Origin of the sequence: Cycloclasticus sp., assembly GCF_019090545.1 — a bacterium.
GTDB lineage: Bacteria > Pseudomonadota > Gammaproteobacteria > Methylococcales > Cycloclasticaceae > Cycloclasticus > Cycloclasticus pugetii.
Map to the genome: position 1 here is coordinate 57,672 of NZ_JAHRVT010000035.1, position 49,277 is coordinate 106,948.

At 41.4% G+C, this 49,277-nt stretch carries 57 protein-coding genes (1 of these 57 only partly in view); 48 read left to right on the forward strand and 9 right to left on the reverse strand.

Annotated elements, in window-relative coordinates:
- Positions 1-171, forward strand: the 3' end of a protein-coding gene (locus KUG63_RS08995) for an ammonium transporter (RefSeq protein WP_015006816.1). It extends 1,107 nt beyond the left edge of the window; only the last 171 of its 1,278 coding nucleotides appear in the window; the start codon falls outside the window, past its left edge; its stop codon occupies positions 169-171.
- Between the two features lie 64 nt (positions 172-235).
- Here KUG63_RS08995 and KUG63_RS09000 read toward each other — a convergent pair whose 3' ends face one another.
- Positions 236-1,126 carry a phosphoribosylaminoimidazolesuccinocarboxamide synthase gene (locus KUG63_RS09000; protein ID WP_015006815.1) on the reverse strand — a complete coding sequence of 297 codons (891 nt, stop codon included), beginning with the start codon at positions 1,124-1,126 and terminating at the stop codon, positions 236-238.
- A 78-nt stretch (positions 1,127-1,204) separates the two neighbouring features.
- Here KUG63_RS09000 and djlA point away from each other — a divergent pair, with 78 nt between their 5' ends.
- From djlA to KUG63_RS09025, 5 genes are all read left to right on the forward strand, one after another.
- Positions 1,205-1,981 carry a co-chaperone DjlA gene (gene djlA / locus KUG63_RS09005; RefSeq protein ID WP_015006814.1) on the forward strand — a complete coding sequence of 259 codons (777 nt, stop codon included), beginning with the start codon at positions 1,205-1,207 and terminating at the stop codon, positions 1,979-1,981.
- A 64-nt stretch (positions 1,982-2,045) separates the two neighbouring features.
- Complete coding sequence (locus KUG63_RS09010) at positions 2,046-4,601, forward strand: EAL domain-containing protein (protein WP_287554899.1); 2,556 nt, start codon at positions 2,046-2,048, stop codon at positions 4,599-4,601.
- A gap of 87 nt (positions 4,602-4,688) precedes the next feature.
- A complete protein-coding gene (locus tag KUG63_RS09015) occupies positions 4,689-5,171 on the forward strand; it encodes a YajQ family cyclic di-GMP-binding protein (RefSeq protein WP_015006812.1) in 483 nt (160 codons plus the stop codon).
- Positions 5,172-5,333: 162 nt separating this feature from the next.
- Entirely contained in the window at positions 5,334-6,176 is an 843-nt protein-coding gene (locus tag KUG63_RS09020; protein WP_236610534.1) for a motility protein A, read from the forward strand.
- Positions 6,166-6,801 carry a flagellar motor protein MotB gene (locus tag KUG63_RS09025; RefSeq protein ID WP_016390457.1) on the forward strand — a complete coding sequence of 212 codons (636 nt, stop codon included), beginning with the start codon at positions 6,166-6,168 and terminating at the stop codon, positions 6,799-6,801. Before KUG63_RS09020 ends, KUG63_RS09025 begins: the two co-directional genes overlap by 11 nt.
- Before the next feature lie 24 nt (positions 6,802-6,825).
- On the opposite strand, the gene KUG63_RS09030 is transcribed toward KUG63_RS09025, so the two are convergent.
- The 3 genes from KUG63_RS09030 to KUG63_RS09040 are packed head-to-tail and all read right to left on the reverse strand — an operon-like array spanning position 6,826 to position 8,870.
- On the reverse strand, positions 6,826-7,536 hold the full coding sequence (locus KUG63_RS09030; protein ID WP_277642513.1) for a DUF445 family protein: 711 nt from the start codon (positions 7,534-7,536) through the stop codon (positions 6,826-6,828).
- Positions 7,537-7,585: 49 nt separating this feature from the next.
- Positions 7,586-8,050, reverse strand: coding sequence for a CopD family protein (locus KUG63_RS09035; protein WP_277642512.1), 465 nt, complete (start codon positions 8,048-8,050; stop codon positions 7,586-7,588).
- 13 nt (positions 8,051-8,063) lie between these two features.
- Positions 8,064-8,870, reverse strand: a complete 807-nt coding sequence (locus KUG63_RS09040; protein ID WP_015006807.1) for an alpha/beta fold hydrolase — start codon at positions 8,868-8,870, stop codon at positions 8,064-8,066.
- Positions 8,871-9,021: 151 nt separating this feature from the next.
- On the opposite strand from KUG63_RS09040, the gene KUG63_RS09045 reads away from it, so the two are divergent.
- The 7 genes from KUG63_RS09045 (at position 9,022) to trpC (ending at position 14,743) form a co-directional block, all read left to right on the forward strand.
- Positions 9,022-9,249: a DUF2835 domain-containing protein gene (locus KUG63_RS09045; RefSeq protein ID WP_015006806.1), complete on the forward strand. Its 228-nt coding sequence runs from the start codon at positions 9,022-9,024 to the stop codon at positions 9,247-9,249.
- A 90-nt stretch (positions 9,250-9,339) separates the two neighbouring features.
- Positions 9,340-10,014 (forward strand): ribulose-phosphate 3-epimerase, encoded by a 675-nt coding sequence (gene rpe, locus KUG63_RS09050; RefSeq protein WP_015006805.1) that lies wholly within the window; start codon positions 9,340-9,342, stop codon positions 10,012-10,014.
- Positions 10,011-10,703 carry a phosphoglycolate phosphatase gene (locus KUG63_RS09055; RefSeq protein ID WP_015006804.1) on the forward strand — a complete coding sequence of 231 codons (693 nt, stop codon included), beginning with the start codon at positions 10,011-10,013 and terminating at the stop codon, positions 10,701-10,703. Before rpe ends, KUG63_RS09055 begins: the two co-directional genes overlap by 4 nt.
- Positions 10,704-10,816: 113 nt before the next feature.
- On the forward strand, positions 10,817-12,319 hold the full coding sequence (gene trpE / locus KUG63_RS09060) for an anthranilate synthase component I (RefSeq protein ID WP_015006803.1): 1,503 nt from the start codon (positions 10,817-10,819) through the stop codon (positions 12,317-12,319).
- Positions 12,319-12,912, forward strand: coding sequence for an anthranilate synthase component II (locus KUG63_RS09065; RefSeq protein ID WP_015006802.1), 594 nt, complete (start codon positions 12,319-12,321; stop codon positions 12,910-12,912). Before trpE ends, KUG63_RS09065 begins: the two co-directional genes overlap by 1 nt.
- Before the next feature lie 3 nt (positions 12,913-12,915).
- On the forward strand, positions 12,916-13,953 hold the full coding sequence (trpD, locus tag KUG63_RS09070) for an anthranilate phosphoribosyltransferase (RefSeq protein WP_015006801.1): 1,038 nt from the start codon (positions 12,916-12,918) through the stop codon (positions 13,951-13,953).
- Positions 13,946-14,743, forward strand: a complete 798-nt coding sequence (gene trpC, locus KUG63_RS09075; protein ID WP_287554904.1) for an indole-3-glycerol phosphate synthase TrpC — start codon at positions 13,946-13,948, stop codon at positions 14,741-14,743. The genes trpD and trpC overlap by 8 nt, the downstream gene beginning before the upstream one ends.
- Here the strand turns inward: trpC and crp are convergent.
- Entirely contained in the window at positions 14,740-15,414 is a 675-nt protein-coding gene (crp, locus tag KUG63_RS09080) for a cAMP-activated global transcriptional regulator CRP (protein ID WP_015006799.1), read from the reverse strand. The two genes, trpC and crp, sit on opposite strands and share 4 nt — an antisense overlap.
- A 133-nt stretch (positions 15,415-15,547) precedes the next feature.
- Between crp and KUG63_RS09085 the strand changes: the two genes are divergently transcribed.
- Positions 15,548-15,967 (forward strand): OsmC family protein, encoded by a 420-nt coding sequence (locus KUG63_RS09085; RefSeq protein ID WP_015006798.1) that lies wholly within the window; start codon positions 15,548-15,550, stop codon positions 15,965-15,967.
- Positions 15,967-16,359 (forward strand): VOC family protein, encoded by a 393-nt coding sequence (locus tag KUG63_RS09090; RefSeq protein ID WP_015006797.1) that lies wholly within the window; start codon positions 15,967-15,969, stop codon positions 16,357-16,359. The genes KUG63_RS09085 and KUG63_RS09090 overlap by 1 nt, the downstream gene beginning before the upstream one ends.
- On the opposite strand, the gene bioA is transcribed toward KUG63_RS09090, so the two are convergent.
- From bioA to KUG63_RS09105, 3 genes are read right to left on the reverse strand one after another with little or no spacing between them, the layout of a single operon-like run.
- Positions 16,328-17,650 (reverse strand): adenosylmethionine--8-amino-7-oxononanoate transaminase, encoded by a 1,323-nt coding sequence (gene bioA, locus KUG63_RS09095; RefSeq protein WP_015006796.1) that lies wholly within the window; start codon positions 17,648-17,650, stop codon positions 16,328-16,330. The two genes, KUG63_RS09090 and bioA, sit on opposite strands and share 32 nt — an antisense overlap.
- Before the next feature lie 6 nt (positions 17,651-17,656).
- Positions 17,657-18,298 (reverse strand): 2-polyprenyl-3-methyl-6-methoxy-1,4-benzoquinone monooxygenase, encoded by a 642-nt coding sequence (gene coq7 / locus KUG63_RS09100; RefSeq protein WP_287554907.1) that lies wholly within the window; start codon positions 18,296-18,298, stop codon positions 17,657-17,659.
- A 2-nt stretch (positions 18,299-18,300) separates the two neighbouring features.
- Positions 18,301-19,476: a (Fe-S)-binding protein gene (locus tag KUG63_RS09105; protein WP_287554908.1), complete on the reverse strand. Its 1,176-nt coding sequence runs from the start codon at positions 19,474-19,476 to the stop codon at positions 18,301-18,303.
- Positions 19,477-19,549: 73 nt separating this feature from the next.
- Here KUG63_RS09105 and cysD point away from each other — a divergent pair, with 73 nt between their 5' ends.
- The 33 genes from cysD to KUG63_RS09270 all read left to right on the forward strand — a co-directional run bounded on the left by cysD (position 19,550) and on the right by KUG63_RS09270 (position 47,328).
- Positions 19,550-20,464 (forward strand): sulfate adenylyltransferase subunit CysD, encoded by a 915-nt coding sequence (gene cysD / locus KUG63_RS09110; RefSeq protein WP_015006793.1) that lies wholly within the window; start codon positions 19,550-19,552, stop codon positions 20,462-20,464.
- Positions 20,464-21,906 (forward strand): sulfate adenylyltransferase subunit CysN, encoded by a 1,443-nt coding sequence (gene cysN, locus KUG63_RS09115; protein ID WP_015006792.1) that lies wholly within the window; start codon positions 20,464-20,466, stop codon positions 21,904-21,906. The genes cysD and cysN overlap by 1 nt, the downstream gene beginning before the upstream one ends.
- A gap of 119 nt (positions 21,907-22,025) precedes the next feature.
- Entirely contained in the window at positions 22,026-22,208 is a 183-nt protein-coding gene (locus tag KUG63_RS09120; protein ID WP_287554910.1) for a DUF2061 domain-containing protein, read from the forward strand.
- Positions 22,184-22,750 (forward strand): adenylyl-sulfate kinase, encoded by a 567-nt coding sequence (gene cysC / locus KUG63_RS09125; RefSeq protein ID WP_287554912.1) that lies wholly within the window; start codon positions 22,184-22,186, stop codon positions 22,748-22,750. The genes KUG63_RS09120 and cysC (KUG63_RS09125) overlap by 25 nt, the downstream gene beginning before the upstream one ends.
- Positions 22,751-22,760: 10 nt before the next feature.
- Positions 22,761-23,354: an adenylyl-sulfate kinase gene (gene cysC, locus KUG63_RS09130; RefSeq protein WP_015006790.1), complete on the forward strand. Its 594-nt coding sequence runs from the start codon at positions 22,761-22,763 to the stop codon at positions 23,352-23,354.
- 2 nt (positions 23,355-23,356) lie between these two features.
- Positions 23,357-24,142: a 3'(2'),5'-bisphosphate nucleotidase CysQ gene (gene cysQ / locus KUG63_RS09135; RefSeq protein ID WP_287554914.1), complete on the forward strand. Its 786-nt coding sequence runs from the start codon at positions 23,357-23,359 to the stop codon at positions 24,140-24,142.
- Between the two features lie 13 nt (positions 24,143-24,155).
- Positions 24,156-24,464 carry a (2Fe-2S) ferredoxin domain-containing protein gene (locus KUG63_RS09140; RefSeq protein ID WP_287554915.1) on the forward strand — a complete coding sequence of 103 codons (309 nt, stop codon included), beginning with the start codon at positions 24,156-24,158 and terminating at the stop codon, positions 24,462-24,464.
- 109 nt (positions 24,465-24,573) lie between these two features.
- Positions 24,574-24,915, forward strand: a complete 342-nt coding sequence (locus KUG63_RS09145; protein WP_287554917.1) for a Wzz/FepE/Etk N-terminal domain-containing protein — start codon at positions 24,574-24,576, stop codon at positions 24,913-24,915.
- A gap of 45 nt (positions 24,916-24,960) precedes the next feature.
- Positions 24,961-25,665: a hypothetical protein gene (locus KUG63_RS09150; RefSeq protein WP_287554918.1), complete on the forward strand. Its 705-nt coding sequence runs from the start codon at positions 24,961-24,963 to the stop codon at positions 25,663-25,665.
- Positions 25,666-26,060: 395 nt separating this feature from the next.
- Positions 26,061-26,183: a hypothetical protein gene (locus KUG63_RS09155; protein ID WP_287554919.1), complete on the forward strand. Its 123-nt coding sequence runs from the start codon at positions 26,061-26,063 to the stop codon at positions 26,181-26,183.
- A 183-nt stretch (positions 26,184-26,366) separates the two neighbouring features.
- Positions 26,367-26,522, forward strand: a complete 156-nt coding sequence (locus tag KUG63_RS09160; protein WP_287554955.1) for a type II toxin-antitoxin system CcdA family antitoxin — start codon at positions 26,367-26,369, stop codon at positions 26,520-26,522.
- Entirely contained in the window at positions 26,522-26,716 is a 195-nt protein-coding gene (locus KUG63_RS09165) for a CcdB family protein (protein ID WP_287554921.1), read from the forward strand. Before KUG63_RS09160 ends, KUG63_RS09165 begins: the two co-directional genes overlap by 1 nt.
- Before the next feature lie 390 nt (positions 26,717-27,106).
- A complete protein-coding gene (locus KUG63_RS09170) occupies positions 27,107-27,310 on the forward strand; it encodes a hypothetical protein (protein ID WP_287554922.1) in 204 nt (67 codons plus the stop codon).
- 106 nt (positions 27,311-27,416) lie between these two features.
- Positions 27,417-27,884 (forward strand): 3'(2'),5'-bisphosphate nucleotidase CysQ, encoded by a 468-nt coding sequence (locus KUG63_RS09175; RefSeq protein ID WP_287554923.1) that lies wholly within the window; start codon positions 27,417-27,419, stop codon positions 27,882-27,884.
- 7 nt (positions 27,885-27,891) lie between these two features.
- Positions 27,892-29,172: a flippase gene (locus KUG63_RS09180; protein ID WP_287554925.1), complete on the forward strand. Its 1,281-nt coding sequence runs from the start codon at positions 27,892-27,894 to the stop codon at positions 29,170-29,172.
- Positions 29,173-29,224: 52 nt separating this feature from the next.
- On the forward strand, positions 29,225-29,551 hold the full coding sequence (locus KUG63_RS09185; RefSeq protein ID WP_287554927.1) for a polysaccharide biosynthesis C-terminal domain-containing protein: 327 nt from the start codon (positions 29,225-29,227) through the stop codon (positions 29,549-29,551).
- Between the two features lie 5 nt (positions 29,552-29,556).
- Entirely contained in the window at positions 29,557-29,985 is a 429-nt protein-coding gene (locus KUG63_RS09190; protein WP_287554929.1) for an acyltransferase, read from the forward strand.
- The gene (locus tag KUG63_RS09195; RefSeq protein ID WP_287554930.1) at positions 29,985-30,986 is read left to right on the forward strand and encodes a sulfotransferase domain-containing protein; all 1,002 of its coding nucleotides are present in this window, start codon (positions 29,985-29,987) and stop codon (positions 30,984-30,986) included. The genes KUG63_RS09190 and KUG63_RS09195 overlap by 1 nt, the downstream gene beginning before the upstream one ends.
- Positions 30,987-31,089: 103 nt before the next feature.
- Positions 31,090-31,980, forward strand: a complete 891-nt coding sequence (locus KUG63_RS09200; RefSeq protein WP_287554931.1) for a hypothetical protein — start codon at positions 31,090-31,092, stop codon at positions 31,978-31,980.
- The gene (locus KUG63_RS09205) at positions 31,970-33,139 is read left to right on the forward strand and encodes a glycosyltransferase (RefSeq protein ID WP_287554933.1); all 1,170 of its coding nucleotides are present in this window, start codon (positions 31,970-31,972) and stop codon (positions 33,137-33,139) included. The genes KUG63_RS09200 and KUG63_RS09205 overlap by 11 nt, the downstream gene beginning before the upstream one ends.
- Positions 33,136-34,395 carry a glycosyltransferase family 4 protein gene (locus KUG63_RS09210; protein WP_287554935.1) on the forward strand — a complete coding sequence of 420 codons (1,260 nt, stop codon included), beginning with the start codon at positions 33,136-33,138 and terminating at the stop codon, positions 34,393-34,395. Before KUG63_RS09205 ends, KUG63_RS09210 begins: the two co-directional genes overlap by 4 nt.
- Positions 34,396-35,265 carry a dTDP-4-dehydrorhamnose reductase family protein gene (locus tag KUG63_RS09215; protein ID WP_287554936.1) on the forward strand — a complete coding sequence of 290 codons (870 nt, stop codon included), beginning with the start codon at positions 34,396-34,398 and terminating at the stop codon, positions 35,263-35,265.
- Positions 35,266-35,289: 24 nt separating this feature from the next.
- On the forward strand, positions 35,290-36,279 hold the full coding sequence (locus KUG63_RS09220) for a polysaccharide biosynthesis protein (protein ID WP_287554938.1): 990 nt from the start codon (positions 35,290-35,292) through the stop codon (positions 36,277-36,279).
- The gene (gene wecB, locus KUG63_RS09225; protein ID WP_287554939.1) at positions 36,272-37,399 is read left to right on the forward strand and encodes a non-hydrolyzing UDP-N-acetylglucosamine 2-epimerase; all 1,128 of its coding nucleotides are present in this window, start codon (positions 36,272-36,274) and stop codon (positions 37,397-37,399) included. The genes KUG63_RS09220 and wecB overlap by 8 nt, the downstream gene beginning before the upstream one ends.
- A 13-nt stretch (positions 37,400-37,412) precedes the next feature.
- The gene (locus KUG63_RS09230) at positions 37,413-38,366 is read left to right on the forward strand and encodes a UDP-glucose 4-epimerase family protein (RefSeq protein ID WP_287554941.1); all 954 of its coding nucleotides are present in this window, start codon (positions 37,413-37,415) and stop codon (positions 38,364-38,366) included.
- Entirely contained in the window at positions 38,350-38,910 is a 561-nt protein-coding gene (locus KUG63_RS09235; protein ID WP_287554943.1) for a sugar transferase, read from the forward strand. Before KUG63_RS09230 ends, KUG63_RS09235 begins: the two co-directional genes overlap by 17 nt.
- Before the next feature lie 127 nt (positions 38,911-39,037).
- Positions 39,038-39,931 (forward strand): UTP--glucose-1-phosphate uridylyltransferase GalU, encoded by an 894-nt coding sequence (galU, locus tag KUG63_RS09240; protein ID WP_287554945.1) that lies wholly within the window; start codon positions 39,038-39,040, stop codon positions 39,929-39,931.
- A complete protein-coding gene (pgi, locus tag KUG63_RS09245; protein WP_413464120.1) occupies positions 39,924-41,549 on the forward strand; it encodes a glucose-6-phosphate isomerase in 1,626 nt (541 codons plus the stop codon). Before galU ends, pgi begins: the two co-directional genes overlap by 8 nt.
- Entirely contained in the window at positions 41,539-42,801 is a 1,263-nt protein-coding gene (locus KUG63_RS09250) for a nucleotide sugar dehydrogenase (protein ID WP_287554949.1), read from the forward strand. The genes pgi and KUG63_RS09250 overlap by 11 nt, the downstream gene beginning before the upstream one ends.
- Positions 42,802-42,803: 2 nt before the next feature.
- Positions 42,804-44,705, forward strand: a complete 1,902-nt coding sequence (locus KUG63_RS09255) for a nucleoside-diphosphate sugar epimerase/dehydratase (RefSeq protein ID WP_287554951.1) — start codon at positions 42,804-42,806, stop codon at positions 44,703-44,705.
- Between the two features lie 116 nt (positions 44,706-44,821).
- Positions 44,822-45,250, forward strand: a complete 429-nt coding sequence (rplM, locus tag KUG63_RS09260) for a 50S ribosomal protein L13 (protein ID WP_015006772.1) — start codon at positions 44,822-44,824, stop codon at positions 45,248-45,250.
- Positions 45,251-45,265: 15 nt separating this feature from the next.
- Entirely contained in the window at positions 45,266-45,658 is a 393-nt protein-coding gene (gene rpsI, locus KUG63_RS09265; protein ID WP_015006771.1) for a 30S ribosomal protein S9, read from the forward strand.
- 158 nt (positions 45,659-45,816) lie between these two features.
- Complete coding sequence (locus tag KUG63_RS09270) at positions 45,817-47,328, forward strand: GGDEF domain-containing protein (RefSeq protein WP_020932025.1); 1,512 nt, start codon at positions 45,817-45,819, stop codon at positions 47,326-47,328.
- A gap of 20 nt (positions 47,329-47,348) precedes the next feature.
- On the opposite strand, the gene KUG63_RS09275 is transcribed toward KUG63_RS09270, so the two are convergent.
- On the reverse strand, positions 47,349-49,052 hold the full coding sequence (locus tag KUG63_RS09275; RefSeq protein WP_020932026.1) for a SulP family inorganic anion transporter: 1,704 nt from the start codon (positions 49,050-49,052) through the stop codon (positions 47,349-47,351).
- Positions 49,053-49,277 lie beyond the last annotated feature (225 nt).

The window sequence follows — 49,277 nt, forward strand, 5'->3', positions numbered from 1 at the left end:
CAATTGATCGGCGCGGCAACTATTTTTGTTTGGGTGTTTGTTGCAAGCCTTGTTGTTTGGGGTGTGTTGAAAGCTGTAATGGGTATTCGTGTTTCAGCTGAAGAAGAATATGAAGGTGTTGACCTTAGTGAATGTGGTATGGAAGCATATCCAGAGTTTACTAATAAATAAACGACATATTTAAGTGGTACAAAAAAGGGCGCTTAAGCGCCCTTTTTTGTATTTGAAAGAAACCTTACTCAGTTAATAGTGTTTGTGCTTCGCGGTATTTAGCCGCTGTTTTATTTGCGATTTCCGCTGGTAAGGTAGGTCCTGGGTTTGTTTTATCCCAATCTAAGGTTTCTAGGTAGTCACGAACGATCTGCTTGTCAAAGCTTGCAGGACTTGTGCCCACTTTATATTCTTTTGCATCCCAAAAACGTGATGAGTCAGGTGTTAACACTTCATCAATAAGGTGTAGCACGCCATTGTCATCTAAACCAAATTCAAATTTAGTATCAGCGATAATAATATTACGTTCTAAGGCGTATTGAGCAGCCGTTTTATATAAGGTTAAGCTGATATCACGCACTTGCTTCGCTAAATCTTCACCTAATAGTTGAATAGTCTCTGCGTAAGAAATGTTTTCATCGTGATCGCCAACTGCTGCTTTAGTTGAAGGTGTGTAAAGCGGCTCAGAGAGTTGTGAGGCTTGTTGTAAATTTTCAGGTAATTGAATACCGCATACCTGTCCTGACTTTTGATAGTCTTTCCAACCAGAACCTATTAGGTAGCCACGAACGATAGCTTCAATAGGTAGTGGTTTTAGTTTTTTTACGATGATCCCACGTTTTTCAAGGCGCTGGCAGTCTTTCTCATCATCTAATACTTGATTAAGTGTTAATTTAGATAATTGATTAGGGATTAGGTGGGCTAATTTTTCAAACCAAAAATTGGAGACTTCGTTTAGCACAATCCCCTTGCCAGGAATAGGATCGGGTAGAATAACGTCAAACGCAGATAAACGATCGGTGGTAACAATTAACATGTGCTTATCATCAATATCATAAATGTCGCGAACTTTTCCTTTATGGATAAGTGGCAGGCTGTTTAGGTTGGCATCGAGTAAGGAAGCTGGAATAGTCATTTGATTTAGTATGCTTAGTAAAAAAGCTGCTAATGATCTAATTTTATTAAGAATTTTGCAAGTAAAAGGTGTGAAACGATGAGATGGACGGGTAAATTATTAGGCGCTGTTTTTGGTTATATGACGTTTGGTGCTTTAGGTGCGCTACTGGGTGTCTATATTGGTCATAAATTTGATACAGGTATGGCACAGAATCCATTTGATCCAGAGCGCCAGCAACGAACAAAAAAGATATTTTTTAAATCTACATTCGCGATCATGGGGCACCTTGCTAAAGCGGATGGGCAGGTGTCTAAAGAAGAAATTCAAATGGCTCAGCAGGTAATGGCTCAAATGGAGCTATCCGCGGCGATGAAAAAAGAGGCTGTTAATGAATTTAATCGCGGAAAAGCCCCTGAGTTTAATTTAGATGCCGAGCTGGATGAATTTAAACAGGCCTGCCAGCGGCAAAAGAACTTAATTCGCATGTTTATTGAAGTGCAGCTTCAAGCAGCTTATGCAGACGGAGAGCTAGATGATGCGGAAGATCAAATATTAGCGCATATTTGTGGACGTTTAGGTATTCCTCAGTTTGCATATGAGCAGCTAAAGCGTATGTTGGGAGCGAGTCAACGACGGGGCGCGCATCAACAAAGCCGATCAACACCAGAAGAGGCCTACGCTATTCTGGGAGTGAGTGAGTCTGCAAGCGATGCGGAAGTAAAAAAAGCGTATCGACGCTTAATTAGCCAACATCATCCCGATAAATTGGTATCAAAAGGCTTACCTGATGAGATGATGAAGATAGCAAAAGAAAAGACGCAGCAAATCACAGAAGCTTACGATACCATCAGAGACCTTCGAAAGGCAGCTTGAGCTTTTTAATGTTTGAGCTATATTCAATTGACAATACACTAAATATATAAGGCTTCGCCATGGAATGGCTAAGGGTTTAACGTTTATGGATGAACAAAATCTCAATCTGCAATCAATACCAACGAGAGAGGCGCAATACTTTAGCGATGATGTTCGTCATTATCAGCAATTATTTGATTTAAATCTTAACCCAATGATGGTGTACTGTGATGACGGCTTGATTGAATTAAATAAGGCCACGCTGCAGATGTTTAATGCAGCTTCTCGAGATGTGTTACTGGGTCTTCATTTGTTTTCGCTGGCGCCAGACTGTCAACCGAATGGGGTTGCTTCAAAAGAACTTTTTAGCCATTTACTGCAAGAGGCTAGTTCAAAAGGTAGTGCAAATATTCAATGCATCTGTAAAAGATTTGATAGCGATGACGAGTTCCCTGTGGAAATGGTGATGAGCTTGTTAGGTTTGTCCGACCAAACCTTATATCAGGTGACGCTGGTTGACTTATCACACCAGCAGCGCTGGCAAAATGCGCTTCAGGTTGAAAAAAAACACGTCGAATTAACGTTGAAGCACGTCGATAACGCAGTCATAACGGCATCACAAAATGGTCTGGTGACGTATATAAATGAGGCGGCCTGTCAATTGACCGGTTGGAATTACTCAGAAGCGATAGGCGTGCCGGTCAAACGTGTGGTTTGTTTAGTAAAAAAAGCCTCGAATACGTTGCTGAGTTATTACTCTAGCGATGAAGGTAGATCGTTTAATAGTGTTGAACAGCTCCCTCGTAATGTCATGCTTGTGACGAAAGGCGGTCAACGAGTCCCTGTGCAAGGGAAGATGTCTACTCTAGAGGGGGCAGGTGAGTTTACTACGGGGTGTGTCATTACACTCGTCGATACAACCGAGCATTCAGCTTACAGTGAAGAAATGATATGGCATGCAACGCACGATATGTTGACGCGTTTGCCTAATAGGGCCTTGTTAACAGACCGTTTTGAGCAGGCGCTTCATTTGGCATCGAGACATGGCACTAATTTGGCTGTTTGTATGATGGATCTAGATGAGTTTAAGCCGGTCAATGATACTTATGGCCATGAAGTAGGGGATAAACTATTAATTGAAGTGGCAAGCCGTCTGAAAAAACAACTTCGCCAGGAGGATACTGTTGCCCGGTTAGGTGGTGATGAATTTGTTATTTTGATCGGTGAGGTAAGTCAAAAACCAGCGTTAGTGCAAGCCTTGTATCGTTTAAAAGCTGCGGTGTCTGCGCCTTATCGGATTGATAATAAAACCATAGAAATCTCTTGCAGTATTGGCGTGGCAAACTATTCGGGTGAAAAAGTAAATGCTGATACGTTATTGCGACAAGCTGATCAGGCGATGTATGACGCTAAACAATCAGGCCGAAATAGAATTCATTGGTTTGATGTGGAGCAGAACCAAAAAGCGCATGATTCTGAAAAAGTTATTAAGCGAATTGAGCGCGCACTAGCGGCTGGTGAGTTTGAGCTGCATTATCAGCCCCAAGTAAATATGAGAACCGCTGAGGTTGTTGGTATGGAGGGCTTGCTACGATGGCGACACCCTGAAAAAGGCCTGATACTACCAATGGAATTTTTGCCAATCATCGAGCAGCATGAGTTAATCATCAGCTTGGGCGAATGGGTGATAGCATCAGCATTAGAGCAACTATCGGTTTGGCAAAAGCAGGGTAAGCAGTGGACGGTGAGCGTCAATATTGCAGCAAAACATTTTCATTTGCCTAGTTTTTATAGACGATTGAGAGATAGCTTAAAGCAATACGCCAATGTGGAGCCAAATAAGTTTGAAATAGAAATATTAGAGTCGGCAGCGCTGGGGGATATTCAACACGTACAGGCAGCTATTAACAACTGTAAAGGCTTAGGTGTGCGTTTTGCGTTGGATGATTTCGGTACAGGGTACTCATCGTTAGGTTACTTGAAGCGATTACCTGCCGATAGGCTAAAAATAGACCAATCATTTGTAAGTGATATTTTGAATGATAAAGAAGATCTGGCGCTTGTGCAGGCGATTATAAGCTTAGCGACGACATTTGAACGAGAGGTGCTAGCAGAGGGTGTCGAAACCGCTGAGCAGGGAGGGCTCTTGATGCGTTTAGGCTGTGATGTTGCGCAAGGGGATGGGATCGCAAAGGCAATGCCGGCAGAAGCGGTAATGGCTTGGTCAGAAAAATTCACACCTGATGCGAGATGGAGCGTTTGGTCAGAAACGGAATGGGATCTCAAGGTGTTTCCGTTATTGGTAGCGCAGTACGACATTCGTGAATGGGTTAATAATGTACTGAACCCAATTGAAGACGAAACATTAGCTGCTGAAAAAGCGCTACTAAGTGATGAAAATAGGTGCCGTTTTGGGGCTTGGTATCATTCAGATGGGTTAAAGCAGTATGGTCACTTAGCCAACTTTGGAGCTATAGACAAGCTGCATCGGCGTTTACACAGCGTAGGCGACCAAGTTATACAATTGTATAAAGCGCATCATAAGCAAGAAGCAAAAGAAAAGTGTGCAGAACTTCGTGAGATCAAAGATGAATTGCTGTCGATATTGGATGAACTGCAATTAAAGGTGTTTTCAAGCTAACGCCTTTGTGGGGCGATAAAAAACTGTTGTTCTACGACTCTACTCGTTAAAATTAAATGTATTTTAATCCAATGAACAGGAGGTGCTATGCCATCATTTGATGTGGTTTCAGAAGTCGATACACACGAATTAACCAATGCGGTTGATCAGGCAAACAAAGAAGTGAGTACGCGTTTTGATTTTAAAGGGACTGATGCCTCTTTTGAATTAGCTCAACATGAGGTTGTTCTAAGTGGTGAATCAACATTTCAATTGGGTCAGATGCTGGATATTTTTCGCATAAAATTATCTCGTCGGGGTGTTGATGTTGACTGTATGGACGTACAGAAGGCCGAAGAATCAGGCTTAAGGGTGCGCCAAAAAGTGATTATCAAAGAAGGCTTGGATAGCGAATCGGCTAAGAAAATAACCAAGTTAATTAAAGAAAAAAAATTAAAAGTCCAAGCGCAAATTCAAAAGGAACAAGTTCGTGTAACGGGTAAGAAGCGCGATGAGTTACAAGCGGTAATGGCTTTATTAAAAGCGGAAGACTTAGGTATTCCATTACAGTTTAAGAATTTCCGCGATTAGTATTGCCTGGCCGGCAAACGGCTGCCGCGACTATATTCTTTGCTCTAGATAAAATAAGTTATTTAAGTAAATAAAATTCCTAACTAGTTGTTTTTTAATGTAATAAATAAATAGGCATATCAATTGCTTTGTTTTTATTAAGATTAATAAATAAAGGGTTAGATGATGCGATTTTTGTCGGTTTTTAATGTAACGCTGTTGATGTTGTTAGGTTCGGTAGTTGTGTTGATTTCCCCTAGCCATTTGTTTGCGTTGATCAATGTCCCTGGGTTGCTGGTAGTGTTAGGTGGTACTTTATGTGCTGTGATGCTTAGCAAACCGAAACATAAAGTAGTGCAGTTGTTACGCGAATTGCCTGATATTATTCAAGGGAAAGAAAAAGCGTTTCAAGGGCGTGCGGAGTTTAAACAATTGCTCCGTTGTGCGCAGTTGTATCGCTCCTCTCAACTGCGAGTGCTAGAGCAAGAAATTAAATTGGCGCAACAGCCGTTATTAAGGAAAGGCGTCCAGCTTATTCTTGATAGAACCTCGTTAGAAGATATTGATACTATCCTGCGAAAAGAGCGAGCTCGTTTGCTAGTAGTCAATCAGGAAAAATCACAGATTTTACGTTTAATGTCGAGTTATGCCCCTGCGTTTGGGATGCTAGGAACCTTACTGGGTATGATACATATGCTTTATGGTTTGGGCGATGTAGGCTTGGATGAAGTCGGTGTCACAATGGGGTTTGCTCTGCTGACAACATTATACGGTTTGGTTGTTGCTAATTTGGTATGTAAGCCACTGGCGATTAAATTGGAAAAAGTTACGGCAGAGCATGCCGCGCACCTTAATGTATTGTTAGAAGGCTTGGTGATGGTGTATCAAAAGAAACACCCTTTTGTGATTCGTGACATGTTAGAAGCACACGGAATACCAGCAGACACAAAACCTGAAACAAAAAGAGCCATCACTAAAAGTAGACTGTCTAAATTATTACCTTTAATGGCCTCTCATGTCGATTGAACGAAGGTCACAGTCTAGTGAAACGCTGCTTCCAGTAGAGGACAATGAGTCGTGGGCGGTAAGTTATATTGATCTATTGCTATTAATGGTGACACTGTTTGTTTTGCTGCTCGGGTATCAACAACAAGGCATTCAGTCGGCAGAGGAAAAGTCTCAGGCAGCTAAAGCCATGCAAATATCCCCCTCTGTTGATAACGGTGCCTTTTTAGATCAGGTTTACCTTAGTCATTTAAAAGACCGGGTGAGCGTGGTAGAAGAGCAAAATATTATTAAGCTGGCGATGAGCGATAGTATTTTATTTTTCCCTGCAGATGCTACGTTAAGCCGCTCTGGTGAGCGGGTGCTAGATGAAATAGCGCTGATGTTAAAGCAGCGCCCTTGGCATATTCTGGTGGAAGGTCATACAGATAATCAGCCGATTTCTACGCCAAGGTTCTTATCAAATTGGGAGTTATCATCTGCAAGAGCGACGAGTGTCACGCGGTATTTAATCGGTCGTGGTATTGCTCCACAACGATTAAGCGCTATTGGTTATGCAGATACTCGGCCGATAGCTAGCAATATAAAGGACGAGGGGCGCAGTAAAAATAGGCGCGTAGCGTTAGTATTACGGGTTGCTGAGTAGCCCATTATTTATGTGACCGGTTGGTTATAAAAGGCTAAACACAAAACCGATCATCGCGCCAAAAACGCCGCCCCATACCACTAACCAACCCAAATGTTCTTTAATCATTTGCTGGATAATGGTTTTGACCATATCGGGTGTCAATTCATCTAGCCTTTTTTCGACAATAGCTTCAATGTCATCGATTAAATCACCGCTGATTTGCTGGGCATTAATGCCTTCATGTATGGCGTCGATAAATGCTGGGCTTTGGGTCATCTGTGCAAGTGTTAAGCGAATCTTTTTACACACAGGTTCTTTCAAAGGGTCGAGCGCAGCAACGCCACCAACCATGGCTAGCATGCTGCCAAAGGATGACTCGGCAATCGCATCAACCAGTCCTTGAAAGAGTTGGTCATAATCAAGCCGATCAAGAAGTGGTTCAACATTAAACAGCTGTTGGGCGGCATCTTCTTCACGCTGTAGAAAACGTTGTATATTTTCCTGCGTAAAAAATTGCCGCATGATCAGGTCTTGAATGCCGCGTTTGAACTCTTCGAAATGAGCAGGAATAATGCCAGAGCCATATAGAAAAGGTACTTTTTCGAAAAGCATATGAACCGCAATCCAATTGGTAACTGCGCCAGAAAGCGCGAAGACACCAATGGCTCTAATATTCTCAGTGTATAGCGGGGTAAAAAAACTAGCGATAATAATGCCAACTGCCAATAAATTGGTGACTAAACTTTTGTTCATAAGACAGGCTGTTTTTTTAATTGATAGGGTTTTGCTCAAAAGGTCCGCGTTAACCAACCATGTATCGGCCAGCGGTAGCAATAACGATAATGCTCAGCCCAATGATAAGGTTGATGGCAATTAATAGACGAATTTGGCCTAGGCTTTTAGCCGCGCCTTCCCAGTTCTGTTCAGTAACGGCACGTTTTAATTTACGTGTAGGTGCAAAGAAGATATGCATAAAAATAAGCACCATAATGATACCCATGCTCATCATGAGGTGAACATAGGGTGCAACATATTTCATGCCGCCAAATTTATTGAAAATAAGCCAAAAACCTGTGCCAAGTAGTAGTACAACGCAAACCCAGACCCAAGGGAAGAATTTGGCAAACACAGTGGACCACAAGCTGAGTTGTTGAGGAGAATCAAGTTGGGTGGCAATACTGGGGCGTAAAACAAGGTAAGCGAAAAACATTCCGCCTACCCAAATAACAGAAGATAAAGCGTGCAGACTAATTGCTAGAGAGATCATGAGTATTCCTTTTTTATTGTGATTGAAGAGGGTGTTTAAAAACGTGTATAAGCCAATTATGTATCGATAAAACCAATGTGTCATTTAAACCAGTAAAGAGATGGTCGGCACCTGAGATTTCAACTTGACGGTTAAGAGGGTTGCTCTTAACCAGCGCTAATTTTCGCATAGGAGCGGTTTTTTTTACATTATCAAGGTCTTGGCTGCCAAAGATGTCGAGAACAGGGATGGATAAGTCCCTTAAATGTTCAGTTGCTTGAGCTTCTGGTAAGTCAGAGGCCAAGGTGGGTAAGCCAATTAGTACAAGAGCATCACAGGCTTTTTTGTCTTGTTGGGCTAGAAAATTTGTTGCCATAATGCCACCCAAGCTATGTGCTATTAATACGCAAGGGTGGTTGTCAAAGTTTTCACGCATGTAGTTTAAGGTCGACTCGATTCTAGGGCCGCTTTCTTTAATTAAAGCTAAATGATCGTTAATAGAGGCATCATCAGAAGCCATTGGGAGTTGAATGGATGCGGTGACCCAGCCCATTTGTGCCAGTTGACTACGCAATGGTCGAATGATTTGTGGTGCATTTGGGTTTGAGCCCATGCCATGCAAAATAATAATACTACCGCGCAACTGATCAGGCTCTTCATTATTAAGTAGCCCCAAAAACTCGACACTGTCGGTTTTTAAAGTCAGTATGTCGCCAATGATAATACTGTCTTTGACGTTTTCTGCGATGCGCTTTTCTCTGTCTAAGTCTGCGCAAAATGCAAAACCGCTAGCAAGTAGACCAAAACTGAATGCTAAAAAAGGTAATAGTTTTTTAGGCATGGTTGAGAAGTATTATGTGAATGAATTGAAGTGCTCATGGTGCATTAGTGTACGTAAAAAATCTAGACTAAAGCAGGTATTAGCACTGCTAATTCATACAATGGTTTTTTGTCAGATATGAAAACAGTTTTTACATGGGTAAAATACGGGCATGCAAGATCAACGGTTAATCTTTAAATTGGCTATTTCAGCAGAAAAATATTTATCTGTTTATAAAGGCCATGCGAACAAAATCTCAACCATCGCTAGCGACGGAAGACGAATAGAGTTTTCGGCAGATAATGTGCGACAGTTTTTAACGCATGATGGAATTTATGGTGTGTTTGAAATGCTTATTACTGCAGAACAAAAGTTTTTATCTATTAGGCGGTTAAGATAAGCCGCGATGTAAGGTCTATAGGGCTAATGGAGATGAAATAAAATGCAAATTCGGGTACCCTTCTTCCTTTATTAAAAAGTTGCTTAAGAAATGAAAACACCCTTAATTGCACCGTCTATTTTATCGGCTGATTTTGCTCGTTTGGGCGAAGAGGTCGACAATGTGCTATTTGCAGGCGCAGATGTCGTGCATTTCGATGTGATGGACAACCATTATGTGCCGAATTTAACCATTGGGCCATTAGTGTGTGAGGCGCTGCGCAATCATGGCGTAACTGCACCGATTGATGTCCATTTAATGGTCAAACCAGTAGACCGAATTATTCCTGATTTTGCAAAAGCAGGAGCTAGCTATATTACCTTCCACCCTGAGGCATCTGAACATATAGACCGCAGTTTAGGCCTGATTAAAGAATTAGGTTGCAAGGCAGGGTTAGTTTTTAATCCAGCAACGCCATTAAGTTATCTAGATCACGTGATGGATAAGCTCGATGTGATTTTATTGATGTCGGTAAACCCAGGCTTTGGCGGGCAAAGCTTTATTCCTTCTACGTTGGAGAAATTACGTCAAGTTCGTCAACGTATTGATGTGAGTGGGGCTGATATTCGGCTTGAAGTAGATGGTGGTGTAAAGATTGATAATATCGGTGAAATTGCCGCTGCCGGTGCAGATATGTTTGTCGCTGGTTCGGCCATCTTTAACACCGATGATTATGCAAAAACTATTGCAGCTATGCGTGAGAAAATAGCAAAGGCAGTTGCTTGAAAACATTGCGTGACAATTGCCAAACAAAGTTAGTGGCCTTTGATTTAGATGGCACATTATTGGATAGCGTGCCTGACTTAGCAAAAGCAGTGCAACTAACATTGGCGGAGTTAAATTTACCAACGCAACAACAAGACAACGTGCGTGGCTGGATTGGTAATGGCGCACGCGTACTAGTAAAACGTGCCTTGTCGGGGGATATTAATGGCGATATACCGAAAGACTTGTTTGATAAAGCCTATCCAATATTCCTAAAGCACTACGCAGATAACCTAAATACCGACAGTGAGCTTTATAATGGGGTGGAAGACACATTAGCTGCTTTCAAACGGGCAGGAATAGCTATGGCCTGTATTACTAATAAGCCAGAACAATTTACGCTGCCTTTATTAAAGGAAATAGGGCTGAGCCAATTTTTTGATAAAGTTGTCTGCGGTGATAGCTTTGAGCACCGAAAACCACACCCGATGCCACTATTAGAGACGGCGAAGTTTTTTAACGTATTACCTGAGCAGTCTATTATGGTGGGTGATTCGGTCAATGATATTATGGCGGCCCAAGCAGCTGGTTTTTATTCCATTTGTGTCAGTTACGGTTATCACGGTGAGGATGATGTGCATCAATTAGGTGCTGATGTTGTCATACAACACTTTTCAGAAATAGCACAGTTGCTGGAAAAAGCCGCATAAGAGAAGGTGCCAAATATGGGTGATGTAAAACTAATGAAAAAACGATGGCGGTTCGGCTGAATGATTTAGCAGAAGCATTAAAACCATTGATGAAGTAATTAAGAGACCGTGTGATGACACCCGAAAAATTTAAACAATATGCCGATCAGGGCTATAGCAAAATTCCCCTGATGAAAACGATTTTGGCCGACCTAGAAACCCCATTAAGCGCCTATATGAAACTGGCTAATGGGCCTTATAGTTATCTTTTTGAATCTGTACAAGGTGGCGAGAATTGGGGGCGTTACTCGATTATTGGCCTACCGTGTAACGAAGTGATTAAAATAACGGGTAACAACATTCGCTTGGAATCGAATGGTCGACTAACAAACAGCCTCAGTAGTGATGCCCCTTTAGATTGGGTGAGACAGTACGCATCGACATTTAATATACCGGATATTGATGGCCTGCCACGATTTAGTGGCGGCTTGGTTGGCTACTTTGGTTATGAGACTATTCATTATATCGAGCCAAAAGTCGCAGAAAACAGCCAGCAAAATAAAAAAGAAGACCCAATAGGCTCCCCAGATATCTTATTAATGATTTCTGAAGAAGTGTTGATTTTTGATAACGTTAACAATCAAATAATGATTGTGACTCACGTTGATCCAACGCTGGAGACTGCCTACCAAGATGGTTTGAGTCGTCTTGAAGAGCTTAGCCTTCAATTAAATACTACTGAAATACGTTCTACGTTTGGGCAAAGCCAATCACCAGCGATTGATGAGTCGGGGTTCGTTTCGGGGTTCACCCAAGAAGGCTTTCAAGAAGCGGTTAAAACGGTAAAAGACTATATCGTTGAAGGCGATGTGATGCAGGTGGTCTTATCGCAAAGGATGAGCATCCCTTATGAAGAGCCGCCAATAGACTTGTATCGTGCACTACGGTGCTTGAACCCATCTCCATACATGTACCATTTAAACTTAGACGATACATATGTTGTTGGCTCATCGCCAGAAATTTTAACGCGCTTGGAAGATGAGCAGGTAACGGTTCGACCCATTGCCGGTACCCGCCCGAGAGGTGCGACACGTGAAGAAGATGAGGCCTTGGAGAAAGAGTTGCTGGCAGACCCTAAAGAATGCGCCGAACATTTAATGTTGATTGACTTGGGCCGTAATGATGCGGGGCGTGTCTGCAAAACAGGTACCGTAGAATTAACCGATAAAATGGTGATTGAGCGTTATTCTCATGTTATGCACATTGTATCGAATGTGACAGGGCAACTAGAGGCTGGCCTTAATGCTATTGATGTCTTGGAAGCGACCTTTCCTGCGGGTACCGTTAGTGGTGCGCCAAAGGTGAGGGCAATGCAAATTATTGACGAGTTGGAGCCGGTTAAGCGCGGCATTTATTCGGGTGCTGTTGGTTATCTGTCGTGGTCGGGGAATTTAGATACAGCCATTGCTATTCGAACAGCAGTGATAAAGGATGGGCAGTTGAATATTCAGGCGGGCGCAGGCATCGTGCATGATTCTGTGCCAGAGAACGAGTGGGCTGAAACAATGAATAAAGGACGGGCTATTTTTAAAGCAGTGGCGATGGCAAAACATGGTTTAGAAGAAGGTGAAGGTTAATGGCCACATGTAAATTAGTGATGATTGATAACTATGATTCCTTTACCTATAACTTGGTGCAATATTTTGCTGAGCTAGGCGCCGATGTGCATGTTGTGCGCAACGACCAAGCGACTATTGATGAAGTAATTGCGATGCAGGCCGACCGGTTAGTGATTTCACCTGGGCCTTGTACCCCAACCCAAGCGGGTATTTCTGTTGAACTTATTAAGCAAATGGCTGGTTCTGTGCCGATTTTAGGCGTTTGTTTAGGGCACCAGAGTATTGGTGAAGTTTTTGGTGGAAAGGTTGTTCACGCAAAGAAAATTATGCATGGTAAAACATCGGATATGCACCACAATAATAGCGGCGTTTTTACTGGTTTAAGTAATCCATTTAAAGCCACGCGTTACCATTCATTGGTGGTGGAAAAAGACTCCTTACCAGACTGTTTGGAAATAACAGCATGGACGGAAACGGAGACAGGTAAAATGGATGAAATTATGGGCTTTAAGCACCGAGAGTTAGAGGTTGAAGGTGTACAGTTTCACCCAGAGTCCATTTTGACTGAACACGGGCATGATTTATTAAACAACTTTTTATACAAGGTCTGAACAATGGATATTAAACAAGGGCTTGAAACAGCTATTAACCATCAAGATCTTGCTACCGATGAGATGATCGATGTTATGCGCCAGATTATGTCAGGTGCAGCAACAGAGGCGCAAATTGGCGGTTTTCTAGTCGCATTGAGAATGAAAGGGGAGTCGCTCGACGAAATTGAAGGTGCCGCTATTGTGATGCGTGAGTTGGCAGCAACTGTGCCAGTGAGTGGTGATTTTCTAGTTGACACCTGTGGAACAGGTGGTGACGGTTCAAATTTATTCAATGTTTCAACGGCAAGTGCTTTTGTTGTGTCAGCAGCCGGCGCGAAAGTGGCCAAGCATGGTAATCGCTCGGTATCCAGTTCAACAGGTAGTGCGGATGTGCTAGAAGCAGCCGGCATCAACCTAAGTTTAACGCCAGAGCAGGTGGCTCAGTGTATTCAACAGGTGGGTATCGGCTTTATGTTTGCCCCCGCGCACCATAGTGCGATGAAGCATACTATTGGGCCGCGTACAGAATTATCTCAACGAACCATTTTTAATATGTTGGGGCCAATGACAAACCCAGCTGGCGTAAAGTCGCAGGTGATAGGGGTGTTTAACGAAGCTTTATGCCAACCTATCGCGAATGTTTTGCAGCGATTAGGCAGTGAGCGTGTGCTTGTGGTGCATGCGCAAGATGGGCTGGACGAAATTAGTTTAGCCACTCCAACACACGTCGCAGAATTAAAAAATGGACATGTTGTTGAATACAAAATAACGCCTGAAGAAATGGGGGTTGCGAGTCAAAGCTTAATTGGCTTAACGGTCAACAGTGCTAGTGAGTCACTGGCTTTAATAAACGATGCCCTGGGCTTACAAAAAACAACAGAAGGTAAAAAGGCGGCGGACATGCTTGCGCTTAATGCGGGTGCCGCACTATATGTTTGTGGTAAGTCAGACAGCATTAAGTCTGGTGTTGCATTGGCGCTTGAGACCATAAACAACGGTAAAGCTTTGCAAAAAATGGCTGAACTAAAAGAGAAAACACAAGGCTTTAAAGATGAGTGATACCCCCGACGTTCTAAAAAAAATAGTAGCGCGTAAGCACCAAGAGGTTGCCGAGAGGCTTGAGCGTTTTTCTATTGATGATTTAAAGCAGCAAATTGCACAGGCTTCGCCGGTTCGTGGTTTTGTTAAATCGATTAAGAAAAAACTGAGTAACGGTGAAACCGCGGTGATTGCTGAAGTAAAAAAAGCGTCACCGAGTAAAGGCTTGTTGCGCGAGAATTTTAACCCAGCTGAGATAGCAGCCAGCTATGAAGCAGGTGGTGCTGCTTGCTTGTCGGTACTGACCGATAAGGATTTTTTTCAAGGCTCAGAAGCGTATTTAAAACAAGCAAGAACAGCGTGCAAGCTGCCGGTTATTCGTAAAGACTTTATTGTAGACCCTTATCAAGTGTATGAGGCTCGTGCGATCGGCGCAGACTGTATTTTATTAATTGTTGCTGCGCTTAATGATGAGACATTACAGGGCTTGTATCAATTAGCTGGCGAGTTAGGTTTAGATGTGCTGGTAGAAGTTCACGATGCGGGTGAGTTAGAGAGTGCGTTACGGTTGGATTTAGCCTTGATTGGCATAAATAACAGGGATTTAAGAACCTTTGACACGTCATTAAAAACCACGGTGGACTTATTGGAGCATATTCCTGATGGCATTATTGTTGTCAGTGAAAGCGGCCTGCACAAACCTGAAGACATTAGCATGCTAAAAGAGCATCAGGTGCATACCTTCTTGATAGGTGAGGCCTTTATGCGTTGCGATGATCCTGGCGAGGCCTTAAAAAGGCTAATTGCTTAGCGAGCCTTTTTTACCAAGATTGTTTTGCCGCTGACTTCAATCAATCCATCTTCGCCCATTGTTTTTAGAACTCGACCAGCCATTTCACGTGAGCAGCCGACCATTCGGCCTAGGTCTTGTCGCGTAATTTTAATTTGCATGCCATCGGGGTGGGTCATCGCTTCAGGGGCCTCGGTTAAGTCGATTAATGTTCGAGCAACACGGCCGCTGACGTCTAAGAATGCTAAACGCCCAGCTTTGCGACTGGTTTGCAATAGACGCTTGGCCAATTGGCGGCCTAGTACGGTAATAATTTCTTTGCTATCTGCTTGGAGCTCATTCTTAAGTAAAGAGTTTAAGCGGTTATAACTAATGCCCGCAAGCTGACAGGAAGAAGAGGTTTGAACGTAAACGTTTTGTTTGTCACGTGTCAGGGTCGGTTCAAAAAAACTCGCTTCGCCAAGGAAGTCTCCGCGACTTAAATTGGCGAGAATAAATTCGTGACCATCGACTTCATCGATGCATACGTAGGCGGACCCTTCAATAAAATAATATAAAGTGTTTATCTCATCGCCGGGCTGAATAATATCTGTTTTATTCGGGTATTCGTGTCGGTGGCAAAAGCGGATAAACCTAGCAAAGGTTTCATCCGACATACCAGAAAAATTAAGAAGGTTTTTTTTTGTGCTCATTCCCCAAAGTGTAACAGAGATTATTTGAAATAACCTACGTCGTAAGCCTTTTGGTGGTCGCTTTAGCAAACGTCATGTTGCTGGCTGGTTTTATGATATTCTTTGCGCCTAAAATTAAAACAAGGGTTTGAAAATGGATGTAAGAATAAAGTGGGTTGAAGGCGCGATGTTTCTTGGCGAATCAGGCAGTGGGCATACCGTTGTAATGGATGGTGCGCCAGCAAATGGAGGTAGAAATTTAGGGCCTCGGCCAATGGAAATGTTGTTAACTGGTATGGGCGGTTGTACAGCGTTTGATGTAAAAATGATTTTGGATAAAGCCCGTCAACAGGTGACCGATTGTGTGGCAGAAATTCATGCTGAGCGTGCTGATGAGGTCCCTGCGGTGTTTACTAAAATTCACGTTCATTTTATCGTGTCTGGTAAGGGCTTAACCGACAAAGCTGTTGCACGTGCTGTTAATTTATCAGCTGAAAAGTACTGCTCGGCCTCTATTATGTTGAGTAAGGCTGTTGAGATAACCCATGATTATGAAATTGTGGATGTTGCCTAATGAAGCGGCCTAATCCAACAACTGGCTTACGGCATGTTGCGTTAAATGTACAAGACTTAGTAGCCGCTGAGCATTTTTATGTTGAGTTAATGGGAATGTCTGTTGAATGGCGACCAGATGAACAGAACGTTTATTTAACCTCAGGGAATGATAACTTGGCCCTGCATGTTGTTACAGGAGAAGAGGCAGGGGTTCCAGCGTTAGACCATATTGGCTTTTTTCTGGACCGAGAAGACGATGTAGATGATTGGTTTGAGTTTTTAAAACATCATGGCGTTAAAATGAAAACTCAACCACGCAAACACCGTGATGGCGCAAAAAGTTTCTATTGTTATGATCCTAGCGGCGTAACGGTGCAAATTATTTGCCACCCGCCTTTGGTTGGTCATTAATTGTATCGATGTCGCAGGCCACTTGATGCATAGCTGATGTTAGTTTTGACAAATCAGCTGTCGTCATAATATAGGGGGGCATCACGTAGATGAGGGTTGAAAAAGGACGAACCCATACACCGAGTTCTACAAACCGGGGTTGTATCCAATGGATATCAACGGGCTGATGCAGCTCAATGACACCAATCGCGCCTTTAACACGAACCTCTTTTACAGCGCTCAGTTGTGAACAAGGCGCTAGTTCAGATTGTAATTGTTTTTCAATCCTCTGTACCGAGGTTTGCCAGGGCGAAGCCAATAAAACCTCTAAACTGGCATTAGCTACTGCACAGGCTAAAGGGTTAGCCATAAACGTTGGACCGTGCATTAAGGTTGGGTGTTGGCCTCCGCCAATACCATCGGCTACTTTGCTGGAGCACAGCGTGGCAGCGAGGCTTACATAACCACCGGTTAGCGCTTTTCCGACGCATAAAATATCAGGTGCAATTTGCGCTTGTTCGTAGGCGAAAAAGGTTCCAGTACGGCCAAATCCAGTGGCTATTTCATCCAGAATCAGTAGTACATCGTGCTCATCACACAGCTCGCGTACTTTTTTAAGATAGGCGGCGCTATAGAATCGCATGCCGCCTGCGCCCTGCACCAGCGGTTCTATAATCACGGCTGCAATAGTACCTATATTGTCTTTTAATAAATGCTCAAAATCATCAATGGCGGCTTGATCGTATGTAGTTTGGTCTCGGCAATCAGGGCTTTTTGCAAAAAGGTGTTGAGCGAGAACGTTACTAAATAGATGATGCATGCCATTATCGGGATCGCAAACGGCCATCGCACCAAAAGTATCACCGTGATAACCATTTTTAATGGTTAATAAGCGTTGTTTTTGCGGTTGGCCTAGTGATGACCAATACTGAAGGGCCATTTTGATTGCAACTTCAACGGCGACTGAACCAGAATCGGCAAAGAATACATGTTGTAAATCATCGTGGCTGATGTCGATGAGTTTTTTTGCTAAATCAACAGCAGGTTTGTGCGTTAAGCCGCCAAACATCACATGTGACATAGATTTGAGTTGGTTTTCAATAGCGGCATTTAAAGTGGGGTGATTGTAGCCATGAATGGCCGCCCACCAAGATGACATGCCATCAATCAATTCACGGCCATCTTCAAGCGTTAATCGAACGCCAGAAGCTGATTTTACGGGGAAAACAGGTGTTGGGTGGTTTAGGCTGGTATAAGGATGCCAAATGTGTTGCTTGTCAAAATTGACAAGGTCTTCCCAGTTATTGCTCATTTAAGACTAAACCCAAAAAGATGTTTTTGTCATGATTTTTGAAATAAGCCGCATGCCTTGTTTAATGGGGGCAGGCAACTCAACCCCGCCTTGCTCGATGGCGCTGGTAGCGTGTTGGCTTTCATCTTCGTGCATCTGATTAAGGATGGCGCGTGTTTTGTGATCGGTATCGGGCAGTTTTTCGAGATGGCTCTCAATATGTTGAACGACCTGTTTCTCGGTTTCGGCTAAAAAGCCGAGACTCCATTTGTCGCCGGCTAAACCGGCGGTGGCGCCAATGGCTAAAGAGCCCAAATACCAAGCAGGGTCTAGAATGCTGGTTTTTTCGCCAAGCTGGTCAAGACGTTTGCGACACCAAACAAGATGATCATTTTCTTCTTCGGCAGCTTGGGTCAGTTTTTCTTGCACGGCCTTGTTGCGAGCAGTTAATGACTGACCCTGATATAAGGCTTGGGCAGCGACTTCGCCAGCATGGTTTACACGCATCAGTTGCGCTGATAATTTAGCTTCGTCTTCATTAAGGTCGTTATCTTCGACGGCGTCAGACGGGTTTTCTCGCCCTGTTGTTTTAGCATGCCCCGCTAAGGTTCGTAACACACGGTCGGCATGAGCAATGAGGTTGTCAGCGGTGGAGTAAGCTCTTTGCATGGTTATACCTTTAGTTGTTGTGCTAGTAATGATACCGGATGCAAGGTGGTGGTGTTAAGCCCTGCTTGTTTTAAACCAGAGCGGATATGCAGTGCGCAGCCTACATTACTGGTTAGTAAATAATCTATTGTGTGATCTTTTAAAGGAGCAATAGTTTGATCGCGTAGGGTGGTTGCGGTTTCTTTGTGGGTGAGCATGTAGCTACCAGCCGCGCCGCAACACATTTGATTGGGTTTGAAAGAGCGGATGTTTAATTCATTGATATTAGCAAGTAGTTCAGTAATATCGGTGGTTGAGGGGTGAACATTTTTTAAGGTGCAAGGGGTGTGAAGCCAAGCCGATGCTTTCAGTGGTTTGAATGTGAGTGTACTTAAATAAGGCGCAATAAAATCACTGATATCAACGACTTTTTTTGATAGAGCATGGTCATATTCGGCTAAGGTAGAACCGCAACCACTGGCGACCGTAATGACGGCATCGTAGTGTGTATTATCAAACGTGTTTTGGTTGTTTTGGGCGAGCTTTATTGCTTGCTGATGATTGCCAGCGTGTAAATCTATCGCGCCACAACAATATTGGTTTGGGGGAATGGAAACGTCAAAGCCACAATGTTGAAGAAGGAAGACAGTATCTTCTAGTGTTTTAGAATCAAGCACCTCTGTGGCGCAACCAGTAAAGAGCGCAACGTGCCCTCGCCTTTCTGCAACCAATGTCGGGTATGTTTCGTTAAACTGATTAGAGGAAATTTTGGCGGGCAAATAAGTATTTAGTTGTAAAGGGAGTTTACTTAAACCAACTTTCTGATAAAAACGCAGAAAAAAGTTTAGACTTTTCCTGTATTGTCCTTTGAGGCGACTAATGAATGAACGTTCTAACAGGCTCAATTTATTATGCTCGGTGGTGTTTGTGTCGCCACGAAAGTCGTTGATGAGCCTAGCATATGGTACTTTGGCGGGACACATTTGTTCGCAGGCTCTACACGTTAAGCAGTTATCAATGTGCTCGCTAAGCGTGTTTGTTAGTTCGAGATGGCCTTCTGACCAACCTTGAATGAGGGCTAGGCGGCCACGGGGTGATTCGTTTTCATTTTTAGTTAAATTGTACGTGGGGCACTGTGGTAGGCATAATCCACACTTAACGCAAAGGTCTGTATCGGTATAGTTGATTTGGTTTGTCAAAATAATAAAATAGGCAAGAGTGCGGATAATTCGTTATAATTAAACATTATATAATTTTATTTAAATAAACATTATGGTTATAAGTAAAAAACAACTGACGCATTTGAAGCGCTTAGAAGCGGAGTCTGTGCATATTATACGTGAAGTGATTGCTGAATTTGATAACCCGGCAATGCTTTATAGTGTAGGTAAGGATTCTTCGGTGATGTTGCATCTGGCACAAAAAGCGTTCTTTCCTGCCAAACCGCCGTTTCCTTTGGTGCATGTAGATACCACTTGGAAGTTCAAAGAAATGATCGAGTTTCGAGATAAGCGGGCCAAAGAAGTGGGTATGGACTTGATTGTCTATATTAACCCAAAGGGTAAGGAGCTAAACATATCTCCATTTGAACATGGCTCATCGATGCATACCGATATCATGAAAACAGAAGGCCTACGCCAGATGTTAGATAGTTATCAATATGATGCGGTGTTTGGCGGCGCTCGTCGTGACGAAGAAAAGTCACGTGCTAAAGAACGAATTTATTCATTCCGCGATAAAAATCACCGTTGGGACCCAAAGGCGCAACGCCCAGAATTATGGGATACCTATAATGGGCGCCATCAAAAAGGGGAGTCGATTCGGGTATTTCCGTTATCTAATTGGACTGAGCTCGATATTTGGCAATATATCTACCTTGAAGGGATACCTATTCCTGATTTGTATTTTGCAAAAGAACGCCCAGTGGTTGAGTACGGTGGAACCAAAATAATGGTCGATGACGAGCGCATGCCTGAAGAGTTACGTGACAAGGCGGTGATGGAGAAGGTGCGTTTCAGGACGCTGGGTTGTTACCCGCTAACAGGGGCAGTGGAGTCAACAGCCGAAACCTTACCGGAGATTATTCAAGAAATGCTGCTAACCAAAGTATCCGAGCGCCAGGGGCGATTGATAGACCATGATGAATCAGGGTCGATGGAGAAGAAAAAGATTGAGGGGTATTTCTAATGGCTGTTGAGCAAAATAACTTGATTGCATCTGATATCGAGGGGTATTTGAAGCAACATGAAAACAAAGAATTATTACGTTTTATTACCTGTGGTAGCGTAGATGATGGGAAAAGTACGTTAATTGGACGTTTACTGCATGACAGTAAAATGATTTTTGAAGATCAGTTGGCGGCAATTAATAATGACTCTAAAAAGCACGGCACAACAGGTGAAGCGGTTGATTTGGCTTTACTGGTTGATGGCTTGCAATCTGAACGTGAGCAAGGCATTACAATTGATGTGGCCTACCGTTTTTTTGCCACGGACAAACGTAAGTTTATTATTGCTGATACCCCAGGGCATGAGCAGTACACGCGAAATATGGCAACCGGTGCGTCTACAGCCGATTTAGCGATTATTCTCATTGATGCGCGCTATGGTGTGCAAACACAAACACGACGTCATAGCTATATTACAAGTTTGTTAGGTATTAAGCATATTGTGGTAGCCGTCAATAAGATGGATTTGGTTGAATTTAGCGAACAGCGTTTTAATGAAATTAAAGACGAGTATCAGTCGTTTGCAAAAGAGGTAGGTATCAACTCGCCTGTGTTTGTTCCCGTGTCAGCGTTGACTGGTGATAACGTTGTTAATGCCAGCAAAAATATGCCGTGGAATACCGATGCGCCGTTGATGGAGCAGCTCGATACGATTCCGCTTGAAGATACGGTAAATCTTGAAAACTTCCGCTTACCAGTACAGTACGTAAACCGTCCACACTTGGACTTTAGAGGCTTTTGCGGCACCATTGCGGCGGGCAGTATCCAGGTGGGTGATAGTATTACCGTGCTGCCATCGCAAAAAACGTCAGTGGTTAAACAAGTAATTCAGCCAGCAGTTAGTGAAAGCGAAATGAATGTTAGCGAAGCATTTGCGCCAATGGCGGTCACCTTGACGCTTGAAGATGAAGTAGATATTAGTCGTGGCGATATGATTGTGAAAACGACTGATCTTCCAGACGTCGCTGACCAGCTAGATGTCACCTTGGTGTGGATGAATGAAACGGCGATGAATACAGGGGTGGATTACCTAATCAAAAGGGCCAGTAATGTTGTGCCAGGTAGGTTTGAGCAGATTCATCATAAGGTCGATGTTAATACATTAGAAAAAATTGAAGCCAGTGAATTGCAACTCAATGAAATTGCTCGTTGCCGCTTATCGCTGAAGCAAGCGATTGCTTTTGACGCATATGCCGATGTAAAGGGAACGGGTAGCTTTATTGTGATTGATAAGTACACCCACGCCACGTTAGCGGCGGGTATGATTCAAGAGAAATCTACTGTTGCCGCAAACGGCCAATCAGCAAAAGAATACAGTGCTTTTGAAAAAGATTTAAATGTATTGATTAGACAGCACTTTCCCGAATGGGGCTGTCGATCGATTGATGATTTGCTCTCGTAAAGAGTCATTTGGTGTTAGTCACTGCATGGAAGCAGGGCTCATAATCCGGCTTGCGAAGGTCGATAAGTTAACGAAAATAGTTAATGAAACCCCTTAGGAATAGAACGTAGAATACACGGATGTATAAAGAAACGAATAAGCGCTCTCTCATCAAAGGGGTGACGTGGCGTATTGTTGCGACAACAACAACGATGCTGATTGTCTACGTGTTTTTTGGTCGACTGGATCTTGCTATTGCAACGGGGTTGCTGGAAAGTGTTTTAAAAATTGGACTTTTTTGGCTGCACGAAAAGGTTGGCTAAAAGTGCGCTGGGGGGAAAAAAGAATAGAGCCTTTTAATCTTTGGTTTACCGGCTTACCACTGAGTGGCAAAACGACCATTGCTGATAAAGTTTTTGAGCAACTTGAAAAGCTTGATATCCCCCTTGAGCGGATAGATTCAAAAGATATTCGGGACCTCATCCCGAATATTGGTTATACAAGGGACGATAGAAATCGTCATATGCACCGTATTGGCAACCTTGTTTGTACCTTGCAGAACAATTCAGTGTCAACTGTTGCCTCGTTTGTTTCACCGTATAAAGAATCACGCAGAGCAATTCGTGAAATGGTTGCCAATAACATCATTGTTTACGTAAAGGCAGATATCGAAACGTGTAAAAAACGTGATTATAAGGGTGCATATGGAAAAGCCTTAAGCGGGGAGTTTAAAAATTTCCCCGGTGTTGATGAAGTGTATGAGGAGCCTGAGCATGCAGAAGTAGTCGTTGATACGGATGCTTTGTCAGTTGACAAGTCAGTTGAAGTAATTGTTAAGTACGTTAAAAAGCATTACATCAAATAAGGGTAAATAAATGAGTACAAACACGGTATGGCATGAGCATCATATTAGTCAAAAGCAGCGCTCTATTTTAAAAAAACAAAAACCTTGTATTTTATGGTTTACCGGCTTAAGTGGTAGTGGTAAATCGACGGTTGCTAATGCAGTAGAAAATCAACTGTTTGCGATGAAGAAGCACACCTATTTGCTCGATGGCGATAACGTGAGGCAAGGGCTTAATAAAGGACTTAGCTTTAGTGAAGAAGATCGAATAGAAAATATCCGCCGCGTAGGTGAGGTGGCTAACTTGTTTTGTGATGCAGGCTTGGTTGTCGTTACTGCGTTTATTTCCCCGTTTGCTAAGGACCGTCAAATGGTGCGAGATATGGCCATGCAAGGCCAGTTTGTGGAGGTGTTTATTGATGCACCATTAGAGGTTTGTGAGCAGAGAGATCCTAAAGGGTTATATAAAAAAGCGCGTGCAGGAGAGATTAAAGACTTTACGGGTATCGACTCACCTTATGAGGTGCCGGTAAACCCTGAGCTGCATGTTGTTAACGACGGCATTAGTATTGAAGAGGCGGCTACGGAAGTTGTGGCTTACCTTAAAAAGAACGCATATATTTAAAAATGTTAGATAATATAAACATAGAAGACATTGTGGCACTCGCAAAAAAAGCAGGTGATGCCATTATGGATATTTATCAAAAAGATTTTGAGGTTGAGTTTAAGGCTGATCAATCGCCACTGACTGAGGCCGATACGGCGGCGCATAAGATTATAGAACAAGGCTTAAAAGAGCTGGATCAAAAGAATAATAGGCTAATCCCCTTGATGTCAGAAGAAGGCAAAAATATTCCTTATCAGGATAGAAAGGATTGGGACTACTTCTGGATGGTTGACCCTGTAGATGGTACTAAAGAATTTATCAAAAAAAATGGTGAGTTCACCGTCAATATTGCCTTAATAAATCAAGGCATGCCTGTTTTAGGCGTGGTGTATGCGCCAGCGCTGGGGCAAATGTATTGGGCTAAGCAAGGCGAAGGGGCCTTTAAAGACGGGCAGGCTTTACCGTTAAAACGAGCTGAGCAGCGCGATAGCTATAAAGTAGTAGCTAGTCGTTCGCATATGTCTGATGAAACAAAACAATTCATTGATGAGATAAAAACAGAAAAAGTCAAAGAGCTAGTATCCATTGGTAGTTCCTTGAAGCTTTGTCTCGTTGCAGAAGGTGAAGCTGACATTTATCCAAGACTAGGACCAACAATGGAATGGGACACGGCTGCGGCACACGCGGTTGTTTTATGCGCTGGAATGAAGGTATGTGAGTTTAATAAGGGTGGGATCTCAAAACCGCTTGTATATAATAAGCAAAATTTACTGAATCCTTTTTTTATTGTTTCATCCATTAACTAATAAATAAACTTATATGGCTTACTATAAACAGCATATCTTTTTTTGTACCAACCAGCGCAGCGATGGACGCGCGTCTTGCCAAGACCATAATGCGCAAGAAATGCGTGATTATTTAAAAAAGAAAGTGAAAGAATCAGGGCTAGCAGGGCCGGGCGGCATTAGAATCAATAACGCCGGTTGTTTAGATCGCTGCGGGCAAGGTCCTGTGTTGGTTATTTACCCTGAAGAAACTTGGTATCAATATAAAACCAAAGCAGATATCGGTGAAATTTTTGAGCAGCATATAAAAAACAATCAACGTATAGAAAGATTGCAGGTTTAAGTGTTTGGGTTAATCGAAGCAATAGTTCTGCTCAGTTGAAGTTTACAGGCTTTGGTGATGCTATGATTAAAATGATTCGGAAAGAAAAACTAAAAATAAAGAGAGTGTTTTGGAAAATAAAAATATAGAGATCGCTGGGCATCACACTGCAGATGACGAAATAGATTTATTTGAGTTGTTTGCCTCATTAGCTCAACAATGGCGCTGGTGGGTCGGTATCACTGTGCTGGGGGTTGCGGTATCAATAATTGTCGCGCTTTCTATGCCTAAGCAGTATGAAGTAAATGCACAATTGGTGTTGCCAGAACAAGTTCAAGCAATGATTTTAACAAACAAAGGATATGTAAAGCAGGACCGTAAAGGGTTGTTTCAGCAGTATTATCAGACCTTGGTGTCTTTTGACAATTTTAGCCGCTATGTAGAACAGGGTGACTGGCTTTCAAAGATATAACTTGACGAGCTTGGGCAAGGCCGAGACCAAGAGCTTCGCACAGAGTTGAAACAAGCGTTGCAAATAGAGGTGGTTAAGCCTAAGCCAATAAAAGGCAAAGAGCCTGCTGCTCCTGAAGTTGTTACACTCACCTTGCTAGGCAAGGATGAGACGGTAACCGCTGACTTTATCAATGGTTATATTGATTACTCGGGAAAGGCGTTGATAGCGTTGATAGCGGAAGTAGGTAGGCAACAAAAAGACTTGGAAGTAGAAAAAATTAACATAGATATGCGTTTGCTAAGACAAGACTTCCAAAAGAAATTAATGGCAAGGCTAAAGGTTCTAAATGAGGCGCTAATACTAGCTGAGAAAGTGGGGATAAAAAAGCCCAATGACATGAAGAGAGAAACAAACCAAGCAACGAAAGGAATCGTTATTAACGCTGCAAATAGTAGTTCAGATTTGTTTTTGAAGGGCAGTGAGTACTTAAAACAAACGATTAATACGCTTCAAAGCCGTGAGTCACAAGACCCATATATTAAGGAACTGTTCCCATTATTTGAGAGGTTAGGTAGATTGGATGCAATGAGCTTTGATTTTGAAGGCGTAAAACCCTATAAATTAGATAAAAAAGCCGTGGCAGATGGCGAAGCCGAAAAACCCAAGCGTGCCCTAATTGTTGCAGTGGGTGGTGTGTTAAGTTTATTTGTCGGTGTGTTTGTAGCGCTAATTGCTGGTGCGGTAAAGCGTAGAAAAGCCCTTGCGTAAAAGAAAGGTAGCAAATTGTGCGGTTTCTCGTACGAAACGATAATAAATCAGATGAGATTATCGGAAGAAGAAATCCACCTTGAAAGCAACATTATTTAAACTGTCCCCGCAGGCCAAACTGTATTTATTTGGTAGCCGTATAGATGATAACCGTCAAGGAGGCGATAGACCTAATGGTAGTATCTGACAAAAAAAGGACATAAGCCGATTAAGAATTGAATTTTTCAAAAAGTTTGGCGAGCAAAAGCTAGATATACTGCTAGATGATGGGCTCTTTACCCCTGTGTTTCATCGCTTAATGATGAAAAGGCACAGCAATTATGATGAAAGAAAAATTAGCACAAGACCTATAGCTATTAGAAAAGCTAGAGATTATTGAGCAGTCAGGCGGGTGAATGAACTACAAAGGAGTAAGGAATAAGTTGACGTATGAGTATCCAACAAATCAGCAAGAAGTGATAGCGGGTATTAAATTAGCAATAGTTTACTTTGAAAAGATCCACGCTCTATTGACTTAGAAGGGAGGTAGCTAGAGTGAATCAAGCTGGCTGGCCGAAGGCTCTCCTTTGCAATGCGCATAATGAATCAACAATTTAAAGAGGGTTGAATTATGCAAGTGTTTTACGACGTTAACGCACCCAAAAAAGCAACAAATCTAAGCTTAAATAGCGATTTGCTGAAAAAAAACAAGAGCGCTTAACATTAATTTATCTACAACATTAGAACAAGCGTTAAAGGATAAATTAAAAAGTATCGAGTCTGAAAAATGGGTAAAAGAGAATAAAAAGGCCATAAAAGCTTACAATAATTTTATTGATGCAAATGGTTGCTTTAGCGATGAGTATAGAAAGTTTTAATGACGCAAGAGGCTTACCCGTATATTGTTGATATTCAAAACTCACTTATCAGCGATATAACAACAAAAATAGTCATTCCGCTGGGAAAGCTAAGTCACTTTAGGCATGAAAATATGAGCAAACTTACACCAATCGTTGAGTATAAAAATGAACAGTTTGTTTTGCTTGCACCTCAAATAGCGTCAATTCCCTAGACATCACTTCAAAACCCAATTGGATCCATTGAATCGATGAGAGATGAAATTATTACAGCAATCGACTTTGCTATTACGGGCATATAACGCTCAAACCTAAAATACACCGTCATTACGAAGAGTGACGCAGACATTTCACAAAAGCCCCCCTTTTTTTTTCTATTTAAGCCTGCTTAACGTATACTGCACACAATATAGAAATAGATGCGCATTATTGATAAGTAAAAGATGGTGTTTGGTAGTTAATAACGGAAATCAAGCTGGCTGACCCCCCCCCCCTTGATATTCTTGATCTTTGATCTGGACCTCTTGATCTGTTTTTTAAGACAGTATCTGAGGTTCCCTCCTTGATCTGATCAAAAAAACATAATTACATTTAAAGAAGTAACAGTGATACTCGATAAAATTAACATACAAAACATTGTCACTCTAGCCAAAAAAGCTGGCGAAGCTGTTATTACCGTGAATGCAAAAGACTTTGATGTTGAGTATAAAGTCGATGAATCTCCTCTTACAGAAGCCGATAAAGCCGCTCATCACATTATTGAAAAGGCTTGCTCGGCTCTAGACCAACAAAATGGCTATTCTCTTTGAAGAAGGTAAAGATATTCCCTATGAGGTCAGAAAGAACTGGGAATACTTTTGGTTGGTTGACCCAGACGATCGCACCAGGAGTTTGTAAGAAAATGGGTGGTTTACGGTGAATATTGCACTCACTCATAAAGACATACCTGTATTAGGAGTGGTCTACGCCTCTGCTTTGCATACGACCTATTGGGTAAAGAAAGGTTACGGCGCGTTTAAAGATGGACAAAAATTACCATTAAAAACAGGGAAAGAACGTAAAACCTGTAAAATAGTGTCCAGTCGTTCTCATATGCCAGACGAAACCAAAGTGTTTATTGATGAAATTAAAACCAATAAAGCAAAAGAATTAGTTTCGATTGCCTGCTTATTAAAAATCTGTTTAGTCGCTGAGGGCGAAGCTGACATATATCCAAGACTAGGGCCTACGATGGAATTGGACACTGGGGCGGCGGCACATGGCATTGTAAAAGAGGTGGGAGTGCAGTTACAAAAGTATGAGAATTGTAATTTTTCTAAGCACTTGTATAACAAAGAAAATCTGTTAAATCAGTATTTTATTGTAAAAGAAAAGATGGATTGAAAGTTAAGTGGATTTTAAAAGCTTGTTTAAACAGGGAGTCGGTACATTAGTCCTTAGGGTAATTGGGGCTGGTTTAACTTTTATTTCAGTTTTATTTTTTGCAAGAGTCTTAGGGGTTGCTGATTTTGGTTTGTTTTCACTAGGGCTAGTTATTATTACAGTAATATCTGTTTTCACCAGATTAGGTCTTGATAATGTTGTTTTGAAACAAGTATCTTCGCATGCAATAGGTGAAAAAAAAATTGCAAATGGTTATATATATACTGTTTCTAAAATTGTTGTCATTATTGGTTTAGTAGTAAGTGTTTTGTTATGGTTTTTTGCAGAACCAATTTCAAGCCAAATTTTTAATAAATCTGATTTAACGAATGTATTGAAGTACTTTTCATTAGTTATAATTCCAATGTCACTTGTTGTTATATGGAGTGAAGTACATATAGCCATAGGAAAACCTCAGTTTTCTGCTTTTATCCAAGCAGTAGTCCCGCCTAGTTTAACGCTTATAATTGTTTTGTATTTATGGTCTGTTGAAACTGTTTCACTATCACAATTAATTATAAGTGTTGCAATTGGTTTTTTAATTAGTCTATTTATATATTTGTTCAGCTTAAGGTTAAATTTGACCTCTGATAAATCAACTATTTCCTATAGATCGACTATCAAGCAAGGCTTGCCCATGTTGATGATTAGCTCAGGAGCGTTAGTGATGGCATGGTCGGATATTATTATATTGGGGATTTATGCAAGTTCAGAAGATGTAGGTGTTTATGCTGCAGCTTCACGAACGGTTATGGTAACGGCCCTGATATTAATTGCGGTCAATGCTGTTACAGCTCCGAAATATGCACGGTTCTATAAAGACGGGGATTACACCTCTATCGCTAAGCTTGCACAAGCTTCATCAATTGTTTTGTTGTTGCTTGTTTTGATTCCAACGCTAATTTTAGTTTTTTTTTCAGAATGGATTATGAGTTGGTTTGGGCATGATTATACAGTAGGGGCGACTGTTTTAATTATTTTAGCGTTTGGTCAGTTTGTTAATGTTGCTTGTGGTTCTGTTGGATATTTATTAACAATGACTGGTAGAGAGAAAAAGCTAAGAAATATTTTTGTTGCTGCTGCAACACTAAACATTGCTCTAAGCGTCCTGTCGGTTAAATATTTTGGTGTTATAGGTGTGGCATATTCAACGGCATTTTCAGTAATGTTTTGGAATGTTTGGGCTATGATCGAGGTTCGAAAGCATTTAGGGTTTTGGTCAATTAATTTCAATTTTAGATCTTATTAAGGATTACAAAATAAGGAGTCAGCATGAAAGGTATTGTTTTCCTAGTTGGGTGATGAGCTTTTTTGGAGCTGACTTTGTTAAAGGGGATGTGTTGCTATGTGTTTTAACGGCAGGTCAATGTATTAATGTGGCCTTAGGGTCTGTTGGTTATTTGTTAATTATGACCGGTAATGAAAAAAAGGTGAAAGATATTCTTTTAATAATAGGCTTACTTAATATAGTTATAAGTATTATAGCGGCAAAGTATTTTGGGGCTATTGGTGTTGCATTTGCTACAAGTGCATCCATGGTAGCTTGGAATTTTTTGTGTGCTATTGAAATTAGAAAGATCCTTGGGTTTTGGATGTTTAACCCTAAGTTTCTACTTATGAAAAGGTAATTAAAATGATTAAAGTATTTAGTGAGGAGGTGTTTTACCTAATAATTTCACTGCTTCCTCGTATTCCAGATTTCAATAAACTAAGAAGTGCGTTATTGAGAATGGCCGGTGTGAATATTGGGAAAAAAGTAGTAATTTGGAGCGGTTTCGATCTAAGGCCATACGGTGGGCTTGATAGGTTGTATATTGGGGGGCAGACGTTTGTTAATGTTAACTGTAGAATTGGCTTAGGTGCTAAAGGAAGACTGGTGATAGGGAAAAGGGTAGCAGTTGGGCCTAATGTGTCTTTTGAGACGGTTAATCATATGCAAGGGTATAATAAAAAATGGGCGTCGGTATCAAAATCAATTTATATAGGTAATGACGCTTGGATAGGTTCTGGCGCAATTGCTCTTTCAGGTGTAACGGCGATGATAATAGAAGGGTGTAATTAATGAAAGAATTACTTTTTCATATTGGCTACCCGAAAACGGCCACCTCGACTCTACAAAATCATTTATTTACAACTTTGGATGAAAAAAAGCAAATAAATTACTTAGGTAGAAGTAATAGAGGGCTTAGCAAGTTTAAGGCTGGAGAGGCAATGATTAATGAATTGGTTTTTGGTTTAAGCAATAGCAAGATAGATCAATGTACTCTTTCAGATGACGTATTAAATGTTATATCAAATGAAGATGTTGTTTTATCTTTTAAGAATATTATTGGGAACGATGTCTTGAGCGAGTCCGACCCAACAGAAGTTGCTGAGAAGTTGGGGGGGGTACTCTCACATCATGATTGTAATGTTAAAGTGCTAGTTACTCTCCGAGCCCAAGCCGACCTAGTGCATTCATTTTATGTTGAAGGGTATAAGTGGCATTTTAGACATGTTAAATCGTTAGATACCTTCGAGAAATATATAGCACAAGGATTGGAAAGTAAGAGTAATGGAGTTTTTTTAATGTTTTATTATTATGAAGTCATTAAATCTTATGTAAATGTGTTTGGTAAGGATAATGTTGAAATTCTTTTTTATGAGGATATTAGGTTGGAAGTGGATACTTATTCTAAAAAATTAGCTGAGTTGCTTTCTGTAGAAGCCGGTTTGGTAAAAAATGTTCTATTAAATAAAAATGATAATGTAAAATCAAAGGTGGATAAAGGTAGTTATACCAACGCACTATCGTTAGACCAGATATTAGTTGATGTGTTTAGAATCATCTTACCTAAGAAATTCTTTATCGGACTTAAGGGCAATAAGGTTGTGTCCTCGATGGTGGGCCAATTAGGCAAGTATTTAAAAAAATATATGGTGGGGCGAGCACACTTAATACCTAATTTAGATGTTGTGCAGCGTGAAATAATATTAAATGAATTTTCCTCCTCCAACACTAGGTTGATTGAGGAGTTTAATTTGGATAGAGGGAAAATGAAAAAATATGGTTATATCGGGTAGCGTGTTATGTTTTGTCTATATATTTGTTAAATAGACAGCACAACTAATGGTTGAAAATATATCTAGACCTCTGAGTACAATTACTGCCACGCTGGTTTTTGTAATGACATTAATTATATGGCCGTATGCCTTTGGTGGTGATCAAGTTCATTATAGGATGGTGTACGAAAAGTTAGGGTCGTTAGATTTGATTGAAGGCTATTCTTTTTACAATCAAGCTTTAAGTGCGTATGAGTTAGGCCATTTTATTTTATCTTGGTTGTTTGCCAGAGTATTAGAGCAAAATATTTTTATAGCGTGTGCTAATTTATTTTTGGGGTACTTTGCTATGCAACTGTTTAAAAAATGGGGCGTATCACTTTTTATTGCTGCACCTATTGTCTTAACAAACTTTTATTTTTTAGTTCTGTACTTTTCAGCTGAACGTTTAAAGTTTGGGGTTCTTTTCTTTTTGATCTCAATGCTTTGCTTTGATCGTTTAAGGTGTTTTTATAGTGCTATATTTTTTGCCATCATTTCTCATTTTCAGATGCTAATTATTTATTCAGGTCAGTTGTTTTGCTATTTGGCCCAAAAGCTAGCGTATTTCTTTCAAACACTCTTGCTCTCTAAAAGGCTTTTATTACTAATGGTTTTTTTTTTCTTATTGGGGTTTTTAACATTAGACGCCTTGTTGATTAAGTTCGATGCCTATTTGGAGTTTAGAGGTGTCTCAAATTTATTTCGTATAACTATCTTTCTAGCGCTAGCTTTATTTTATTCGAAAAAAAGAACAGAGACGGTTTTAGTTTTTATCCCGCTAATTGTCGCAGTTATCTTGGTTGGAGGTGAGCGAGTTAATATGTTCGGTTATTTTGCGTTTTTGTATTATGCGTTGCCAGTTAACCGAGGGGTTAATGTAGGCGTTTTAGTAACATCTACTTACTATACTTATTGGTCAGTCTTTTTTTTAAAAAACATCATTGAGTACGGGGATGGCTTTTATGTTGGCTAAATTTAGGGTGCTTGTTTTCGTGCACTATTATTTGCCTGGTTATAAGGCTGGTGGGCCATTGAGAACCATTGCCAATATGGCGGACCATTTGGCCGAGGAGGTTGAGTTTTTAATTGTAACTAGTGATCGTGATTTGGGGGATTCGGGGCCTTATGTCAATGTGAACCTAAATACTTGGGTTTCAGTTGGGGAAGCTCAAGTGTTTTATTGCACACCAGAAAGGCAAACAATAGCAAGTTTTACAAAATTGATTAATGAGACACCTCATGATCTGTTGTATTTAAATAGTTTTTTTGATTCAGTTTTTACTGTAAGGCCATTATATGCTCGAACGTTAGGTCGTTTCCAGAAAAAGCCAACGTTACTAGCTCCTCGCGGGGAATTTTCTAAAGGAGCTTTGAAGTTAAAGAGAATTAAAAAGAATATATATATTTGGGGGGCTAAGATTTTTGGTTTATGCAATAAGATTTTATGGCATGCGTCTAGTGAGTATGAGGCTGAGGACATTAAGCGATTTTTCTCTATACCAGATGACAAAGTTTTTATTGCTTTAGATTTGCCAGCGAAAGTGGCTGAAGTGAGATATGAAAAGATTAAATGGGAAAAAGAGAGCGCATTAAAGCTTATTTTTTTATCTCGTATCTCTGCAAAAAAAAATTTAGATTTTGCTTTAAGGTTACTTAGTAAGGTTGCTTGTGAAGTGATTTTTCATATATATGGCCCTAAAGAGGACTTAGGCTATTGGGCGAATTGTGAGGCGTTGATTGAAGCCCTCCCAGAAAACGTTAATGTTAAGTACTGTGGGATCGTAATTCCAGATGATGTGGGGCAAACATTTGCTGCTTATGATTTGTTTTTATTTCCTACTCTTGGGGAAAATTATGGCCATGTAATAGCGGAGGCTATAAGCGTTGGGACGCCTGTTTTGTTGAGTGATCAGACTCCTTGGCGGAATTTAAAGCCAGATGGCTTAGGTTGGGATTTACCACTTGAGCATGAGCAAGAATTTGTAAATATTATTGAAGAATGCGCATCGCAAAGCCAAGAGCAAAAAAATAAAACTCGAGCGCATATACAATGTCAAGCAAGGAAGCGGTTGGTTGACGCTGATGTAATTAAGGCTAATAGACAGCTATTTCATCGAGCAGTTAATCAATGAGAATATTGTTGGTGACACAATACTTTTGGCCAGAGTCTTTTATTATCAATGATATGGTTAGAACCTTAGTCTCACAGGGCCATACAGTTAAGGTATTAACTGGTAAACCGAACTACCCTGGTGGTGAAGTGTTTGATGGTTACACAGAAGCAGGTAGTCAAGATGAGTTGTTTGATGGTAAAACCTCTGTATTTCGTGTGCCCTTGCGGCCCAGAAAAGCAGGTGGGGCTAAAAATTTATTTTTTAATTATTGGTCTTTCATTTGGAATGGGTTAATGCTTTTTCCAAGGGAAGTAAAAAATGAGCACTATGATGTGATTATAGTATTTGCGCCCTCGCCATTACTCTCAGCAATTCCTGCGGTTTTCTTAAGGTGGAAATTAAAAATACATTTGGCTATTTGGGTGCAAGACTTATGGCCTGAAAGTCTAAGTGCAACTGGGTTTATAAAAAATAGGTTTTTATTAGCGTTGGTTAGGCTGTTGGTATGTGGCATTTACTCTAAGGCGGATACGCTACTTGTTCAATCTAAAGGTTTTATTCGGCCGGTTTCTCGGTATGCAGATGCCGAGAAGATAGTTTATTACCCTAATTCTTATAAAGAAGAAAGCTTTAGTTTAGGTCAGGAGCATGCCCAGTTAAAAGATAAAACTTTGCCTGAAAGTTTGGCTAATTTATTAGACCAGTTTTTTTGTGTAACCTTCACAGGAAACTTAGGTACGGCGCAGTCACTAGGAACAATCATAGATGTGGCTGCTAAATTAAAATATTTACCTAACTTACGTATTGTCTTAGTCGGAAGTGGCTCTTTGTCTGACTGGTTGTTGGAGCAAAAAGTAAATAGAAAACTAGATAATCTGGTCTTAGCAGGGAGGTTTCCACCTGAAATGATGCCGGAAATTTTTATGCGGTCAAAGGTTTTGCTTGTAACGCTCATAAAAGAAGAAATTTTTAGTTATACCGTTCCAAGTAAAATTCAAGCATATTTGTCATCGGGGCGACCTATAATTGCTGCCTTGGATGGTGAAGGCGCTAGAGTGGTTGAAACAGCGAAGGCAGGGTTGACTTGCGGCGCAGAAGATGTTTTTGGTTTGGCTGCTTGTATTGAGCAGATGGTTGAAATGCCAGCAGTTGAGCGAGAAAATTTCGGTTTGGCAGGTCGAAAGTATTTTCAGGAGCATTTCGAAATGAACAGCCAGTGTGAAAATCTAGTGAGGATTCTTGAGCAAAGAATCAGTAAGGAAAAGGTGATTTAAGTGAAGGTGTTAGTGTTAGGTGTGACAGGGATGTTAGGAAGCGCCGTCTTTAAACAGATGTTTAATGACTCAGGGTATCAAGTATGGGGTACATTACGTAGTGTAAGTGGTTTGAAGTATTTTTCAGAACGGGCTCAGGAATACTTGCTGAGCAATATTGATGTTTTGGAGCAAGACTCATTAGTTGCTGTTTTGTGTAAAGTTCGTCCTGATGTTGTGATTAATTGTGTGGGTTTAATTAAACAGCTTTCTGATGTAGATGACCCTCTTTTTGCATTGCCGATCAATACAATGTTGCCTCATAGGTTATCAAAGCTGTGTTCATTGGCAAATGCACGGTTAATACATATTAGTACTGATTGTGTTTTTAATGGCCGAAAAGGGATGTACTTAGAGAAGGATGTTTCAGATGCCGAAGATTTATATGGTAAGTCAAAATATATAGGTGAGCTGCATGACTTGCCGCATACGGTGACGTTACGGACATCAATTATTGGTCATGAGCTCAATAGTAATGCTTCATTGGTAAACTGGTTTTTGACACAAACCGGTAGTGTAAAAGGGTATAAACGAGCAATCTTTTCAGGACTGACAACCGTTGAGTTGGCCAATGTAATTAAGGAACTTGTGATTCCAAATAAGAACCTTCAAGGTTTGTACCATGTCTCTGTTGAACCGATAGATAAGTACACGTTGCTGAATTTGATTGCTGACGTTTATGGCAAGAAGATTGAAATACAAGCGGATGAACAGGTACAAATTGATCGTTCCTTAGATTCAAGTAAATTTAGACGAGAAACGGGTTATAAGCCACCAAGCTGGCCACAATTAATTGAAAAAATGCATAAAGTAAACCAAGGGATAGAATAAATCATGTTTGATAATAAAGTTTTAATGATCACTGGAGGAACAGGTTCCTTTGGTCATACCGTGTTAAAGCGCTTTCTCAATACGAATGTAAGGGAGATACGCATTTTCAGTCGTGATGAAAAGAAACAGGAAGACATGCGTATTGAGATGGCTAACGATAAAGTTAAATTTCTCATAGGTGATGTTCGTGATTTTGACAGTATTTCTCAGGCGATGGTGGGCGTAGATTATGTTTTTCATGCGGCGGCATTGAAACAAGTCCCTTCTTGTGAGTTTTATCCTATGGAAGCAGTGAAAACTAATGTTCTTGGTACTGAGAATGTTTTGCATGCTGCTATCGCAAATAGTGTTCAGCGTGTGGTTGTTTTGAGTACAGATAAGGCCGTCTATCCAATTAATGCAATGGGGATTTCAAAAGCAATGGCTGAGAAAGTTGTTGTAGCAAAATCTCGCTCGATTCCCGAAAGTGGGCCTGTTGTTTGTTGTACGCGTTACGGCAATGTCATGGCATCTCGTGGTTCGGTCATTCCATTATTTATTAATCAAATGAAGGCGAATGAGTCGCTGACAGTGACCGATCCTAATATGACTCGATTTTTAATGTCTTTAGAAGATTCTGTGGACTTGGTTTTATATGCATTTGAACATGCACAACAGGGTGATATTTTTGTGCAAAAAGCGCCTGCATCAACACTGACGGACTTAGCTCAGGCTTTGAAAGAGTTATTTGACAGCAATAGCTCACTAAAAGTGATTGGTACTCGACACGGGGAAAAGCTATATGAATCTTTGATTTCACGTGAAGAAATGGCAAAAGCAGAAGACATGGAGCGCTATTACCGGATCCCTGCTGATAATCGGGATCTAAATTACAAAAAATACTTTGTCGAAGGTGAGACGCATATTTCTCAGGTAGAGGACTATACCTCACATAATACGGAACGACTGAGTGTTGAAAAAGTTAAATCTTTATTACTGAATTTGGATTACATCCAGGAGACATTGAGTGCTTAAAGTGATGACATTGGTCGGAACGCGCCCAGAACTGATTAAGATGAGTCGGGTGATTGCTGAGTTGGATAAACAGGTCCATCATGTATTAGTTCATTCAGGGCAGAATTATGACTATGAATTGAATCAGGTTTTTTTTGATGATTTGGAGATTCGTAAACCTGATCATTTTTTGAATGTGGCTGGTGAGACAGCTGCAAAAACCATCGCTGACATTATTGCCAAGGCCGATGATATTTTTGAGTTAGAAAAACCGGATGCGTTATTGTTGTATGGCGACACTAATACCTGTTTAGCGGTAATGGCAGCTAAACGCCGGAAGATCCCCATTTTTCATATGGAGGCTGGGAATCGGTGTTTTGATGAGAGGGTACCTGAGGAACTAAACCGTAAGGTACTGGACCATTTAAGTGATATTAATATGGTGTTAACTGAGCACGCACGTGATTATTTGGTGGCTGAAGGTATTCGTCCAGAAACCATTATCAAAACAGGCTCACACATGGAGGAAGTGTTGAATCACTATATGCCTCGGATTCAAGCATCTGATATTTTAGAGAAAGAAGGGATTGAGCAAGATAAGTTTTTTATTGTAAGTGCGCATAGGGAAGAAAATGTTGATACACAAGAAAATTTGATAGATTTATTAGCAACATTGAACGTGCTTGCAGAGAGTTATCAGTACCCGATCATTGTATCCACACATCCAAGAACTAAAAAACGACTGGAAGCGTTAGACGACCATGCTAAGCATTCTTTAATTCGATTTGTGAAACCTTTTGGTTTGCTGGATTATATAAAAATTCAAATGTCGGCCTATTGCATTCTTTCTGATAGCGGTACGATCACAGAAGAAGCGTCATTGCTAAATTTGCCAGCAGTGACGATTCGTAATGCACATGAGCGACCAGAAGGCATGGATGAGGGAACTCTGATTATGAGTGGCCTTAAAGCAGAAAGAGTGCTTGAGTCGGTTAAGGTAATTACTAGCCAACATCAGCGTGACACGCGAGTCATGAAAGTGGTGAGCGATTATCAAGGAGGATCAGTATCTAAGCAAGTGACACGAGTAGTGCTTAGCTACACTGATTATATCAATCGAACGGTTTGGTCCAAGTCATAAAAGGTAGCGTTAAGTGATATTGGTTACTGGGGCTACTGGCTTTGTTGGTAGTAGTATTGTTGAGCAACTTTGGACATCTGGACATGATGTACGTGCATGTTCGCGGCAACGAAGTGATAGCTTCCCTAGTGCTGTAGAATTTATAGCAACCGGTGATCTGTCGGAAAATACGGAGTGGCGTCAAGCATTACAAGATGTTGGTGTAGTGATTCACACCGCTGCTCGTGCTCATATTATGAATGATGTGGTTGCCGACCCTTTGGCTGAGTTTAGGAAGGTGAATACGGCCGGAACATTAAATTTAGCAAGGCAGGCAGCTGAGGCAGGTGTTAGGCGGTTTGTTTTTATCAGTTCAATAAAAGTGAATGGGGAGTTAACGGAAAGTGTTCCTTTTTCTTCTGAAGATTCGTTTGTTCCGACTGATCCTTATGGCTTATCTAAATATGAGGCTGAACAAGGTTTATTGGCTTTAGCAAAAGAGACGGGTATGGAGGTCGTTATTATTCGCCCAACACTGGTGTATGGTTCGGGTGTTAAAGGCAATTTTGCTAGCCTGCTAAAATGGATGAAAAGAGGTGTTCCGCTGCCTCTTGGTGCGATTCACAATCAACGTTCATTGGTGGCACTAGATAATTTGGTTGATTTTATTATTCATTGCATTGATCACCCAAAAGCATCCAATGAGATTTTTTTGATTTCAGATGGTGAGGATGTGTCGACAACAGAATTACTACAGAAAGTAGCAAAGGCTTTTGATAAAAGGGCTTTGTTGTTACCTATTCCGGTTAGTTGGATGACGCTTGCCGCAAAATTGCTGGGTAAGGCTGATGTGGCGAATCGCTTGTTTGGTTCTTTGCAGGTGGATAGTTCTAAAGCATACGAATTACTTGGCTGGAAGCCGGTTATCACAATGGATGAACAGTTGAAGAAAATAGCGGATGTGTATTTAAATGAAAAGACTGTTTGACCTGTTTTTGGCTATTAATGCCGCTGTTGTTCTTTTGGTACCTATTTGTATTGTGGCTATTCTGGTTAGAGTAACGTCGAAAGGCCCAGCGTTATATTGGTCTGATCGAGTAGGTATTAACAATACTATTTTCAAAATGCCTAAATTCCGTAGCATGAAAACAGATACGCCCGCCGTTGCCACTCATTTATTAAAAGACCCGAAAAGTGTACTGACGCCCATTGGCGATTTTTTGCGTAAAACAAGTTTAGATGAGCTGCCGCAACTATGGTGTATTTTAAAGGGTGATATGAGTTTTGTTGGCCCCCGGCCTGCGTTGTTTAACCAAGATGATTTAATTGCTTTGCGTACGGAAAAAGGAGTGCATGAGTTAATGCCGGGCTTAACGGGGTGGGCGCAAGTAAATGGCCGTGATGAGTTGCCGATACCACAAAAAGTAGAGTTGGATGTTGAGTACATGCATCGACGCTCTTTTTTATTCGATATTTATATCCTTTGGCTAACGTTGCTCAAAGTGCTTAAAAGAGATGGTGTTTCTCATTAGTTTAATGGGCACGTGATTCTGGATTGAATTGATGTGTTGTTTTGATGAGTTTAGTCAGGAAAAAAGCGAGTAGTCTTTTTTCTTTGCTAGACTTAGCGATTAATGATAGTTTTAAGGAGCAAGTACGTTGAAAGTAAGGAAAGCAGTTATCCCAGTTGCGGGTTTAGGTACGCGTGTTTTACCCGCCAGCAAGGCGATTCCAAAAGAAATGATGCCAGTAGTTGATAAGCCGGTAATTCAGTATGTGGTTGAAGAGGCTGTTGCGGCCGGTATTAAGGAAATTATTTTGGTGACGCGCACGGGTAAATCGGCGATTGAGGACCATTTTGATACGCATTATGAACTAGAGGCTGAATTAGCACGTAAAAACAAAACAGCCTTATTGGCAGCCATTCAACACATTGTGCCTCCCGATGTTTCTATTGTGTCTGTTCGGCAAGCCGAAGCAAAAGGCTTGGGGCATGCGGTGCATTGCGCGGCAAGTGCGGTTGGTGGTGAGCCGTTTGTGGTTATTTTGCCCGATGTGTTGGTGAGCAATGGGCTGGATAAAACGAACGATTTAGCACGAATGATCGGAGAGTTTGAGGATAAAAATGCGGCTCAAATTATGGTGGGTGAGGTGCCAGACGATAAAGTTCAGCTATACGGCATTGCTGATTGTGGAGGCATTGTGCCGGCGTTAGGGCAATCGGCCGCCATTAAAGGCTTGGTCGAGAAGCCAAAGCAAGATGAATCGCCTTCAAATTTAGCCGTTATTGGTCGTTATGTGCTGCCAGGGAAGATTATGAGTTTGCTAGCTGACGGTAAGCCCGGTGCGGGTGGCGAAATACAACTCACGGATGCTATTGATACTCTATTAGAATTGGAGCCAGTGGAGGCCTATAAAATGATGGGCGATACGTATGATTGTGGGGAAAAACTGGGTTATTTAAAGGCTAATCTTGCGTATGGTTTACAGCATAGTGACACGGCCAACGGTTTGAGACAGTTTATCAACGCGTTAGCTAATGAGCATGAATAGTGGTGAGGTAAAAGCATGGGTTGATCTTCAATCGCACGCTGAGGAAATAAAGGGGTTGCACCTATCTGAGTTATTTCGTCTAGAGGCTGATAGGTTTGATGAGTTTAGTTTTTCTACCGAGAGTTTTTTATTAGATCTTTCAAAGCAGCGTATTACCAAAGACACCTTGGGTAAATTAATGGCCTTAGCTGAGCAGCAAGCGCTGGGCGAATGGATTGAGAAATTATTTACTGGAGAGCAAGTCAATGTATCGGAGGGGCGTTCTGCGTTGCATACTGCGTTACGGCTTCCCAAAGAGGAAACCCTTAGGGTTAACGACCGGGTTATTACGGAAGATATCCATGCTTCCTTAGAAAAAATGGCGTTATTGGTTAGGCAGATCCAGCAGGCTCAGTGGCGAGGTTTCGATGGTCGACCTATTCGGTCAATTGTAAATATTGGGGTTGGAGGTTCAAACCTTGGGCCGTTAATGGCTTGTGATGCATTAGAGCAATATACGCCTGCTGAAAGCAAGCAACTTGATATCCATTTTGTATCATCAATGGATGGGAGTGAACTAGAAAAGCTACTGCCTTTATTAGAGCCCGCGACAACATTATTTATTGTGGCCTCTAAAACATTTAGCACAATTGACACCTTGGCAAATGCTAATACGGCTAGGGAATGGTTGTTAAAAGCAAGTGGGAAATCTGTTGATTTAATTAATCAACATCACTTTATTGCAGCAACTGGGAATATCCGTGCGGCACAATCATGGGGAGTTCCCGAGAAAAACCAATTATTATTTTGGGATTGGGTTGGTGGGCGATATTCTTTGTGGTCAGTAATAGGGTTGCCTATTGCGCTTAAAGTTGGTATGGAAAATTTTCGTGCGATTCTTAAAGGTGCTCATGCAATGGACAGGCACTTTAGAGAGACGAGCTTTGATAAAAATTTGCCCGTTTTATTAGGCTTGGTTGGCGTTTGGAATATTAACTTTTTGAATATTCATGCACACACAATTTTGCCTTATGATGGACGTCTTTCACATTTACCATCCTATTTACAACAATTGGAAATGGAAAGTAACGGGAAAAGTGTCAATACCAAGGGAGAGCGGCTTAATTACCGCACCTGCCCAGTGTTATGGGGTGAAGTCGGCTCGAATGCACAACACGCGTTTTATCAGCTTTTACATCAAGGTACCGAATTGGTGATGTGCGACTTTATTACCACAGCGGTACGCTATGAAGGCGAAGGTGAAGAGCTTCAGCTGCAACATCAGTTATCGCTTGCTAATTGCTTGGCGCAATCTAGGCTTCTGGCTTTGGGCGCCGAATCGGAAAATGATTTAGGTTATCAGCATTACGACGGTAACCAGCCGAGTACTACGATTATGTTGGATGAATTAACGCCGGAAACATTTGGTGGGCTGATCGCCTTATACGAGCATAAAGTGTTTGTGCAGTCGGTGATTTGGGAAATAAACCCGTTTGATCAGTGGGGCGTGGAAAAAGGCAAAAAGCTAGCTTCATCATTATTACCAGAGTTTCAGTCACAGGTGAGTGGGGATCTAGATTCATCTACTAGGGGATTGATTCAGCGTGTTCAACGTCAACAGGCTCAGTATGAAAGTTAATGTGTATGGTGTGGGGCTTTCTGCCTGGGTTGCGGCGACATGCCTAGCTAAAGTAGGAAATGATGTAGCTATTTGCGGTGTGTCGCAAGGTGAATTAGGAAAGATTCCGACGGTTCGTGATGAGCCGAATTTATTGCAACAGTTAGAAGCGCAGATTAGTAGTGGCCGACTTAGTCGGCGTAACGAGGGAATGCAGCCAGAGGCGAGTATTCATTGGCTTGCATTTCAGCCGGATCAGCAGTACAAAGCTGAGCAAGTGATGGAGCGGCTTTCTCAATCAGCTCAAAATGATATGTTGATTGTTAATCAGTGCAACTTTGCGGTGGGAGCGACACGTGACCTGCAAACTCGATTAAAAGGGAAGGGCTATGTGGTGTATATCCCCGATAATTTACAAGAAGGTTCGGCGATCCAGGGTTTTAGTCAACCTAACGGGATCGTTTTGGGGCTAGATCATGATAAGGCATTAGTTAAGGCTCGAGCTTTATTAAGGCCGTTTAGTGAGGGCTTGAATACACTGCAGTTAATGACAACTCGTGAAGCTGAATTTACCAAATTTGCTATTACAGGCATGCTCGCTATTCGTTTAGGTTATGTTAATGAATTGGCTAATCTGGCAGATCAGTTAGGTGTGGATATTAGCGTTGTTCAAGAAGGAATGAGGGCTGATACAAGGATCGGTGAGCATTACTTGTCGCCGGGCTGTGGTTTTGGAGGGCAGAACTTCCATGCTTATGTTTCTAAGTTTTCTGGCATTTTTCAACAGCAGAAGCAGCAATCACTCTTAAAAGCAGTTGTTGACGAAAATGAGGTGCAAAAAGAATTGCTGTTCAGGAAATTATGGCAGCACTATAACGGTGCTTTGGACGGTAAGGTGGTTGCGATCTGGGGGTGTTCATTTAAGCCAGGAACAGCCAGCATTGATAATGCGCCCAGCTTAAAAATAATTAATGCACTGGTTGCGCAAGGGGTTCAGGTTAATATCCATGACCCAGAAGCAATACCAAATATAAAAAGTTATTATGCAGGTGAAAAATTGATCCGTTCTTGTAAAACACCGATGGATGCAGCAGCTGGTGCTGATGCGTTATTACTCGTTACTGAGTGGCCGCTTTATTGGTCACCTGATTATGAGCAACTTGCTAAATGCATGAACGATCATCTGATCATTGATGGGAGGAATGTTTTTGATAAGGAGGTCGTTAAGCAACATGGGTTTAGTTATTTGGGTGTGGGTAGAGGGGCGAATTGAGGATGAGTGTTTTTTCACTTCCAGACTGGTTTATTAGCCGAAGCAGGCGGATAAAACGTGCGGTTACGCTGCTATTTGATTTTATTGTTATAACGTTAGCTTTATGGGTGGCCTTTTCACTTCGGCTAGGTGAGTTTTATTGGCCCGAAGGCAGTGTAATTTGGTTGTTTGCTGTTGCGCCTTTTATAGCAACGCCCATTTTTATTAAGTTGGGCTTGTATCGTGCGATTATTCGATATATTGGCTTTCACTCTTTATGGGTTGTGGTTAAGGCGGTCTCTCTTTATAGCTTGCTTATTGCTTTTTTTGTTGTGTTGGCGAACATTGAAGTTGTGCCGCGTTCAGTCCACATTATTAATTGGTTGGTGGCTCTCCTTATGGTTGGTGGAAGTCGAATGGTGGTGCGTTGGTGGCTGGCAGGGTTGGCTCCTGCGAATGTAAACGCAGCTCGTAATGTGGTCATTTATGGTGCGGGTTCGTCAGGTATGCAAGTGCTGGGACAACTAAATGTAAAAAGTAGTATGAAAGTGGTGGCCTTTATTGATGACGAGCCATCACTTCATCGGCGGCAAATGGGTGATGTTCGTGTGCACCCGTTCTCACATTTGAGCCGCCTTATTGAACGCCATGGAGTGAAGGATGTGTTATTGGCGATGCCATCAGTGTCGCGATCTCGCCGTAACCAAATTATTGCTTTGTTGGAGTCTTATCCGGTAACAGTGAAAACGTTACCAACATTAGCTGAAATTGCTGAGGGTGAAGTAACGGTTGATGATATAAGGGACGTTGAAATTGAAGATTTATTAGGCCGTGATCAGGTATTGCCTAATAAATCTTTGATGGCGAAAAACATACATAATAAAGTTGTGATGGTGACGGGGGCAGGTGGCTCAATCGGAGCTGAACTGTGTCGTCAAATCTTGCAGCAAAAGCCAAAAGAGATTGTTTTATTTGATCATAGTGAGTTTGCCCTTTATATGATAGAGCATGATTTAAAAAATCAGCCGATCAGCGAAGAAGTGGTCATTAAGCCTGTCTTGGGGTCGGTAACGGATTCAGATCGAGTTTTATTAGCTTGTCAGGCGGCGCACGTTGAAACGGTATATCATGCTGCAGCCTATAAGCATGTGCCATTAGTTGAGCAAAACCCAAGAGAAGCAATTAAAAACAATATTCTGGGGACCTTATATACAGCTGAGGCAGCATTAAACTCGAAGGTTAAGGACTTTATACTGATCTCAACAGATAAGGCTGTGCGGCCTACTAATACGATGGGGGCTTCAAAAAGAATGGCTGAATTGGTTTTGCAGGCATTAAGTAATAAGCATAGAGGCGTATCTGCAACACAATTTGCGATGGTGCGTTTTGGCAATGTGCTCGGCTCGTCAGGCTCCGTCATTCCTCTGTTTAAGAAGCAAATAAAAGAAGGTGGTCCAGTGACTGTGACGGACCCTAAAATTATTCGTTACTTTATGACAATCCCTGAGGCAGCCCAATTGGTTATACAAGCGGGTGCCATGGCAAAAGGTGGCGATGTGTTCGTTTTAGACATGGGCGATCCTGTTAAAATATTAGAATTGGCAAAGCGAATGATTCATTTAAGTGGACTAGAAGTTAAAGGAGATGATACGCCGCACGGAGACATCGAAATAAAGTTCACCGGGTTACGCCCGGGTGAAAAGCTGTATGAAGAGTTATTGATCGGTAATGATGTGAAAAATACAGACCATGAAAAAATCATGCGGGCTAATGAAAGTATGATTCCTTGGGAAGAGCTGAATGTTCTCATTAGGCGTTTGCAGCAAGCGATTAATGACAATGATGATGTTGAAATTAGAGCGGTATTATCAGAAGCAGTGGTTGGTTATAAACCACAATGTGCTATTGCGAATGTGCTGCATTAGACGTTTTTAGTTCGATTTTATAAAGTTTTGTAACTTAACATTGTGATTTAGATAAAAAATAGATAGAATACGCGGCTCTTTGATAGACCCGCATCTCGAGTGAGTGGAATTAAGAAATGAAAACATTTAGCGCAAAAACAGAAGAAGTAGAACACGATTGGTATGTTGTTGATGCCGAAGGTAAAGCGCTGGGGCGCTTGGCCACAGAAATAGCACGCCGTTTACGCGGTAAGCATAAGCCTGAATATACACCTCACGTTGATACGGGCGATTACATTGTTGTCATTAACGCTGAAAAAATTGGTGTGACAGGCAATAAAGAAAAAGACAAGATGTATTATCATCACACAGGTTACATTGGTAACTTAAAGTCTGTTTCTTTAGGTAAGCTTCGTGAAACACACCCAGAGCGTATCATCCAATCAGCTGTTAGAGGCATGTTGCCGAAAAACACATTGGGTCGAAATATGTTCAAGAAAATGAAAGTATTTGTTGGCGCTGAGCATACGCATCAAGCCCAACAACCTAAAACATTAGAACTATAACAAGAGTTTATTATCATGGCACAAACCCAATATTATGGAACTGGTCGTCGTAAAAGTTCAGTTGCACGTGTTTTTGCACGTCCTGGCAAAGGCGAGATTAAAATTAACAATGCAACGCTAGATACTTATTTTGGCCGCGAAACTGATCGTATGATTGTTCGTCAGCCACTAGAAACAGCAGAAGCAATGGAGAAATTTGACCTTCTTATCACTGTAAAAGGTGGTGGAACATCAGGTCAAGCCGGTGCTATTAGATTGGGGATTACCCGGGCATTAATGGAGTTTGATGGCGAGTTACGTCCTGCCCTTCGCAAAGCAGGTTTTGTAACACGTGATTCACGTGAAGTTGAGCGTAAAAAAGTTGGTCTTCACAAAGCGAGAAAACGTCCTCAGTACTCAAAACGTTAATCGTATTGCTTCAAATAAGAGCGAAAGTTCTTACCGTTTTAAAAAAAGCCCATTATTAAAATGGGCTTTTTTTTGTGCAAAAGGAAAAGAAATCGGTGTGTTGGTATCTTTTTAAAGGTTGGTCTATACTTCAAACATGATTATTTAGATACTGATTGATGGCAGACTATAAAGAGAAGTATAGGCGTGCATTAAAAGAGCTGGATGAGTCCGAGCAAAAGGCGACGGATAGTATTCAGGCGTTGTATCAAGTACTAATGTCGATATTAAAAGGAGTTAAAGGGCACCATAAGGCAATAGATAAAGCGATTAACTCGTTACCTAGGAATACGCCCAATGGTGAAGGAGCACCTGTTGAAGCATTAAGTCGTGTAAGAGACTTAGTGATAAGCTATTTTGATAAAGACGATTTACGTTCAGCAATTACCACGTTAGATATTCTGTTAGAAAATTTAAAAATGTCAGATGTATTGGGTGATGATGTTGAGATCTTGCAAAAAGATGCCGCTAAGATTCGTACTCCAAATGAGTTAAAAGCTTTTACCCGAAAAGTCGTTAATTTAATAGTTGGGGCGCTTTTTGATAATAGTGGTCCTTCAATTAAAGCTTCTTTAAACGGATTAAAGGGTGATCTAACACGTCAATTAGGAAGTCTTGAAGCATTAGACGCCGGGCTTGCAGAGTCGATTAAGGTGGCTGGGTTACATAAAGATATTGAGAGGATTGCCAACTTATCTGACCTTAGTACTTTTCATAAAGAAACTTTTGATGTGCTAGGAAACGGCATCGTAAACAAGAATGAGCTTATTGTTGAGTTCTCTGGGCTTGTTGAAACAGTTATTCATAAGTTGGCTGAACTTTCTTCAGATCTTAGGCAAGCAGGAGCTGAAGAAGCAGATGAATTAAAAGATCGATGGCGGTTGACTGAGTTGATGGGTGGTCAGGTTAAAACATTGCAAGAGTCGGTGTTGCAAGCAGATAATTTAGCGTTATTAAAGACCTTGCTGACCAAACGGCTTGCTGAGTTTAGTCAAACAGTCTCTGAGTTTACCGAGGTAGAAAGGTGTCGAGTAGGTGAAGCCGAAGGGTATGCATTTTCCGTAGCGAATAAATTAAAAAAAATGGAGTTACAAGTTCAAGAGCTGAAATTATCGCTAATACAGGCACATAAAGAAGCACTGGTTGATGTGTTGACTGGGGTTGCAAATAGGCGAGCGTTTGATGAGCGTATTAGGCTCGAGTACGAGCGCTGGAAACGAAATGCAGAGCCTTTGGTGTTGGCGGTGTTAGATATTGACCGTTTTAAAAAAATTAATGATACGTATGGGCACTCTGTAGGTGACAAGGTGTTATGCACGATTAGCCAGTTAATTAATAAGCAGGTACGAGAAAGTGATTTCTTTGGTCGAATTGGCGGCGAAGAATTTGCTGTTATTTTTACAGGTAGTGACCTTGATAGTGGGTTAAAAAGGTTAGAGCAATTTCGAAAAAGTGTAGAAGATTGTAAGTTTGGTTATCAAGGTAAACGACTTACAATAACAATGTCTGTTGGTTGTGCCGAGTTTGCTCCTGGAGATACGGTAAGTGATGTTTATGGAAGGGCTGATCAGGCCTTGTATAAAGCTAAAAGTTTAGGAAGGAACCAATGCTTGAGTGAGCGGGCAATATAATCCTTAAATGTTTGGCGTAGTTAGCGGCGCGCTTGTAATGTCGTTATCGCTTGGTGAGTGCTTAAAAAAATATTTTCCATGCCTATCTTTTTTAGAAACTCAGTATCTTTCAGCTTATCCATAACCGGACCTTTTATTTCAGCTAAGTGTAGCTGAATGTTGGCTTTTTCAAGTCGGTAAAGAATGTCACTTAAGGATTGTAGCGCGCTGGTGTCAATGAAGCTTATCGACTGACAAATAAGTACAATATGGTTAATCGACTGGTTGTCCGCAACCAACCCCATAATATTGTCTTCAAGGTAGTTTGTGTTAGCAAAATAAAGGTTTTCGTCAACGCGTATGGCAAGAATTTCTTTATCCGTTTTTACTTTATAGCGCTTGATGTTTCTATAATGCTCAGAGTTTCCCACTTGCCCAACTACAGCAATATGAGGTTGGCTGCTTCTATGTAGGTATAAGCCAATAGAGATAATAATGCCAGCCAGAATGCCGCTTTCTACATTAATAAATAACACAGTAAGAAAAGTTATTAACATCAAAGTGGCCTCTGTACGGTCGTAGCGCCATGTGTGTTTAAGGGTGTGTGTGTCAATGAGAGGTAGTACGGCAAATATAATAACTGCACTGAGTGCAGCCTTTGGTAAAAAAAAGAATAAGGGTGTTAAAACAGACAGAGTCAAACCAACTAAACAAGCCGTAATAATAGACGCCAAGGGGGAGTTAGCGCCGGCGGTGAAATTAACCATCGAACGACCAAATCCTCCAGCTACTGGATAGCCACCACTAAGAGCTGATGAGATATTGGCAGCACTGAGTCCTAAGAGTTCCTTATTCGCATCGATTTTTTGTCGTTTCTGCCCTGCCATGGATTTTGCAATAGAAACACTTTCTAGATAACCAATTAAAGCGATAAGCAGGGCAGAGGGAAGGAGTTGTTTAAATAGTTGCTCATCGTAATTAGGCAGAATAATATGAGGAAGCCCTGGTGGAATATAACCAACCACGGATACCTCAAATCGTGTATTTAAATGGAAATAATAAACAACAAGAGTGCCAGTAACGGCAACAATAAGAGGGCCAGAATTCGATATAAACTTTATGCTGTTAGGGTTAAATGCTTTTTTCTTTAAGAGGTTTGCTAAAGGGCCTTTAAACCACCATAGAAGCATTAAGCTGCAAACTCCGAGGATGCTTGTTGCTAGGTGTCCTTGGGGAAGTTGGGTAACGATATGGGTTATAGCCTGGTAAGGGGCGAGCCCTTCGGTGATGTTTAAACCAACAATATGTTTTACTTGGCTTAAGGCGATAATGATAGCTGAGGCGCTAATAAACCCGGAAACAACGGGGTGACTTAGAAAATTTATAATACTACCTAACCTAGCTGCTCGCATTAATAGCAAGATGATGCCAGTTAATAAAGCCAGAGTGTTTGCTGCGTTTATTACTTCGTCAATATTGCTGATGCCTAATTCGGCGATAGTGGCGCCTGTCATTAACGACATAATACCGACCGGCCCAATGGCCAATGTTCGACTACTGCCGAAAGCGGCGTATAAAATGATTGGAAGAACGGATGAATACAGGGCTACTTCGGCGGGGAGGCCTGCCAACAGACCATATGCCATAGATTGAGGAATAAGGACAATAGCAACAATGACGCCAGCAATTAAATCCCCCTTTAATTGAGCGGTTTGGTACGTCTTGATCCAGCTTGGTAGAAGCATGATGTAAAACCTTATTGCGCCGTATTTTTATCATTCGTAACGCACCTGAGCTAAATGCAGGGGTAACGTTCTTTGACAGAATTTATAGGTATATTAAATTAGCATAAATATATAATAACTTTATTAAGCTGTTGTTTAAAATTGACTTCAATCATTTTTTTTGTTGCAATGCAATAAAATTCTGTCTCTTATACACATCTGACGCTGCCGACGAAGCTAGAAGTG

Bases quoted from the DNA above. Each gene is read 5' to 3' on its own strand.
- KUG63_RS09000 (WP_015006815.1), bottom strand. From the start codon at position 1,126: ATGACTATTCCAGCTTCCTTACTCGATGCCAACCTAAACAGCCTGCCA.
- djlA (WP_015006814.1), top strand. From the start codon at position 1,205: ATGAGATGGACGGGTAAATTATTAGGCGCTGTTTTTGGTTATATGACG.
- KUG63_RS09010 (WP_287554899.1), top strand. From the start codon at position 2,046: ATGGCTAAGGGTTTAACGTTTATGGATGAACAAAATCTCAATCTGCAA.
- KUG63_RS09015 (WP_015006812.1), top strand. From the start codon at position 4,689: ATGCCATCATTTGATGTGGTTTCAGAAGTCGATACACACGAATTAACC.
- KUG63_RS09020 (WP_236610534.1), top strand. From the start codon at position 5,334: ATGATGCGATTTTTGTCGGTTTTTAATGTAACGCTGTTGATGTTGTTA.
- KUG63_RS09025 (WP_016390457.1), top strand. From the start codon at position 6,166: ATGTCGATTGAACGAAGGTCACAGTCTAGTGAAACGCTGCTTCCAGTA.
- KUG63_RS09030 (WP_277642513.1), bottom strand. From the start codon at position 7,536: ATGAACAAAAGTTTAGTCACCAATTTATTGGCAGTTGGCATTATTATC.
- KUG63_RS09035 (WP_277642512.1), bottom strand. From the start codon at position 8,050: ATGATCTCTCTAGCAATTAGTCTGCACGCTTTATCTTCTGTTATTTGG.
- KUG63_RS09040 (WP_015006807.1), bottom strand. From the start codon at position 8,870: ATGCCTAAAAAACTATTACCTTTTTTAGCATTCAGTTTTGGTCTACTT.
- KUG63_RS09045 (WP_015006806.1), top strand. From the start codon at position 9,022: ATGCAAGATCAACGGTTAATCTTTAAATTGGCTATTTCAGCAGAAAAA.
- rpe (WP_015006805.1), top strand. From the start codon at position 9,340: ATGAAAACACCCTTAATTGCACCGTCTATTTTATCGGCTGATTTTGCT.
- trpE (WP_015006803.1), top strand. From the start codon at position 10,817: ATGACACCCGAAAAATTTAAACAATATGCCGATCAGGGCTATAGCAAA.
- KUG63_RS09065 (WP_015006802.1), top strand. From the start codon at position 12,319: ATGGCCACATGTAAATTAGTGATGATTGATAACTATGATTCCTTTACC.
- trpD (WP_015006801.1), top strand. From the start codon at position 12,916: ATGGATATTAAACAAGGGCTTGAAACAGCTATTAACCATCAAGATCTT.
- trpC (WP_287554904.1), top strand. From the start codon at position 13,946: ATGAGTGATACCCCCGACGTTCTAAAAAAAATAGTAGCGCGTAAGCAC.
- crp (WP_015006799.1), bottom strand. From the start codon at position 15,414: ATGAGCACAAAAAAAAACCTTCTTAATTTTTCTGGTATGTCGGATGAA.
- KUG63_RS09085 (WP_015006798.1), top strand. From the start codon at position 15,548: ATGGATGTAAGAATAAAGTGGGTTGAAGGCGCGATGTTTCTTGGCGAA.
- KUG63_RS09090 (WP_015006797.1), top strand. From the start codon at position 15,967: ATGAAGCGGCCTAATCCAACAACTGGCTTACGGCATGTTGCGTTAAAT.
- bioA (WP_015006796.1), bottom strand. From the start codon at position 17,650: ATGAGCAATAACTGGGAAGACCTTGTCAATTTTGACAAGCAACACATT.
- coq7 (WP_287554907.1), bottom strand. From the start codon at position 18,298: ATGCAAAGAGCTTACTCCACCGCTGACAACCTCATTGCTCATGCCGAC.
- cysD (WP_015006793.1), top strand. From the start codon at position 19,550: ATGGTTATAAGTAAAAAACAACTGACGCATTTGAAGCGCTTAGAAGCG.
- cysN (WP_015006792.1), top strand. From the start codon at position 20,464: ATGGCTGTTGAGCAAAATAACTTGATTGCATCTGATATCGAGGGGTAT.
- KUG63_RS09120 (WP_287554910.1), top strand. From the start codon at position 22,026: ATGTATAAAGAAACGAATAAGCGCTCTCTCATCAAAGGGGTGACGTGG.
- cysC (WP_015006790.1), top strand. From the start codon at position 22,761: ATGAGTACAAACACGGTATGGCATGAGCATCATATTAGTCAAAAGCAG.
- cysQ (WP_287554914.1), top strand. From the start codon at position 23,357: ATGTTAGATAATATAAACATAGAAGACATTGTGGCACTCGCAAAAAAA.
- KUG63_RS09140 (WP_287554915.1), top strand. From the start codon at position 24,156: ATGGCTTACTATAAACAGCATATCTTTTTTTGTACCAACCAGCGCAGC.
- KUG63_RS09155 (WP_287554919.1), top strand. From the start codon at position 26,061: ATGAACTACAAAGGAGTAAGGAATAAGTTGACGTATGAGTATCCAACA.
- KUG63_RS09165 (WP_287554921.1), top strand. From the start codon at position 26,522: ATGACGCAAGAGGCTTACCCGTATATTGTTGATATTCAAAACTCACTT.
- KUG63_RS09185 (WP_287554927.1), top strand. From the start codon at position 29,225: ATGAGCTTTTTTGGAGCTGACTTTGTTAAAGGGGATGTGTTGCTATGT.
- KUG63_RS09190 (WP_287554929.1), top strand. From the start codon at position 29,557: ATGATTAAAGTATTTAGTGAGGAGGTGTTTTACCTAATAATTTCACTG.
- KUG63_RS09195 (WP_287554930.1), top strand. From the start codon at position 29,985: ATGAAAGAATTACTTTTTCATATTGGCTACCCGAAAACGGCCACCTCG.
- KUG63_RS09200 (WP_287554931.1), top strand. From the start codon at position 31,090: ATGACATTAATTATATGGCCGTATGCCTTTGGTGGTGATCAAGTTCAT.
- KUG63_RS09205 (WP_287554933.1), top strand. From the start codon at position 31,970: ATGTTGGCTAAATTTAGGGTGCTTGTTTTCGTGCACTATTATTTGCCT.
- KUG63_RS09210 (WP_287554935.1), top strand. From the start codon at position 33,136: ATGAGAATATTGTTGGTGACACAATACTTTTGGCCAGAGTCTTTTATT.
- KUG63_RS09220 (WP_287554938.1), top strand. From the start codon at position 35,290: ATGATCACTGGAGGAACAGGTTCCTTTGGTCATACCGTGTTAAAGCGC.
- KUG63_RS09235 (WP_287554943.1), top strand. From the start codon at position 38,350: ATGAAAAGACTGTTTGACCTGTTTTTGGCTATTAATGCCGCTGTTGTT.
- pgi (WP_413464120.1), top strand. From the start codon at position 39,924: ATGAATAGTGGTGAGGTAAAAGCATGGGTTGATCTTCAATCGCACGCT.
- KUG63_RS09250 (WP_287554949.1), top strand. From the start codon at position 41,539: ATGAAAGTTAATGTGTATGGTGTGGGGCTTTCTGCCTGGGTTGCGGCG.
- KUG63_RS09255 (WP_287554951.1), top strand. From the start codon at position 42,804: ATGAGTGTTTTTTCACTTCCAGACTGGTTTATTAGCCGAAGCAGGCGG.
- rplM (WP_015006772.1), top strand. From the start codon at position 44,822: ATGAAAACATTTAGCGCAAAAACAGAAGAAGTAGAACACGATTGGTAT.
- rpsI (WP_015006771.1), top strand. From the start codon at position 45,266: ATGGCACAAACCCAATATTATGGAACTGGTCGTCGTAAAAGTTCAGTT.
- KUG63_RS09270 (WP_020932025.1), top strand. From the start codon at position 45,817: ATGGCAGACTATAAAGAGAAGTATAGGCGTGCATTAAAAGAGCTGGAT.
- KUG63_RS09275 (WP_020932026.1), bottom strand. From the start codon at position 49,052: ATGCTTCTACCAAGCTGGATCAAGACGTACCAAACCGCTCAATTAAAG.